Origin of the sequence: Paenalicyclobacillus macrosporangiidus (assembly GCF_900116805.1) — a bacterium.
In the GTDB taxonomy this organism is placed as follows: Bacteria; Bacillota; Bacilli; order Alicyclobacillales; family Alicyclobacillaceae; genus Alicyclobacillus_H; species Alicyclobacillus_H macrosporangiidus.
The window spans coordinates 1-57,671 of record NZ_FPBV01000021.1 but is presented as its reverse complement, the minus strand read 5'-3'; the positions used below and the strand labels follow the sequence as shown (position 1 = coordinate 57,671).

At 63.5% G+C, this 57,671-nt stretch carries 42 protein-coding genes, 1 pseudogene and 1 CRISPR repeat array (1 of these 44 running past the window's edge); of the genes and pseudogenes, 18 read left to right on the top strand and 25 right to left on the bottom strand.

Features of this window, described 5'->3' with window-relative positions; genetic code table 11:
* Positions 1 to 1,155, top strand: the 3' portion of a protein-coding gene (locus BM357_RS15160) for a hypothetical protein (RefSeq protein ID WP_074955335.1). 390 nt of this gene lie to the left of the window's left edge; only the last 1,155 of its 1,545 coding nucleotides appear in the window; its start codon lies beyond the left edge, outside the window; the stop codon is at positions 1,153 to 1,155.
* Positions 1,156 to 1,361: 206 nt separating this feature from the next.
* Positions 1,362 to 2,787: direct repeats of the CRISPR family, unit length 37 nt; unit sequence GCTTCAATGGAGCCGCGGCTTGACGCCGCGGATCAAC.
* A 755-nt stretch (positions 2,788 to 3,542) separates the two neighbouring features.
* Here BM357_RS15160 and BM357_RS15155 read toward each other — a convergent pair.
* From BM357_RS15155 to BM357_RS15140, 4 genes are all read right to left on the bottom strand, one after another.
* Entirely contained in the window at positions 3,543 to 4,781 is a 1,239-nt protein-coding gene (locus tag BM357_RS15155) for a multidrug effflux MFS transporter (RefSeq protein WP_074955332.1), read from the bottom strand.
* Between the two features lie 239 nt (positions 4,782 to 5,020).
* Positions 5,021 to 5,800 carry a hypothetical protein gene (locus BM357_RS15150; RefSeq protein WP_074955329.1) on the bottom strand — a complete coding sequence of 260 codons (780 nt, stop codon included), beginning with the start codon at positions 5,798 to 5,800 and terminating at the stop codon, positions 5,021 to 5,023.
* Between the two features lie 148 nt (positions 5,801 to 5,948).
* Positions 5,949 to 7,184 carry a hypothetical protein gene (locus BM357_RS15145; protein WP_074955326.1) on the bottom strand — a complete coding sequence of 412 codons (1,236 nt, stop codon included), beginning with the start codon at positions 7,182 to 7,184 and terminating at the stop codon, positions 5,949 to 5,951.
* Positions 7,162 to 8,583, bottom strand: a complete 1,422-nt coding sequence (locus tag BM357_RS15140) for an MFS transporter (RefSeq protein WP_074955323.1) — start codon at positions 8,581 to 8,583, stop codon at positions 7,162 to 7,164. Before BM357_RS15140 ends, BM357_RS15145 begins: the two co-directional genes overlap by 23 nt.
* Positions 8,584 to 8,888: 305 nt before the next feature.
* On the opposite strand from BM357_RS15140, the gene BM357_RS15135 reads away from it, so the two are divergent.
* Positions 8,889 to 9,311 (top strand): PaaI family thioesterase, encoded by a 423-nt coding sequence (locus BM357_RS15135; protein WP_074955320.1) that lies wholly within the window; start codon positions 8,889 to 8,891, stop codon positions 9,309 to 9,311.
* A 68-nt stretch (positions 9,312 to 9,379) separates the two neighbouring features.
* Here BM357_RS15135 and BM357_RS15130 read toward each other — a convergent pair whose 3' ends face one another.
* From BM357_RS15130 to BM357_RS15095, 8 genes and pseudogenes are all read right to left on the bottom strand, one after another.
* Positions 9,380 to 10,723, bottom strand: coding sequence for an MFS transporter (locus BM357_RS15130; RefSeq protein WP_074955317.1), 1,344 nt, complete (start codon positions 10,721 to 10,723; stop codon positions 9,380 to 9,382).
* An 18-nt stretch (positions 10,724 to 10,741) separates the two neighbouring features.
* Complete coding sequence (locus BM357_RS15125) at positions 10,742 to 12,934, bottom strand: acetate--CoA ligase family protein (RefSeq protein ID WP_074955314.1); 2,193 nt, start codon at positions 12,932 to 12,934, stop codon at positions 10,742 to 10,744.
* A 121-nt stretch (positions 12,935 to 13,055) separates the two neighbouring features.
* A complete protein-coding gene (locus BM357_RS15120; protein ID WP_074955312.1) occupies positions 13,056 to 13,463 on the bottom strand; it encodes a Zn-ribbon domain-containing OB-fold protein in 408 nt (135 codons plus the stop codon).
* A 1-nt stretch (position 13,464) separates the two neighbouring features.
* Entirely contained in the window at positions 13,465 to 14,610 is a 1,146-nt protein-coding gene (locus BM357_RS15115) for an acetyl-CoA acetyltransferase (RefSeq protein WP_074955309.1), read from the bottom strand.
* 15 nt (positions 14,611 to 14,625) lie between these two features.
* Positions 14,626 to 15,801: an acyl-CoA dehydrogenase family protein gene (locus tag BM357_RS15110; RefSeq protein ID WP_074955307.1), complete on the bottom strand. Its 1,176-nt coding sequence runs from the start codon at positions 15,799 to 15,801 to the stop codon at positions 14,626 to 14,628.
* 76 nt (positions 15,802 to 15,877) lie between these two features.
* Positions 15,878 to 16,210, bottom strand: a pseudogene (locus tag BM357_RS15105) (SDR family oxidoreductase); the annotation flags it as partial.
* Positions 16,210 to 16,548, bottom strand: a complete 339-nt coding sequence (locus tag BM357_RS15100) for a TetR-type transcription factor C-terminal domain-containing protein (protein WP_245784037.1) — start codon at positions 16,546 to 16,548, stop codon at positions 16,210 to 16,212. The gene BM357_RS15100 and the pseudogene BM357_RS15105, both read right to left, overlap by 1 nt.
* The gene (locus BM357_RS15095) at positions 16,493 to 16,861 is read right to left on the bottom strand and encodes a TetR/AcrR family transcriptional regulator (protein WP_074955300.1); all 369 of its coding nucleotides are present in this window, start codon (positions 16,859 to 16,861) and stop codon (positions 16,493 to 16,495) included. Before BM357_RS15095 ends, BM357_RS15100 begins: the two co-directional genes overlap by 56 nt.
* 284 nt (positions 16,862 to 17,145) lie before the next feature.
* Between BM357_RS15095 and BM357_RS15090 the strand changes: the two genes are divergently transcribed.
* The 5 genes from BM357_RS15090 (at position 17,146) to BM357_RS15070 (ending at position 24,814) form a co-directional block, all read left to right on the top strand.
* Positions 17,146 to 18,915 (top strand): class I adenylate-forming enzyme family protein, encoded by a 1,770-nt coding sequence (locus tag BM357_RS15090; protein WP_245784035.1) that lies wholly within the window; start codon positions 17,146 to 17,148, stop codon positions 18,913 to 18,915.
* A gap of 145 nt (positions 18,916 to 19,060) precedes the next feature.
* Positions 19,061 to 20,692, top strand: coding sequence for a spermidine synthase (locus BM357_RS15085; protein ID WP_074955295.1), 1,632 nt, complete (start codon positions 19,061 to 19,063; stop codon positions 20,690 to 20,692).
* Between the two features lie 480 nt (positions 20,693 to 21,172).
* Entirely contained in the window at positions 21,173 to 21,949 is a 777-nt protein-coding gene (locus BM357_RS15080) for a YdcF family protein (RefSeq protein WP_175511555.1), read from the top strand.
* Positions 21,950 to 22,563: 614 nt separating this feature from the next.
* Complete coding sequence (gene ilvA, locus BM357_RS15075) at positions 22,564 to 23,544, top strand: threonine ammonia-lyase (RefSeq protein WP_074955290.1); 981 nt, start codon at positions 22,564 to 22,566, stop codon at positions 23,542 to 23,544.
* Positions 23,545 to 23,752: 208 nt separating this feature from the next.
* A complete protein-coding gene (locus BM357_RS15070; RefSeq protein ID WP_074955287.1) occupies positions 23,753 to 24,814 on the top strand; it encodes a rod shape-determining protein in 1,062 nt (353 codons plus the stop codon).
* A gap of 4 nt (positions 24,815 to 24,818) precedes the next feature.
* Here the strand turns inward: BM357_RS15070 and BM357_RS15065 are convergent, their stop codons facing one another.
* Both BM357_RS15065 and BM357_RS15060 read right to left on the bottom strand, forming a co-directional pair.
* Positions 24,819 to 25,217 (bottom strand): topoisomerase DNA-binding C4 zinc finger domain-containing protein, encoded by a 399-nt coding sequence (locus BM357_RS15065; protein WP_139234749.1) that lies wholly within the window; start codon positions 25,215 to 25,217, stop codon positions 24,819 to 24,821.
* Between the two features lie 720 nt (positions 25,218 to 25,937).
* Positions 25,938 to 26,945 carry a zinc-binding alcohol dehydrogenase family protein gene (locus tag BM357_RS15060; protein WP_074955280.1) on the bottom strand — a complete coding sequence of 336 codons (1,008 nt, stop codon included), beginning with the start codon at positions 26,943 to 26,945 and terminating at the stop codon, positions 25,938 to 25,940.
* 273 nt (positions 26,946 to 27,218) lie between these two features.
* On the opposite strand from BM357_RS15060, the gene BM357_RS15055 reads away from it, so the two are divergent.
* The 5 genes from BM357_RS15055 to BM357_RS15035 all read left to right on the top strand — a co-directional run bounded on the left by BM357_RS15055 (position 27,219) and on the right by BM357_RS15035 (position 33,295).
* Entirely contained in the window at positions 27,219 to 28,085 is an 867-nt protein-coding gene (locus tag BM357_RS15055; protein ID WP_074955277.1) for an IclR family transcriptional regulator, read from the top strand.
* A 27-nt stretch (positions 28,086 to 28,112) separates the two neighbouring features.
* Positions 28,113 to 29,336 carry a CaiB/BaiF CoA transferase family protein gene (locus tag BM357_RS15050; RefSeq protein ID WP_074955274.1) on the top strand — a complete coding sequence of 408 codons (1,224 nt, stop codon included), beginning with the start codon at positions 28,113 to 28,115 and terminating at the stop codon, positions 29,334 to 29,336.
* Positions 29,333 to 30,340, top strand: a complete 1,008-nt coding sequence (locus BM357_RS15045; protein WP_074955271.1) for a hydroxymethylglutaryl-CoA lyase — start codon at positions 29,333 to 29,335, stop codon at positions 30,338 to 30,340. Before BM357_RS15050 ends, BM357_RS15045 begins: the two co-directional genes overlap by 4 nt.
* A gap of 109 nt (positions 30,341 to 30,449) precedes the next feature.
* Complete coding sequence (locus BM357_RS15040) at positions 30,450 to 31,823, top strand: MFS transporter (protein ID WP_245784034.1); 1,374 nt, start codon at positions 30,450 to 30,452, stop codon at positions 31,821 to 31,823.
* Between the two features lie 536 nt (positions 31,824 to 32,359).
* Positions 32,360 to 33,295 (top strand): RpnC/YadD family protein, encoded by a 936-nt coding sequence (locus tag BM357_RS15035; protein WP_245784033.1) that lies wholly within the window; start codon positions 32,360 to 32,362, stop codon positions 33,293 to 33,295.
* Between the two features lie 346 nt (positions 33,296 to 33,641).
* Here BM357_RS15035 and BM357_RS15030 read toward each other — a convergent pair whose 3' ends face one another.
* Positions 33,642 to 34,718 (bottom strand): DUF6282 family protein, encoded by a 1,077-nt coding sequence (locus BM357_RS15030; protein WP_074955265.1) that lies wholly within the window; start codon positions 34,716 to 34,718, stop codon positions 33,642 to 33,644.
* The gene (locus BM357_RS15025; protein WP_074955262.1) at positions 34,715 to 35,350 is read right to left on the bottom strand and encodes a GntR family transcriptional regulator; all 636 of its coding nucleotides are present in this window, start codon (positions 35,348 to 35,350) and stop codon (positions 34,715 to 34,717) included. The genes BM357_RS15030 and BM357_RS15025 overlap by 4 nt, the downstream gene beginning before the upstream one ends.
* A 276-nt stretch (positions 35,351 to 35,626) precedes the next feature.
* Here BM357_RS15025 and BM357_RS15020 point away from each other — a divergent pair, with 276 nt between their 5' ends.
* A complete protein-coding gene (locus tag BM357_RS15020; RefSeq protein WP_074955259.1) occupies positions 35,627 to 36,922 on the top strand; it encodes an MFS transporter in 1,296 nt (431 codons plus the stop codon).
* A 178-nt stretch (positions 36,923 to 37,100) separates the two neighbouring features.
* On the opposite strand, the gene BM357_RS15015 is transcribed toward BM357_RS15020, so the two are convergent.
* The 3 genes from BM357_RS15015 to BM357_RS15005 form a co-directional block, all read right to left on the bottom strand.
* Positions 37,101 to 38,951: a M14 family zinc carboxypeptidase gene (locus tag BM357_RS15015; RefSeq protein WP_074955257.1), complete on the bottom strand. Its 1,851-nt coding sequence runs from the start codon at positions 38,949 to 38,951 to the stop codon at positions 37,101 to 37,103.
* Positions 38,952 to 39,625: 674 nt separating this feature from the next.
* A complete protein-coding gene (locus BM357_RS15010) occupies positions 39,626 to 40,408 on the bottom strand; it encodes an SDR family oxidoreductase (protein WP_074955255.1) in 783 nt (260 codons plus the stop codon).
* Positions 40,409 to 40,752: 344 nt separating this feature from the next.
* A complete protein-coding gene (locus BM357_RS15005) occupies positions 40,753 to 41,793 on the bottom strand; it encodes an oxidoreductase (protein WP_074955252.1) in 1,041 nt (346 codons plus the stop codon).
* 325 nt (positions 41,794 to 42,118) lie between these two features.
* Between BM357_RS15005 and BM357_RS15000 the strand changes: the two genes are divergently transcribed.
* Entirely contained in the window at positions 42,119 to 42,637 is a 519-nt protein-coding gene (locus BM357_RS15000) for a hypothetical protein (RefSeq protein ID WP_074955249.1), read from the top strand.
* Positions 42,638 to 42,990: 353 nt separating this feature from the next.
* Positions 42,991 to 44,121, top strand: coding sequence for a M20 family metallopeptidase (locus tag BM357_RS14995; protein ID WP_074955246.1), 1,131 nt, complete (start codon positions 42,991 to 42,993; stop codon positions 44,119 to 44,121).
* Between the two features lie 80 nt (positions 44,122 to 44,201).
* Here BM357_RS14995 and BM357_RS14990 read toward each other — a convergent pair whose 3' ends face one another.
* Entirely contained in the window at positions 44,202 to 45,215 is a 1,014-nt protein-coding gene (locus BM357_RS14990; protein ID WP_245784031.1) for a DUF7309 domain-containing protein, read from the bottom strand.
* Between the two features lie 131 nt (positions 45,216 to 45,346).
* Between BM357_RS14990 and BM357_RS14985 the strand changes: the two genes are divergently transcribed.
* The gene (locus BM357_RS14985) at positions 45,347 to 45,673 is read left to right on the top strand and encodes a hypothetical protein (RefSeq protein WP_074955243.1); all 327 of its coding nucleotides are present in this window, start codon (positions 45,347 to 45,349) and stop codon (positions 45,671 to 45,673) included.
* Between the two features lie 291 nt (positions 45,674 to 45,964).
* Positions 45,965 to 46,738: a Uma2 family endonuclease gene (locus BM357_RS14980; RefSeq protein ID WP_139234748.1), complete on the top strand. Its 774-nt coding sequence runs from the start codon at positions 45,965 to 45,967 to the stop codon at positions 46,736 to 46,738.
* 122 nt (positions 46,739 to 46,860) lie between these two features.
* On the opposite strand, the gene BM357_RS14975 is transcribed toward BM357_RS14980, so the two are convergent.
* From BM357_RS14975 to BM357_RS14965, 4 genes are all read right to left on the bottom strand, one after another.
* Positions 46,861 to 48,807: an SWIM zinc finger family protein gene (locus tag BM357_RS14975; RefSeq protein ID WP_245784036.1), complete on the bottom strand. Its 1,947-nt coding sequence runs from the start codon at positions 48,805 to 48,807 to the stop codon at positions 46,861 to 46,863.
* Positions 48,707 to 49,039: an MBL fold metallo-hydrolase RNA specificity domain-containing protein gene (locus BM357_RS20755; protein ID WP_175511554.1), complete on the bottom strand. Its 333-nt coding sequence runs from the start codon at positions 49,037 to 49,039 to the stop codon at positions 48,707 to 48,709. The genes BM357_RS14975 and BM357_RS20755 overlap by 101 nt, the downstream gene beginning before the upstream one ends.
* Positions 49,040 to 49,462: 423 nt before the next feature.
* On the bottom strand, positions 49,463 to 50,452 hold the full coding sequence (locus tag BM357_RS14970; protein ID WP_074955235.1) for a DUF4349 domain-containing protein: 990 nt from the start codon (positions 50,450 to 50,452) through the stop codon (positions 49,463 to 49,465).
* 552 nt (positions 50,453 to 51,004) lie between these two features.
* Positions 51,005 to 52,153 carry a mandelate racemase/muconate lactonizing enzyme family protein gene (locus BM357_RS14965; protein ID WP_074955232.1) on the bottom strand — a complete coding sequence of 383 codons (1,149 nt, stop codon included), beginning with the start codon at positions 52,151 to 52,153 and terminating at the stop codon, positions 51,005 to 51,007.
* Positions 52,154 to 52,727: 574 nt separating this feature from the next.
* On the opposite strand from BM357_RS14965, the gene BM357_RS14960 reads away from it, so the two are divergent.
* Positions 52,728 to 56,081, top strand: coding sequence for an AAA family ATPase (locus BM357_RS14960; protein WP_175511553.1), 3,354 nt, complete (start codon positions 52,728 to 52,730; stop codon positions 56,079 to 56,081).
* A gap of 1,054 nt (positions 56,082 to 57,135) precedes the next feature.
* Here BM357_RS14960 and BM357_RS14945 read toward each other — a convergent pair.
* A partial coding sequence (locus tag BM357_RS14945) for an IS66 family transposase (protein ID WP_139234746.1) occupies positions 57,136 to 57,671 on the bottom strand: 536 nt, incomplete at its 5' end.

Sequence of the window (57,671 nt, the reverse complement as noted above, 5' to 3'; positions counted from 1 at the left end):
CCGCGCCCCCTCTACGCCACCATCGGGGGCCTGTCGTATCTGATGGCCAGCCTGATGAACATCGCCGCGGTGCCGATGATGTATCACACGGTGATGGGCCTGCTTCGCCGGTACGTGCCCGAACCACGCCGTTTCGCCCTGGAGAGCATCGTCACCTGCTACGCGCTCCCTTTGTCCTGGAGCCCCGTCGCCGCGGTCGTCGCCTTCGTCGTACATCTGACCGGTGTCTCCTGGTTGACCGTCCTCCCGGTGATGCTCCTCACCAGCCTGGCCGGCGTGGCCGTGAGCACGTGGCTATCCCCTGTCCCTCGCTCCGCCCAGGGGATCGGCGCACGGGTCAGACCCGATGGGACCACCTCGGCCTGGGGCAGTCCCGCGAAGGCTACCGCGGCCGACCACACAAGTGCCGCCGGCAACCGGCCCGTCCCCGCATCCCTGCCCGCATCCGCTGCCGAATCGGCACCCGAATCGGCGCCCAAGGGTGAGGGTTCGTCTGGCAGCGCGATCGAGCCCGACCGGCCCATCTGGCACATCGCACTGGCCGTGCTGCTGTTCATCCTCACCATGCTCTGGCTCGAGCGGTGGACCGGCTGGGGCATGCTGCAGGTCATCGGCGTCGTGCCCATCCCGTTCGCGCTGCTGTGGAGCCTTCTCATCCGGCGCGGGCGAGCGTTTCTGCGTGCCCTCGTTCAACAGCACCGCCAAGTGGCCAACCTGCAGAACCTGTTCACCGTCTTTACGGCTGCGGGTTTCTTTGTGCAGTCCGTGTCGCACTCCCCCTATATCAACGACATCGATCAACTGCTCATTCACACTGCCCTCGCGATCGGCCCAGCCCTCTTCGTCGCGATCCTCCCGCTCATCCCCGTCGCCCTCTCCATGGTCGGGTTCCATCCAATTGTCACCATCACGCTGCTCAGTTCAGCCCTGCATCCCCAGGTGCTGCACATGTCCCCCATCTGGCTGTCGGTCGCCCTCCTCGGCGGCGGCGCGATCACGTTTGTCGTCAGTCCCTTCACGGCCACGCTCAACGTCGCCGCCGCGGCCAGCGGCGAACGCCCGTCCGTCATTATGCGCTGGAACCTGCGATTCTGCGCCGTGTACCTGGCCATGGTGATGGCGATCGCCGCGCTGGGGCAGACTGTGGCGGGGTGAGAAGGCAGGGGAGGGCGGACGAGAGAGAAGGAGAAGGAACAGTAGGAGGGAAAGATAGGGAGGAGGGGAGGACGTAGCGGGGCGGAAGGGCCATGGGGATCGGTCGCCGTAGGGTCAGGGAGGAGGGAGGAAGCGAGGTTACAGGGCCGCGGCTGGAGGCCGCGGGTTACGGCGGAGCAGATTGCCGCAGGCTGGAATAGGATTTGGCTTCAATGGGGCCGCGGCTTGACGCCGCGGATCAACAGCCAGGGCAGCTTCTGCGCTGGATGGAAAAGAACCGCTTCAATGGGGCCGCGGCTTGACGCCGCGGATCAACGCACCAGGCGGAGCGCCATCGGATAGGCTGGCCAGCTTCAATGGGGCCGCGGCTTGACGCCGCGGATCAACTTCCAAAAGACCTTGATCATGGTCTTGTTCTGCTGGCTTCAATGGGGCCGCGGCTTGACGCCGCGGATCAACACTCGCCACAAACTTCGCGGACGCGGCACGTACGCACGCTTCAATGGAGCCGCGGCTTGACGCCGCGGATCAACGGTGGTGGAGCAGCCGGATGGCTCATGGCAATGGGTGGCTTCAATGGAGCCGCGGCTTGACGCCGCGGATCAACGAAGAACTTCGCCGAGTACAGAGAGCCCACTCAATGGCTTCAATGGAGCCGCGGCTTGACGCCGCGGATCAACACTGGGCAAATCTACGTCACCTCCTCAGCCGTGACGCTTCAATGGAGCCGCGGCTTGACGCCGCGGATCAACTCCCCGTGAGGCAGATCGGTCGGATCCGGGATCGTGCTTCAATGGAGCCGCGGCTTGACGCCGCGGATCAACCGGGGGTGTACAAGGCGTGCCACGTGGAATACCACGATCCCAGCACGCTTCAATGGAGCCGCGGCTTGACGCCGCGGATCAACGATCAGCAGCTTCAGGCCATGCAGACGGCCATGCAGCTTCAATGGAGCCGCGGCTTGACGCCGCGGATCAACCTGGCCGTACACCGTCTCTGCACAAGCGCCAGGTTGGCTTCAATGGAGCCGCGGCTTGACGCCGCGGATCAACTTTTCGTCCGGTTCGAATCTGCCAAGGACCAGGGCCGAGGGGCTTCAATGGAGCCGCGGCTTGACGCCGCGGATCAACACCAGTCGCCAGCCCTCCGCCGTACGCACCCCCACGCTTCAATGGAGCCGCGGCTTGACGCCGCGGATCAACTCAATCGGCGGTTGAATTGACGCCACGTGACGGAGAGCTTCAATGGAGCCGCGGCTTGACGCCGCGGATCAACTTGGGGCACGCTTAACGGTTGAGCGTGCGGCTCCATGCTTCAATGGAGCCGCGGCTTGACGCCGCGGATCAACTAGTTTCCGACGAGTTAATAACATACCTATTTGAAGCTTCAATGGAGCCGCGGCTTGACGCCGCGGATCAACTTGATCCAGGTGCTTGGAGGTTAGTTAGCACATGCTTCAATGGAGCCGCGGCTTGACGCCGCGGATCAACTCAGCGCCTTGAACCGCTTCGCCTGATGGTTCTTGCTTCAATGGAGCCGCGGCTTGACGCCGCGGATCAACGGGTTCAGCGGATCGAGCGCGGGTGAGTGATCATGCTTCAATGGAGCCGCGGCTTGACGCCGCGGATCAACCCTTCCCTTTTCAGGCCAGTCCCCAGGCGGAATTTGGGCGCACTTGCGCGAACCTCTCCGGGATCGATACGAACAGCCTTCAAGCCATCCAAATTCTACCCCCAAATATCGAACAAGTCCAGGCGTCACGCGGGTTTCACACATTGCGCGAACTCCCCGGCGTTGCGGCTTCGCTCCGGGTTCGCGCACAGCCGCACTGGTTTTCCAGAGCGAACAGCACCCGACAATCGACCCCAAGGCCATCCACGGTACACCCCCGCCCGCCATAAAGTCACCTAATCGAAGCCCGCACACCCCATTGGGACCTCACTTCCAATCGCCCTCCCAAAGCTTAAGATCCCTTTCCACTTTAAGCTGGCACCGTCCCCATGGGATAACACTCCATCCCACCTGATCGTCTCGCCGGCAAACTGAATCATTACAGTGTTGACGTTAAGCGGTCGGCGGTCCGGATCCCCGCAGCGCGATAACGTAAATCTGTGCATTATTCTCTTCGATCGATCCCGCGGTCAAATCAAACCACCATCTTATCTGCCACGCCGGCCTGCAAGTGACGCACATTCACCACCTGAATGCGGCTGGCAGTACGGAGTTCCCCCATACAGAACACCATGAAGCCTCCAATCCCGCTGCCAGCACGGCCACACCCGCACACGGCCACAGCCGCAACACCGCCCCCCGCGCACCATCGCCACACCCCCCCGCGCACCACCGCCACACCACCGCCGCCTCCGCACCCGGCACCCCAACGCAGATCACCGCGCATGAACGCACCCCGGCGCGTCGGCCCTCCGCGATCGCGCCAGCCCCAGAAACACCGCCAGCGCCCCCACGTCGCACAGGGCAATGACCCCGCCCATGAGCAGGGCCGTCGACGTGCCGCCCAGGCCCGTGAGCGGTGCCGCGAGCGATCCCAGGATCATCTGGCACGTGCCGATCATCGCCGAGGCGCTCCCCGCCGACTCCCCCTTGCTCTGCAGGGCCAGGGACGTGCTCGTCGTGCCCACCATGCCCACGCTGGCCACCGAGAAAAACAACGGCGGCAGCACCAGGTACAGCGGCGCATGTGCCGCCACCGCCAGAAGGAGCAGCACACCGCCTGCCGACGCCATCGACAGCCCGCCCAGCAGCACCCGGCGTTCCCCGAAGCGGGACGCCTGACGGGCCGCGAACTGACTGGCCAGGATGATCCCGACGCTGTTGACCGCGAACGCGGCGCTGAACCCTTGCGGCGACACCCCGTACAGCTTCTGCAGCACGAACGGCGATCCCCCGATGTACGCGAACATCCCCGCATACACCAGGCTCTGCGCCAAGACGAAGCCCATAAAGGTGCGATCGCCCGCGAGCCGCCCCATTACGCCCACCGTCTTCCGCAGCCCGCCGGTCAAGCGGCGCTGCGGCGGCAGGCTCTCCGGCAGTCCCAGCGCCACCGCCAGCCACATCAACGCGCCGAGGACCGCCAGCACCACGAACACCCCGCGCCAGGACGTCACGCGCAGCAGCTGGCCCCCGACGATGGGCGCCAGGACCGGCGCCGCTCCGTTGACCAGCATCAACATGGCGAAGAATTGTGTCAGGTGGTGTCCCGCGTAGTGATCGCGCGCGATCGCGCGGGCAATCACAATCCCGGTCGCCCCCGAGAACCCCTGGACAAAGCGCAACGCGAGCAGCCCCCAGATGGACGGCGTCACCGCGCACAGGGCGGACGCCAGCACGTACACGCCAAGGCCCATCAGCAGAGGCCGCCGCCTGCCGCGCGCGTCGCTGACGGGCCCGCCCAACAGCTGACCCAGAGCCATCCCCAGAAGGCATGCCGTCAACGTCAACTGCACCAAGGACTGCTGCGTCCGAAAGTCGTTCACCAAGGCCGGCAGCGCCGGCAGGTACATATCCATCGACAGCGGTGCCACGGCCGTCAGCAATCCCAGCACCACCGCCATCCACACGCGCCGCGCCCCGCCCGGCGCGGCCATGGGCACCGTCTCCGTCATTCCCGCTCACCTCTCTCCAGCCATCGGGCGGCATTGCACGGACGGCACTGCACGCACGGCGCTGAGCCGCACCCCCTACAGGCCGCCCTTTCGTGCGGGTTGCCGTCCCCGGGAGGCCGCCGTTCCGTGCAGGCCGCCGTCCCATCGAAAGCAAACCGGCCGCGAAGCCCTTGAAGGGGCATTTCACTGGCCGGAGCCGCTGGAGAAAAGTGTAGCACACTCACCGCTCCACCGGAGCCCTATACGTCCTCCGGCTGGATGGTCTCCATCATCGCGAAGAAACGGCCGTAGCCTTCAAACTCTCTGGATGCGTAGACCGTCGCCGTGAACCAGACGCCGCGGCTCTGGAAAATGACCGCCTCGACCACGTCCTTCTGGTTATACGCCACATAGTGAATGGCTTTGGAGAGAAACGGGATCGATCCATCATCCCGCACCACTTGCGGCGCCGCGACCGTCTTCAACTGCGCCTCCACCTGCTGGCGGAGCGTATCCACACTGGTTCCCGCAGGGTAGCGCTGCACGCGCATGAACACGTGTGCATTCGGCTGGAACAGCACCACATCTCGCCCCGGCTCCTCCGCGCTGGCCGTGCAATCCGGCAGCACGTACATCGAGAACCGCTGGTTATCGCTGCGGTACAACCGGGCCGTCGCCGACTCCGGCATCCCCTCCGCCGTCCAGCGGAGCACCTGGGTCGACGGGCGCGATCCCGCCGCTCCCGTTCCCGGCCCGGTCACCCCCGCGGCTGCTCCCGCCGTCCCATTTCCTGCCCCCGTCCCGGTGCCGTTCCCCTGCGCGGCGTTCCCGGCCCCTTGTGCCGTCCCCCCGGCCTGTGCGGTGCCGCGTCCCGCGTCCGCGGTCCGGTCCGAGGCCGGCTGCCCCGTCACCGGCTGCCCCATAGCCGACTGCCCTGCCCCCGGCTCCCCCGCATTCGACGGCCCTGCGGCCGGTTGTGGCCCGCACGCGGCGAGCGCCACGACGCTCAACAGACTCACCCATCCAAACCATCGCTTCATATCGAGTACCTCCTTCTGCTCCACCTCTGTAGACGAAGCCCCCGAAGGCACTGTGACGAAACCCGGGCCCGGAGCCCTGAAAGACGAATCCCCGGGGCCGTATCCTCCCCGGGGATTCGTCTTTCTGCCATCGCATCTGCGCCGCCAGTTATCCATCCGTGTCGTCGAACGACGCATCGACCACCGGCGACGGCCGCTGTTCGCGCCGCTTGGCAATCTGCATCGCCTGTACCAGCACGTCCATATCGTGCTGCATCTCCTCGAACTGCTTCATCAAATAGGATCGATCCCGCTGCATCTTCTCCAACTGCTGATCCCGCTGGGCGATGCGCTGCAGCAACTCCTCCCGCTCCTGCCGCAGCCGGTCCAGCTCTCCGTTCTCGTCGAGGATCTCGATGTTCTGCAGATACCGGATGAGTTCCCGCTTGGTCACCTGCGGGCGATCCCCCGCCATGGCGCTGGCCTGCTCCTGCCGCCCGGATGTGGGGATGGCCGCGCGATCAACCGTTGCACGCCCCAAGACATCCTCGGCTGTCCCCTGTGTCTGGACGTCCGCGACCGCCCCCGGCCACTTCGGCACCTCCGCGTCGGGGCCGGATACGCCCCGCGCCAGCGCGCTGCCGGCCGCAACGCCCCCGGAAGCCCCGGATTCCGGCCGCCCGCCCAGGCTTTCCGGCGTCTGCCCCGGGCGCGCCCCGTCGGCGGATCGAGCCGAAGACAGCGGCCGGATCACGTCGCGGATGCGCAGCCGCGCGGCCTCCGCCGTCCTGCGCAGCCACTCCGCCCCGGCACCCGCCCCCCGGCGCAGCCCGCCGCGTCCCGCCGCCGGCCCGGGGGGCACCTCCTCGATGTCGTCGAAGCCAAACGTGTGCTCTCGCAAGAAATCGAGGAGGTTCATCAGACACGCCTCGTGGAACTCGCCCTCGAGGTCCAGGGCGGCACACGCGTCGCAGACCTCGCCCCGCAGCCGATCCAGGAAGGCGTCGCTGAAACGCACCGTGCGCGGCAGCGCGTACACGCCGTACTGGCCGGCCGATTTCACAAACTGCAACTTTCCCTGGTCCGCCAGGCGTTCGGCGGCCAGCTCCGCCGCTTCCAGATGAATCGGCAGGCCACCGCTGATGGCGTTGGAGAGATCGAACACGCTCGCCTCCGACCAGTGGCGCTCCTTGAGGGCCCGTTGGTACTCCTTGAGCACCACCTGCTCCGCCTCCTCGTCCGAGTCCGGCCAGCGTTGCAGGACGAAGGTGGACGGATCGCGCCCGTTTTGCACCAGCTGGTGCGCCTCTTCCACGCCCATCTCGCGTTTGCCGACGAGATCGTATAACAGCACCCCATACTGTTCCGCGGTCTCCAGGGCCTCAAAGCCTCGCAACGTCCTCACAGGCATCCCTCCTCGACTCCGCCGATCCGCCGACGGGGTATCCAGATACGATTTCGCCATTCCGCTCGGCTTTCTGTCCGTGCACGTCGGGCATCCACCACACCATCATCAGGACGGCGAGCAGGAACCCCCAGATCAGGGAGAAGCCCGCCTGGATGCCCCAGCGCGACGCGACGGCGCCAATCATCGCGTTGGTCGACATACTCCCGATGGCACCGGCGGTGAACATGAGCCCAATCACCCGGCCGGCCTGCGCCGAAAAGGTATGGCTCGCGAGCGCCGTGAGCGTCGGGAACAGGATGGAGAACCCGAACCCGGCCAGGATCACCCCGCACAGCACCACCCCGGCCACGGTGCCGGTCCCGGGCAGCCAGGACGTGCCCAGTGCCAGCAGCGACACCCCCAGCGCCCCCAGCAGGGCGCGCCGCGGCGCCACCCGGTGCAACCACAGGGGCGCGGCGAGACGCCCGGCCGTAAACGTCAAGAAGAACCCCGACAGACACAACGAGGCCAAGCTGAGGGAGACACCGCGCGCCTCCACCAGATACGTCGTGAGCCACGTGCCAAGGCCCACCTCGGCCATCACGTACACACCGATGGCCAGCATGAACCCCCACAGGACGCTGTCCCGCCAAGGCGTCCGGGTGGCCGCCGCCGGGACGGAGCCGGTGGCGGCAGGCGAGGCGGTAGCGGCGGATGTGCGACGACCTCCGGCGCCGGAGGGGGCGGGATCGCCCGCGGCGGATGGTGTGCGGTCTCTCGCTGATTCGCCAGTTGGCCCCGATTCGGCCACTGACGTCGCGCCGGTCATCCCCATTTCACCCGCCGGCGTCGTCCCGCCGGCCATCCCCGTCCGGCCACGCGCCACCGCCAGCACCAGGATCGCCAGCACCGCGCACCCCAACACGCCGTACACCGTGCGCCAGGCGTGCGTGGCCTGCAGGATCCAACCCGCGGCGAGCGGCAGCCCGCACGCGCCAATTCCATAAAACCCATGGAGCCAGTTGAAGTAGCGGGATTGGCCCGTGGCCGACGGGGTGATGGCCGGGATCACGGCGTTCGTCCCGATCTCCAGCGCCCCGGTCCCGACACCGACAATGGCGAATCCGGCCGCGGCCGACCAAAAGCCGTGCGCCAGGCCAATTACGCCGGTACCGACCACCACCACCGTCGCCCCCAGGACCACCAGGCCGCGCACCCACATCCGCTGAACGGCGTATCCGCTGAGCAGCGTGCCCGCCAGATACCCGAGCGATCCCAGCGAGAACACGCTCCCCAGCTGTTCGTACCCGAGCCGCCAATCGGCCTGCATCAGAGGAGCCGCGGCCCCGCGCAGCATGTCGTAGCTGCCGATGACCACCATCGCGAACAGGCCCAAGGGCAGCCAAAACCGCTTCATCCGCCACGCCTCCTTCTGACACCATGCGGCGCATGTACCCAAATTGTACAATTTGCGGGTTCCGGTGAAATTCCCTGCTCATCCACGGCCTGCCGTTCGCTGTCATTCACAAGGCCTGTGCGTCGGAGGTGATAAATTCAATCTCGACGCCATCTTTTCATGGCACCAGAACGATACACAACATCTTGATGTTAACTCAACTCGAGCCGTTCGGATACGATGGCACATGAACTCGTCAACCCGTGTGTTATCATTTTCTTTATAACGAAGGGACACGGCGACAAGGGACCGGGAGGGATGACGGGGTGGGCTCCCATCACTGTTTTGTCTGCGGAGACAAGAATCCAAAGGGCCTGCACGTGCATTTTGAGCAGGAAGAGGGAGGCGCGGTCCACGCCACGTATCAATGCGATCCCACGCACCAAGGCTGGCCCGGCATCCAACACGGCGGAATCACCAGCGCCTTGCTCGACGAGGCGTGCGCCTACGTCACGTACTTCCAGGGCCTGACCTGCATGACAGGGCAACTCACCGTCCAGTTCCACGCCCCGATCCACGTGGGGGAGACGTTGGAGATTCGCGCCCGCCCTGTGCGCGTCACCCGCCGGTTGATGGACATCGAAGCGGAGATCGTCAGCCGCAGTGGCGAGCGCAAGGCTTCCGCCCAGGCCAAGATGGTGGTCCTGACCGCCCGCCAGCAGGCACAAGCGGGCCTGTCAAATCCCTGAGCGCCGTGCAACGGTGCGCCCCCAACTGGTGCGCCCCCACCGGGTTCAAGTGGGGGCCGCGCGGAGTTTCAGTCTTCCACGTTCGGAACCTGGGATTCAGACATGGGCAGCATCGGTCGCTGGAAGCGGAACCAGGGGCCTTTCGCCGTGAACACCAACGGGATGTAGATCAATCCGCCCACGGCGGAGACCGTCAGCCACGCCCCCCAGCCTCCCAGGGCGACCACCACGGGCAGGCAGAGCGCCACGGCGATGCCGGCCACGCGAATGACGAAGCCGAACAGTCCCCAGGCGGCCGACTGCAGCGAGGGCTTGATGTCCTCCGCGTTCTCCGAGAACAGCGCGCACCACGGCCCGTAGGCGACGCCGAACAGCCCGCCCAACAGTGACGTGTACAGGATCATCTGACCTTCCGGAATGGTCTGCCCGACCAGCGACACGAAGTAGAACATGTAGAGGACGGACAGCACCGCGCCGACAAAGCTGACGATCTTCCGCAGGCGCAACCGGTCCGAAATCCACCCGGCGATGAGCAGCGTGGCCAGGTTCAGCAGCCAGAAGTACTTGGCGATGGCGGCCGCCTGCGACGTGTCGTAATGGAACGCCTGCACAAGAAACGTCGTCCCGAACGACTGTATGGTCAGATATGTCAACAGGAACAGCGAGATCCCCATGGTCAACGTCCAGACATGCGGTACCCGCAGGATCTCCCTCATCCTCGGCTCCTCCAGCTGGTCGCGGCGCACCTGCCGGTTCACCGCGTCGACTTCTTCCACGCTGTCGATAACCTTGGCCCGCAGCTGCGGAGACAGGTCATGAATGCTGAACAGGATGAGGATGCAGGCGGCGAGCGCCACACTGCCTTCGATGACGAATTGGGACTGCCAGGTGTGGAAGATGGGCAAGGTCGCGCCGGCCACCGCGTTGGCGAAAAAGTTCGATCCCACCGGCCCAAAGGTCCAGAATCCGAACGCCAAGGCCCGCCCCGTTCGGGGAGAGAAGTCCCTTACCAGGCCCGCCGTCGTCGCGATGGCGACGCCTTCGATGAAGGCCAGGATAATCCGTACAATCAGCAGTGCGGTCACCGAGTGGATCAACACCATCCCGTAGACGCAGGCGGCGGTCAAGAACAGGCTGGGCACGAGGAATCGAACGCGCCCGTACCGGTCCGCCAACGGCCCGAAGATCATCGCGGAGACGGCCGAGGCCACGACGGAGATGGACGCGATCTCTCCGTACTGGCCCAGGGTCATGTGCAGGTCGCGCATCAACAGCGGCAGCACGGGGGAAATCTGCGCCTCGTAGCTCGCCACAAAATTCGCCAGAATGGCGATGAACAAAAACCAAACTCTTCGACCCCCAACGGGGTATTCGGTCAGCTCCCTTTCATAGAAGAGCCTTCTTCCGGTCATCCCGGAGACCTCCTCTCCCTATTTCCAGGTGATGAGCGCGTCCAACGCCTCGACCTGCGACCCCCGAACGTACAACGGATTGATCTCCAGCGCCTGCAGACCCTCCCCAGCTTCCAGCGCCACCCGGGTGATCTGGTGGATCACCGCGGTGACCCGGTCTAGGTCCGCAGGCAGCGTACCGCGTGCTCCCTGCAGGAGGGCGGCCCCGCGCAGCTCCACCAGCATCTCGCGGATGTCCTCCTTGCCGACCGGCAGCACCCGCAGCGCCGTGTCCTGGAGGACCTCGACGAACACGCCGCCTAGCCCGACCGCCAACACCGGCCCCCACAGCGGATCGCGCACGATACCGACCAACAACTCCACCCCGCCCGATCGCATCGGAGTCACCAACACCCCGTCCACCCGACTCTCCGGCGAATTATCACGAACATTCCTAATTATCGATACATATGCATCCCTCACCTGCTCGTCGGAGCGGATGTCCAACCGCACGCCGCCCACGTCGCTCTTGTGCGCGATATCCGCGGACTGGATTTTCAACGCCACCGGATACCCTAGACTTCGGGCGGCCGACACCGCCTCCTCCACCTGGGTGGCCAGGCGCCCAGGGATCACGGGTACACCGCGATCGCGCAGGAACTCCCGTGCGCGGTGCTCCGGCCACGGTCCCGCCGCGCCCTTCTCGATACCCGCCGCACCCGACGCACCCGTGCCGACATTCGACGCACCCAACGCACCCGTGCAGGCGCCGTACGCGGCAGCCCCGCAGCCCTGGCTCACCTCCTCATCCACATGAATCCTCTTTCGCATGTGCCGCGCCCGTTGTTCATGCCACCAGAGCGCCCGGCCCAACGCGGTCATGCCATGCTCCATGCCCCCGATGAAGTGCAGTCCCGCCGGCTGAAGCACCGACCGGCCGAATTCGTTGATGTCGATGGAGGTGTTGCTCATCAGCACAACGGGCTTCTCGGCGTTGTCCACAATGGACTTCAGACGTGCGAACTGTTGATGGACCAGCACGGGATTTTCGGGCGCAATCCGCGGCGGGTCCGTCAGACACAGGATAAAGTCGAAGTTCGGATCCTCTGCGACGATTTCCAGCGCCCGCTGCAGCAGGGTCTGATCGACGACCACGTAACCGGTGACATCGAGCGGATTGTGCGGTGTCGAGAACGCAGGCAAGATGTCCTTCAGCCGCGCCACAGTGTCAACCGAGAAATCGGGCAACTCCATGCCCTCGTCCTCCGCGCGATCGGAGAGGATGTCGCACGCACCCCCCGAGGGTGTCACAACCCCCACGCGCCGGCCAGGCAAGGGAGGACAATAACCCAACAGTCCTGCGGTGGTGATCAGGTCTTCCAAACAATGCACCCGGATCACACCCAGTTGGCGCAGCGCCGCGTCGTTGACTCGATCGTCGCCGACCAATGCGCCCGTGTGCGCCAGGGCGGTCTGGGCGCTTCGGGCGCTTCTGCCGATCTTCAGCACGACCATGGGCTTGCCGCGATCCAGGGCCTTGCGCGCGACACGCGAGAATTCCTCCGGGGACCGGATGGTCTCCAGGAACATGGCGATCACGCGGGTCGAGTCGTCCTCAATCAGGTAATCGACCACGTCCGTGGCGTTGATCATGGTCTCATTCCCCATCGACACCAGCAGACTGACCCCGATGTTGCGTGCGACTGCCAACGCCATGACCGAGCTCGCCAGGGCGCCGCTCTGCAGCACGATGCCGACGGGCCCGGCGGACAGAGCAGGCGGGATGGGCAGGCCGTACGGAGTCAGGCCGGCGGCGAGGTTGACAAAGCCGTTGCCGTTGGGCCCCAGCAAAATCTGCCCGTTCGCGGCCGCGAACTGCAGGACCTTCTCTTCCAGCCGCGCGCCCTCTTCCCCCGTCTCGCGAAAGCCCGCGGTCAAAAGCACCAGATTCCGAATGCCTTTTTGGCTCGCCTCCTCCATCACCTGCAGCACCACGTGAGAAGGGACCATCACGTACGCCAGGTCCACCGGCTCGGGGACCTCGAGCAGGGAGCGAAAGGCACGCTGACCGTGTACGACCTCCCAATGGGGATTCACGCAGTAAATAGGCCCCGGAAATTTCCATTCTTTCAGATTATTAAACGTGAAGATAGACCATCGGGAGTTGTCCGTGGCACCCACCAACGCGATGCTCCGAGGATGAAACAGGCGCCGCAAATCTTCCGGGGTCACCCTCACAGGACTCAACGCCGATCACCTCTCCTCTAGGGAATGGAGCGGACTCGGACCTCCGTCCACGTACAGGGTCGTTCCGTTGATGAAACAGGCGAGGCGACGTACGTCAAACATCGTTTCATCCCTCTTTCAACACTTCGAAGAACGGGAGGATGAGTTCATCGTCCACACGCGTAAAGACCACCCGAACCGGCTTTTCGATAGCCACCTCTTCCCGCGGCCCAACGATTCGGCTCATCATCCGAACGCCTTCCTCCAATTCGACGATAGCCACGACGTAGGGGGCCTCTTCCGCAAACGGGCCCTGCGCCCGGTGCACCACTGTGTAGGAGTAGATGCGGCCGCGTCCGGTCGCCAGCACCCAGCGCACGCGGTCGGAGAAACAATGAGGGCAAATGGATCGCGGATAGAAGATGTGGCGCCCGCAGTCTTCGCAACGCTGGATCCGGAGCTCGCCCTGGTGCAACCCTTCCCAGAAGGGCCGCGAGTCCCCATCCACCTCAGGTTTCGGCCATGGATTCGGCACGTCAATCCCTCCCCAAGATCACGGTCGCCGTGGAGGACAGCACGCCCCCCGTTCCGTGAACGAGCGCCAGCCGCGCACCGGGGACCTGGCGCGGGCCGCACTCTCCGCGCAGCTGGCGCACCGCCTCGATGAGCAGGAAGATCCCGTACATCCCCGGATGGCAGTAGGACAATCCGCCCCCGTTGGTGTTCATCGGAAAGTCCCCTCCGGGCGCCGTGCGCTGACCGCTGACGAAGGCACCCCCTTCCCCCGGCTTGCAGAAGCCGAGGGCCTCCAGGGTCAGCAGCACCGTGATGGTGAAGGAATCGTAGATCTCGACCACGTCGAGCTCATCGTGTGTGACGCCGGCCATCTCGAACGCGCGCCGCCCGCTCTCCCTCGCCCCGGTCACCGTCAGGTCGGGCATGTTCACAATTGTGTTGTGCGTGTGCGTCTCCCCATGCCCGAGCACCCACACCGGGCGCTTGGCCGCCAGCGGCGCCTTGCGTGCCGACGCGATCACGACGGCGCCGCCCCCGTCCGTCACCAGGCAGCAGTCGAGCAGGTGCAACGGCTCCGCGATCCACCGGGACCTGAGCACATCCTCGATGGTGATGGGTTCCCGCATCATGGCCTTCTCGTTCAACATGGCCCATTTTCGCGTGGCGACGGCGATCTCCGCCAACTGCTCGGAGGTGGTGCCGTACTGGTGCATGTGACGCATGGCGGCCAGTGCGTACGCACCGACGGGGGTGGGCAAGCCGTAGGGCAACTCGAACTGTGCCGTCAACTGAGGGGAAGCCGGCGGGCGCCGGCGGCTTCGGTCCGAACGCTGCGTGCTCCCGTACGTCACGAGCGCGACGTCAAACAAACCGGCCCGGAGCCCCGCCACGGCGTGGCCCACGTGGGCTTCGAACGAAGACCCGCCGATGTTGGTGCCATCCGTGAATCGGGGCCGGATCCCCAGGTATTCCGCCAGCATCATGGGCGGGGACCACGCCCAATTCCCGGCCGTGAACACGGCGTCCACGTCGTCCTTCGTCAATCCCGCGTCCTCGAGGGCCGCTTTCGCGGCTTGTGCCTGCAATTGCAACACCGTCTTTCCGGGTGTCTCACCCAGGTCGGATTCAGCGACTCCCACGATGGCGGCGACCCGTTCCGATTTCACGTCCGTCACCTCTTCTCAGTCCATCAGTTCGCCGATTTTCACATAGCCCTTCAGCAGATTGCGGGCGATGATGAACCGCTGAATCTCGTCCGTGCCCTCGAAGATGCGCCACACCCGCATCTCCCGGTACCAGCGCTCAATCGGCAACTCCTTGGTGTACCCCATGCCGCCGTGGATCTGAAGCACGCGATCGCAGACGCGGTTGGCCATGTTCGCGCCGTACAGTTTCGCCATCGAGGCGGCGTGCCGGTTGTCCTGCCCGCGCTCTGCCAACCACGCCGCGCGCAGCACCAGCCACCGCGTGGCCTCGATTTCCACCGCCGAGTCGGCGATCATCCACTGGATGGCCTGCCGCTCCGCGATCGGTTTGCCGAAGGTGACGCGCATCTTGGCGTGATCGATAGCCATCTGCAGGAGGCGTTCGGCGGCCCCGATCCCGCGGGCCGGAATGACCCATCTCCCCTGCCCAATCCATTTCATCGCGAGGTCAAACCCCCCGCCCACCTCGCCGAGGACGTTCTCTTCGGGAACCCGCACATTCTCGAAGATCAACGAGGCCGGCGACCACTCGCCCATCGTGTGGATGGGCTCCGACCTCCAGCCCATCTCCCGGTCGACCAAAAAGCAGGTGACGCCGCCCCGCGCCCCCTTCTCCTTGTCCGTGACGGCGAACACCATGGCAAAGTCCGCCTCGTTGCCGTTGGTGATGAAGATCTTCTCTCCGTTGAGCACCCAGTATTTGCCGTCCTTCACGGCCGACATCCGGATGTTGGCCGCATCTGATCCCGCGCCTGGCTCCGTCAGGGCGAAGCAGGAACGGCGTTCCCCGTTGATCACCGGGATCAGGTATCGCTTCTTCTGTTCCTCATTGCACGCATAGAGAATGTTGTCCGCCGACCCGCCGAACTGGAATGGAACGAACGTCCGCCCCACCTCCATCTGGATCAACGCGGTCATCACCGGCCCGAGGTTCGCACCGCCGTATTCCTCGGGCGTGTTGATGCCCCAGAATCCCAACCGTTTTGCCTTCAGCTGCAACTCTCGAATCTCGCTTCGCGACAACCCGGGTCTGCCTTCGCGTTCATTCCGCAGCACCTGCGGTTCGTACGGCATGACCTCCTTCTCGATGAATTCGCGGATCGTCCGCTGTACCATCTTTTGTTCTTCCGTCAAGGTAAAGTCCACAAGCATTCCCTCCAAATCAAAAATATTTTGACAACAGCTGTGTCGTGGCGCCTTTTCCCACGTGTGCTGCGCGGCAGAACATTTAGCGGCTGCCTCCGTTGACGTAGATCACCTGGCCGGAGACATAACTGGCGTCATCGCTGACCAAGAAGGCGATTACATTCGCCACATCCTCCGGCTGCCCGACGCGCCGCAGGGGGACCCGCTCCGCCGCCCGCTTCTGGTTCTCCTCGAAATCCATCCCGATGCGCTGGGCGGTCTGCCTCGTCATCTCGGTCACGATGAATCCAGGGGCGACGGCATTGACGTTGATCCCAAACGGCCCCAGCTCGATGGCGAGCGTCTTCGTGAATCCCTGCAGGCCTGCCTTCGCGGCAGAATAGTTCGCCTGTCCCCGGTTGCTACTGTCGTCGGTCATCCCTGGGGCTCCTCCGCCTCTGGTTGCGGTGTCCCCATCGGCCCTGGCGTCAGAATCCGGTGGATGAAGTCGTACTGTTGCGCGATGTACTCGTCGATGGTCATGCCCTTCAACCGGTAGGAGCGCATGACCCACATGTGGCCCAGCATGATGATGTTGTAGGCGAGCAGCGGGACGCGGACCGGCGCGAAGACACCTTTCTCGATGCCTTCCTGCAGGATGGATTCGATGCACCGCAGGGTCCGGGACTCCTGTTTTTGCAGCGTCTCCCGGAAACCTTCAAACAGGTTCATGTCGCGAAGCCCGACATGGAGGGCGTCGCGGTTGTCGTGGATGAAGCGGTAGTAGCGGCTGATGAAGCAAAACAGTTTTTCGAACGGGGGGCAGTTCCGCGGCGCACACGTTGTAGACGTTCCGCTCCAATTGGCTGACCGTCTCACGGTAGAGCAAATAGATGATATCCTCTTTCTTTTTCACGTACCGGTATATGGAGCCCACGCTCATGCCGGCCTCCTGCGCGATCTCCGGGATGGTGGTGCGGTCATACCCTTTCTTGCGAAAGAGCCTGGCCGCCGCGCGGCACAGGATCGCCCTGCGCTCCGCCAACAGTTGCAGGTTTTTGATACCGCTTTCAATCTGTTTGTGCATCGCAGCGCTCCTCGGAGAGGTTCTGACCCCTCCTCGCCACTCTTCACCCAAGCCCATGTATACGTTGCGTAGTGAATGTTCATTCCGTTTTGATTGTACCCTGAGGTGGTGCGGGTTTCAACGGAATTATCAATGTATTGGGAATATATCTTATATACTCTGCACCTAAGTCTCGCCGCGCCGGCCCATGTTCGAATATTCCCTGTACAGTGGCTCATCCGGTAGAATGAGAGGCAGACCCCATCGCACGCGGGCGGATGGAGCCCGCACAGGAGGCGATTCACGTGACACGACCGATTCCCACGCCGCAGGAGCGGCGCCAAGCCCTGGAGGCGCAATATCCGGTCTGGCCGAGGCATACGTTCGCAAGCCACTTTCACGTACAATGTCAACGCTACGCTGAGCGGCCGTTCCTCATTACGCCCGACGCAAAGTTCACCTACGCGCAGGTGTGGCAGGAGGCCTGGCGGATCGCCAAGTCCCTCCTCTCGCTCGGCGTGCGCCGCCGCCAACACGTGGCCGTCCTGATGGCCAACGACCCGGAGTTTGTCTTCACCGCCATCGCCATCTCGCTGGTCGGCGCGGTGTGCATCCCCATCAACACCATGCTGCGCGAGGACGAGCTGGCCTATATCCTCGAGCAGTCCGACACCAACTGGCTGCTGATGCACCAGACCGCGTCGGGCATCCGCCACGCCGACGCCGTCGCCCGCATCCTCGCCCATCGCCCCATCGGGCCGGACAAGATGATGAAGGGCGTCGTCTGCATTCCGAATTTCGCGGGGGCCGGCGGATCGAACGAGGCATCCCCGCTTCCGGACGGATTCGAGCCCTGGGCCGACTTCCTTGCCCGCGCCGACAGGGTGAGCGACGACGAGGTCACCGCCCGCTGGCGCGCCTCCGAGTATCCCGATGAAGTGGCGTATATCATCTATACCTCCGGATCGACCGGGCTGCCCAAAGGGGTCATGCTGACCCACGACATGTTCCTGCGGTGCGCCTACTCCACCTGCCTCAGCCGCGCCATCGAGGACGGCCGGCGGATCTTCACGGCGCTGCCCATGTACCACGTGTTCGCGTTCGAAGAGGGCCTGCTCGCCGCCTCGTTCGTCGGCGGGTGCGTCATCACCTGCCGCGACTTCTCGCCCCTCCTCAGCCTGCAGCTGATGGAGCGGTACGAGGCCAACGACTTTCTCTGCGTGCCGTCCATGTTGGTGGCCATCGTCAACCACCCGGAGGTGAGGAACTTCCACCTGCCTCACCTGTTCGCCCTGATGTGCGCCGCCGCCCCCGCACCGGTGCCCGTCTGGGAGCGGGCCGTGGAGGTGCTCGGCGTGACGGAGATCTGCACCGCGTACGGCGGGACGGAGGTCACCGCCTCCACGGTCCACACGGAGGTGGGCGATCCCATCGAGATCGTCGTCACCCGCGTCGGACGCATCAAGCCGGCGGGCGTCACCGGACTGCCCGAGTTTGGCGGGGCGAATGTGGAGTACAAGGTGATCGATCCGCACACCCTCGAGGACCTCCCGCCCGGCTCCGTCGGCGAACTGTGCGCCCGCGGCAACACCGTCACGCGCGGCTACTACAACAATCCCGAGGAGACGGCGCTGGCCATCGACAAGGACGGCTGGTTCCGCACGGGCGATCTCGGCCGCATCCACCCGGACGGCTATTTCGAGTTCCTCGGGCGCAGCAAGGACGTCTACAAGGTCTCCGGGGAGAACGTCGCACCGAAAGAGGTGGAGGATGTCATCACCAAGCACCCGAAGGTGGCCCAGGCGTACGTCGTCGGCGTCCCCGACAAACTGACCACCGAGACGGGCGCCGCCTTCATCGAACTGAAGCCGGGGGAGACGTGCACGCGCCGCGAGATCATCCACTGGTGCCTGGAGCGGCTCGCGAAGTTCAAGGTGCCGCGCCACGTCTGGTTCATGCAGCCGGACGAGTGGCCGATGACCGGCACCCGCAAGATCCAGAAGTTCAAGTTGAAAGAGATGGCCATCGAGCGGTTGTCCAACAAGGACATGGTGGAAGAGGAACTGGACGCCTGACGACGAATCCTCTCCCGTATGCGCCCCATCGTCCCGGGCACTGCGCGGCCCGTGCGGCGCGGGTGCCCAGCACGCGCCACCGGCCGGCCCGGCGCCGCACGGTGCCCCGGCGGGCGGCGCGGACTCGGGAGAGGAGACACCGATTATGCACCTGCCCAAATCATTCCTATATGTCTACGTCACCATCACCGGCGCTGCCGTGATGGCGTTGGAGCTGGCCGCATCCCGCTTCGTCGCGCCCTACTTTGGGACCTCCATGATGGTCTGGGCGAACATCATCGGCCTCATCCTGTTGTGCATGTCCATCGGCTATTGGATGGGGGGCCGAGTGGCGGACCGGCGGCCACATCCGCGCCTCCTCATGTCGATCACGCTGGCCGCCGGCCTCTGGTCCGCCCTCCTTCCGGCCTTCGGCCAGGCCATCTTCGCCCGCCTGTCAGGCGGGATCCTGGGGACGCCGGTCAGCGTGATCGTCGTCTCGTTCGCCGCCATCCTGCTCGTGTTCGCACCGCCGGTCCTGCTCCTGGCGATGGTGAGCCCGTTCGCCATCCGGCTGGTCCAGGCGGACCCGAGCGAGGTCGGGAAAGCGGCCGGAAACCTGTACGCCTTCTCCACCGCCGGAAGCCTCCTCGGCACCTTCGGTACCGCATTCGGCACCATCCCGTTCCTCGGCACCCGCGCCACCCTGTGGCTGTGGGCGGCGCTGTTGATCCTCGTCAGCGCGGTCGGCCTCGGCCGGACCGCCTGGCGCTGGGTCGGCGCCAGCGGCACCGCCGTGCCCGCGATCGTCGCCCTGGCTCTGCCCTCCGCCGCCCCGTCCCACACGGGCGGCCAGGTCCTGTACGCGAAGGACACCCTGTATCAGCACGTGCAGGTGGAGCAGGACCGCGACGGCGCCATCGCCCTGGTCTACAACGAGGGCGGCGGGATCCAGTCCCTCCGTCGCCCGGGCGACGCCCTCCATGAGGGAGACTACTACGATGACTACCTGGTGCTGCCGGATTTGGTGAGCGCCGGGGCGGAGGTAGGGTCTGCCGGGCCGGCAGGGGCTACGGTTTCGGGGGCTGCGCCGGCCGCGAACCCTTCGGCCTCTGCCGCGGACCCCGGGCCGTCGGTGCTGGTCCTCGGATCGGCGGGGGGAACCATTCCGCATCTGATGAACGTGTACGATCGGGGTCGATTCCCTGACCTCCACATCACGGGCGTGGAAATTGACGGCGACGTCATCCCGCTGGACTACCGGTACTTCGGGCTCAGCCCGGACGATGCCGACATCGTCCATCAGGACGCGCGGGCCTATGTCCGGCAGGCGGCCGCCGCCGGGAAGCGGTACGACGTCGCCATTGTCGACGCCTACTCCCAGCAGATCTACATTCCCTTCCACCTGAGCACGCGCGAGTTTTTCGAGGAGGTGCGCTCCGTCCTCACCCCGCGCGGACTGGTGGCGCTCAACGTGAACGCGGTGTCGCCCGGCTCGCCGCTGCTCCTGTCCATGGAGCGCACCGTCCGGGCCGTGTTTCCGCACGTGTACGTTATGAAGGCGCGGGGCGCGTACAATTACGTCGTGATCGGGAGCAACGCTGCGCTTCGGCCATCCTCCCTGCAGGCGATTCCAGAGAACAGCCGGCTGGCCGCGGTGCGGAAGGAGTGGGAAAACGGATTGCAGGATATCACGGAGGCGGCCAACACCCGAGGCATGCTGCTCACGGATGATCGGGCACCCGTGGAGATGCTAACGGATTCGATGATCTGGCAGGTGGCGCGAGGAGAGATGTAGAGAGAGCGCGATGGAAGACGGGAAGCGCCTCCGCAATGAGGAATATACTGTAAAAGTTGTGCGAGAAGTCGTACTAAAACCCAGGCTTAAGATGTCTCGGCCAATCTGAAGCGCTGGTTTAAGCCAGCTTTCCGTACAAACTCGGCCTCTTGATTCGGCCAAGGGCTCGATTTTTTACGATTTCTCGGCTTAACCGGCCCGTTACCATCATGCGAGGCCCCGAAAACTCGCTGCGTGAGGTGCAAAATCGGATTAGCGCCCCCGCCCCGGGGCCGGAAATCACACTTCGACTCTGTCTTTTGTCCTGCCCGGCGGCCTGGTTCTGCAGGTAATCCATTTTGACAACCGCAAACTGACTTCTTGACCGTCTTCGGGGTAGCGAGCCAAGCGCGGTCGCATGCGCATCGCTCGAGGGGCGTCACACTCGCAGCGCCCCCGCCCCCTTCCTCCATGTTACAATCCCCCATGGAGGTGCCGCCCGTGTTCACCCTCATCAAGATCATTGAAGCCTTCATCCTGCCCCCGGGGCTGTTCGTCGTGCTCCTGCTCGCGCTCGCCCTGGCCCTGCACCGCCGACGGCAGCGCCCCCTCTCCGTGGCCACGGTCGCCATCGCCGCCATGGTCTACGCCCTGTCGACGCAGTCCGTCGCGAATGCGTTGATCGATCCGCTCGAATCCGCCTACCCCCAGCCCGCCCCGTCCCAATTGCACGGCGACGCCATCGTCATGCTCGGCGGCGGAGTGGTCCTGGACGCGCCCGACGGCGACGGCCGCGGCAACCTGCTCGGGGACTCCGCCAACCGCCTCCTCACCACCGCCCGGCTGTACCGTCAGCTCCATGCGCCCATCATCATCTCCGCCGGTCCCCTGTACACCGCCGGTGGCCAACCTCTGGCCGAAGCCGACGTCGCCAAACGCCAACTCGTCGAACTCGGTGTCCCTGCAAGCGAGATTTATACCGACCCGCGCAGCCGCAACACCCAGGAGAACGCCGCCTTCACAAAACCCATCCTCACGGCGCACCACCTGCAGCGGCCCATCCTGGTCACCTCCGCCTACCACATGCGGCGTGCCGTCATGGACTTTCAGCGCCAAGGCATCTCCGTCCTGCCGTACCCCACCGGCTACCTGGCGAAGCACGTCTCCGACGCCTACGATCTCCAGTGGCTTCCGTCGGCGTCCGCCTTGTCCCTCAGCGCCACCGCGTGGAAGGAGTACATCGGGATCGCCGCGACGGCCCTCGGCGTCAAGGGTTGACGCCCCCCGGACGCAATACCCCTTGCGATCCCGCCGCCCATCGGGTACATTGTTCTCAAATGCAAATCTTCTGTCGATGACGAGGAAGAGTACGCCGAAGGCCCGTTCCCAGAGAGTCGGCGGCCGGTGCGAGCCGATGAACACCTCGCGCGGAAAATCCCCTCGGAGACGGGCGCTGAACGGCCACGCCAGACCGTGATCGGCTGCGAGATCACGCGTCTTCTCTGTGGCCCAGTAAGCCGCCCCGGCCGTCCGCCGTTAACCGGACAGGCGCACGCGTGGATCCGCGCTGACCTGCGTGGACTCGCATGACATCGCGATGACCCGCGTTGCGCCGCAGAGCGCCGAAGCGTCGCGCCTCAAGGCACTGCGCGGCTCAGGGCATATGGCGCCCAGGGTCGGCACCCAGCCGCCCGGGACCGCGCCATCCGCCGGGCATGCGGCCCGCACAAGCCAAAGCCCAGCGCGATCGCCTCGGAACAAGGGTGGTACCACGGGAGTCTCCCGCCCCTTCGGGCGGGAGGCTTTTTCATGTTGAACCCCCGGTCCCCCTTCCAGAGACAGACACCCGGACACGACACCCGTACAAAAAGAGGAGTGGTTTCGTTGGGGATTTGACCCGAAAAGAGCAATGGCCCGTATCTTATGAAGACATCGTCGCCGCCCGTGACGTCCTGCGAGGCGTCGCCCACCGCACGCCGTTGACGCACAGCCGCACGCTCAGCCGCCTGACCGGCGGACACATCTGCCTGAAACTAGAAAACCTGCAGCGCACCGGCGCGTTCAAACTCCGCGGAGCCTTCCACAAGGTCGCCACGCTCACGGACGCCGAGCGGCAGCGCGGCATCGTCACCGCCTCCGCCGGCAACCACGCCCAGGGCGTCGCCCTCGCCGCCGCCCACTTTGGCGTGCCCTGCACCGTGGTCATGCCCGAGCACGCCCCCGCCACAAAGATCACCGCCACCCGGGGCTACGGCGCCGAGGTCCGGCTCGTCGGCCAAAACTACGACGAGTCGTACCAGTACGCCCGGCAGCTCGCCGCCGAAGGGCGGACGTTCGTTCACGCCTTTGACGATCCCGCCGTCATCGCGGGCCAGGGCACCATCGGCCTCGAGATCCTCGAGGACGATCCCGCCATCGACACCCTCATCGTCCCCGTCGGCGGAGGCGGGCTGATGGCCGGCATCGCGATCGCGGTGAAATCCCGCCACCCCCAGGTGCGCCTGGTGGGCGTGCAGCCGGCGGGATCGAATGCGGCCGTCCAGGCGTTCCACACGGGGGTCCCCGTCCACCTCGACGCGCCGCAGTCGCTCGCCGACGGGCTCATGGTCAAAGCCCCCGGCGAGCTCCCGATGGCCATCATTCAGCAACTGGCCGACGACATGGTCACCGTGACGGACGACGCCATCCGCGACGCCATCCTGTTCCTGCTCGAGCGCACCAAGCTGCTGGTGGAAGGCGCGGGGGCGGCGGGCGTGGCGGCTCTCCTCGGCGGCCAGGTGCCGGCCGCCGGGCGACGCGTCGCCGTCATCCTGAGCGGCGGGAATCTCGATCTCGCCCGCCTCCACACCCTCGCACACAGCTCTGCAAGCTAGGGCGGCCGTCACACGCCGCCCCCTTTTGCACGCCCGCCCCCTTCGACACGGGCTCCCCTTTTGCATGCCCGCCCTGTACGCCACGGGCACCCGTCCCTTTCGACACGGCTGCCCGCCCGCCGTTTCCACCTTCTGCCATTGTCCAGATCGACCCCCGACATCCCAAGCCGGCGACCGAATCTATGAGTTAAAGGAAGGAGAGTGCACCATGCACGTCTGCATCGACCTGGGAACGTCGAATGTCCGAGCGGGTTGGATGGACCACAGGGGGAATGCGGAGGGAGCGTTCGTGGACGAGCCCGCCGTGGTCGCCATCCCCGACGCGGGCCCGACCGTGATCGGCAAGGAGGCCGAGGCGATGATCGGGCGCCACCCGGACGCCATCCGGCTGGTGCGCCCTGTGGACGGCGGGGTGGTCCGCGACTTCGATGCCGCCGTCGCCGTCATCCGTCACGTCGTTCGGCAGCTGGGAGCGGACGGCATCGGCCGGCGCCTGAGCGTCACCCTCGCCGTACCGTCCAGCCAGAGCCAGGTGGACCGGAAGGCGATGGAAGAGGCGGCGCGCGCCGCAGGCGCACGCGAGGTTCGGTTTGTGGAATCGTCCATTGCGGCGGCCATCGGTGCGCGCTTGCCCATCGATCGGCCCACCGGTTGCCTGGTTGTGCTGATGGGCGGGGGATTGACCGAGGCGTCCCTGCTGTCGATGGGCGGCATTGTCGACAGCCGGACCGTGCGCAGCGGTGGACAAGCCATCGACAGCGAGATCGTCGATCTGTTGCGCAGGCAATACTCATTTCTCATCGGCCTTCCCTCGGCGGAACAACTCAAGCGCGCGGCCAGCCAGGCCACCCCTGAGGCGGCCTTCGAGGTGCGGGGACGCAACTTGGAGACCGGCCTGCCGGGCACTTTGCGGGTCCCCCGCGCCCTGGTGGAGCAGGTGATTGACGCGTACACCGAGCGGATCGTCCAACTCATCCGGGAGGCCATCGAGGCCTGTCCGCCCGAGCTCGTCGGCGACATCCTGGATCACGGCGTGGTCCTCACCGGCGGCGGCGCCCACATGGATCGCGTCGTCTCCCAGTTGGCGACCCAAATCGAGGTGCCCGTCACCGCGGCGGACGAGCCCGACACCTGCGTGGTGCGGGGTCTGATGCACACCCGCCATCCGAAGGCTCGCCAAGGCTGGAAATCGAATCTCACCCTGAACGTGCCGCGGATGTCGCTGGCGCCCATCCGTCAACTGCTGCGCAAAAGCGGGACGGAGGAGTAGGCGCCTACCCGTTCTCCCGGTACCGGCACACCGCCGTGTGGATACACTCGCGAAACCGGCCGTAGCGGTTTCGCCTCTCCTGCATCTTGCCGCCGCAGTTGGGACAGCGTTTCGATCTCGATGTCCAAAAATGCGTCCTGTTGTACTCATCGACGAACGCCTGCGCCACCTGCGCGGCGACGGAAGCCGGCACCATGTTCTTGCACGCGGGGTATTTGCTGCAGCTCCACACTACCCCATTTTTCGTCTTCCGGATGCTCATCGGCGCCCCGCAGAAGGCGCACGCGAACTCTTCATTTTTCTTATCGATCACGATGCGTTCATTGAGTGGGCGGATCTCCCGGGGATCGATGTGGTAACGCGCGAACACGTCGATCGCGATTGGGCTGTGGTGCGCCAGCAACGCCTCCACCCATCGGCGTGGCTCGGCGCCGCCCTCCCCGTTTGCCGCGCGCGAGCGCTCAACATCTTCTGCAGGTCTGCTTCCATCTGCTTTCGCTTGGGATGATAGACAGGCAACTGATTGAGCAACTGCTGCAAGCTGTCGATGGTGTTGGCATCCGCTTGTGGAACGGGGATGATCATGTCCGGCGCGAGCTCCCTCTGGTATGATTTTCTACCCTCCTATTTATCCGTTCTTCATCGAATTGGCAAGTATATCTGGATTCAGTCGATTGGGGGGGGGAGTGTGCCCGACGGCACCGCGGTGAAGGCGGTTATGAACCAAATGTGCCGTATCAAACGGGGCCATCAGAGAATAGCAACCGATCCGGCGTTATCCGAACCGCTCCGCCGGCTCGTAGCAACAGTTTTATATTTACGGTGCCCCGCCCATACCATCGCCGGGCCCATTAAATAAAGTCGTTTACCTTATCCGATGCAGCGGCCCCCAGATAACATCCATGTTGATGGTATCGTCTCGCTCACACGCCCCGCTTACATCAAATTTGCTTTTAACCGCCTCGCGCCCAGGTCACCGGGCCATCTCTCCCGCAGGCCGCCGCGCACCCAAGACACCCCGCCCCTGGGGCCCCGCGACGCCACCACCCCGCCCCTGGGACCCACCGTCCCCCGCTCACTCCCCGCACCGCAAGGCCCAGCCCCCATCACCTGCCATCGCGCCTTACTCGAACCCCTCCAGTCCGATCTTCCCGATGGTCCGTCCGGAGCGCAGCCGGGCGAAGGCCTCCTCCAACGTCCGCGCGCAGATGGGGGACAACCGCTCGCGCAACGTCGTCCGCACCTGCCCCGCGTTCACCAATGCGGCCAATCGCGTCAGGATGTCGTGCTGACGCTGCATGTCGGGCGTCTGGAACGTCGAGCGGGTGAACATCAACTCCGTGAACCAGGCCACGCTCTTATTGAACAGTGGCCGGAATGCGACCGTCCCCATCGGGGGCAGAATGGTGCACAGCTTCCCCTGGGGTGCCAGGACGTCAATCATCGCGTCCCAGTTCGGATCCACTGCGTTGAGGCAGAACACGTACGGTACCTCGCGAATCCCCAACGCTTCCAACTGCGTTCGAAAGGGTTGGCTGTGGTCGATCACACCGTCCGCCCCCAACTCCCGCACCCACGCGGAGGACTCCGGCCGGGAGGCGGTCCCAATCACCGTGAGCCCCGCCAACTTGGCGAGCTGGACCGCCATCGATCCCACTCCGCCCGCCGCACCGACCACCAAGATGGGCACCCCCGCCGCACGCCGGATCCCGTCGGTGACCGGTTCGGGCAGGCCCATGCGATCGAACAATCCCTCCCACGCGGTGAGCCCGGTCAACGGCAGGACCGCCGCCTCCACAAAGCTGAGGGAGGCCGGTTTTCTCCCCACGATCCGCTCGTCCACCACATGGTACTCGCTGAACCCGCCCGGGCGCGTGATGTCCCCCGCGTAGTACACCTCGTCCCCCGGACGGAACAGTTGGCATTCCGGGCCCGTTTCCTCCACGACACCCGCCACGTCGAAGCCGAGCACCCGCGTACCGGATTCGATCCGCTGCTTCGTATCCACCGGATTGACCGCCACCGCCTGTACCTTCACCAACAGGTCCCGCCCCGCAGGCTCCGGCTTCGGCAACTCCGCATCCGACAACCGGCCCGTCGGTTCCAGGACAATCGCGCGCATCGTCGCCATCTTGATCCACCTCCGTCACTCGTCTTTTCCCCATTCTGGCACAGCGCGCCAAGGAGAGGCAACGGCGGCCCCAGGCCCCCTGGACACGCAATCCCTTCCTCCCCGCTCCTGTTCCGGATTGGATGGCGCGGCGCTCCATCCGAGCCGCGCTTCATCCGATTCAGCGTTTTCTCTTCCCGATCTCGATAATTTTTTATATCATCGCACTATGACCACTCTGCAGACACGATGTCCATCCAATGGACACCCACGTCCCAAACGGAGGAGGCCCCCATGAACCCTCGTCCGTCTGAGCACAACCAACTCTTACAGAAAATCGCCCGCATTCTGGATTACGTGACTCGAATGGAGGGCACGCGATCCATGCGGCAGATGGCCCAGGAGTTGAACATCGCCCGGCCGACGCTGTACCGCCTGCTCGACGCGATGGTGGCCGAGGGTCTATTGCTCCGGGTGGAGGGCAGGTACCACCCAGGGCCGCGCGTGCTCCACTGGGCGGCGGACGCGCTGAACCGGCCTGAGGTGGGGCGACTGGCGCGGCCGGCACTGCAACGCTTGGCGGACGAGACCGGGCTCACCGCGTCGGTGCACGTGCGGATGGGGCACTGTCGGGTGTGCGTGGAGCGCGTGGAGGGGGCGGGCATCGTGCGACCGCACGTACGCATTGGCGAGTCCCTGCCCTTACACGTGGGCGCATCCGGAAAAATCCTGTTGGCCTGGCTGCCTCAGGACGCCCGTCAGGAGCTGGTGGCGCTCTCCTGCGCCGCCTATCCCGAGTACCCTCTGAACACGCCGGAGGCCGCCTTCGACATCATCCGGCAACAGGGGTGGGCCCTGAGCCTCGGCGAGCGGGACGAAGCTCTGGCTTCCCTCAGCGCGCCGGTGTTCGGTCCGCGCAAAGACGTGGTCGCTGCGCTCTCCATCTCCGGCGTTCGGCAGCGGTTCCGCGACGACCAAGTGGCGCAGTGGCGGACGCGGGTCATGGAGGCGGCCTCCGCCGTCTCCGCCATGCTGGGCGGGCACGCCGTCGCAGCGGGGGGCCATCCCGGCCCCGGTGCTCATTCCGCGACGCCGGAAGAGACGGCCCCCACTGGACCGCCTCCGCATGACGAGGGTCATCGCCCCGACTCAGAAGAATGAACAACAGCGCAGAAAGGGGTCCTGTCCATGGAGGAATTGGCCATCACGCGCGTGAAGCGGCCGCTGGAAGGCATTCGGGTGATCGAACTCGGATCGGTCGTCGCGGGGCCATTCGCCGCGCGGGTTCTGGCGGACTTTGGGGCCGAGGTCATCAAGATCGAGCCCAAGACGGGCGATCCGCTGCGGACCTGGGGACGCCTGTCCCCAGCCGGGTGGTCCTGGTGGTGGTACGCCCAGGCGCGGAACAAGCGGCTGATGGTCGTCGATCTCCACCAGCCCGACGGCCAAGCCATCGTGCAGGCGCTGATGGCGCGGTCGGACGCCGTGATCGAAAACTTCCGCCCCGGGACCCTGGATCGCTGGCACCTGGGGTACGAAGACGTCAAGCGCCTCAACCCAGGCATCGTCTACGCCAGCATTTCCGGGTTCGGGCAGAGCGGTCCCTACCGGGATCGGCCCGGGTTCGGCAACATCGCCGAGTCCATGAGCGGGATGCGCTACGTCACCGGCTACCCGGACCGGCCGCCCGTGCGGGTGGGATTCGCGATTGGGGATGAGATCGCCGCGTTGTACACCGTGATCGGCATCCTCATGAGCCTGCTGCGGCGGGAGCGGGCGCGGGACGGCCAGGGCGATCGCGTCGACGTCGCGCTAACCGAGGCGGTGTTCAGCCTCACGGAAGCGGCGCTCACCGAGTACCTGCACGAGGGCGTCGTGCAGGAGCGCACCGGCAACCAGTTAACGCGATCCGCCCCGAGCAACATCTACCCGACGCGGGACGGCCGTTGGGTGGCCATCGGCGCCAACACGGACCACATCTTCCCGCGGCTATTGAAAGCCATGAACCGGGTCGATCTCGCCGGCGATCCCCGCTTTTTCGATAACCAGGCGCGCGTGCAGAACGTGGCCGAGCTGGACGCCATCATTTCCGCGTGGACGACGCAGTACGATGCAGTGGATCTGCTCGCGATCCTCAACCAGCATGACGTCCCCGCAGGGCCGGTGATGAGCGTGGCGGACATCGCCGTCGATCCACAGTACCAGGCGCGCGACATGATCCTCCGCGTCCCGGCGGACACGGGCGAGGAGATCGGCATGCCGGGCGTAGTGCCGAAACTCGAGCGTCACCCGGGCCGGGTGGATCACGCGGGCGGACGCCTCGGCCGTGACACGGACACCATCCTGCAGGAGGTGCTGGGGTGGACGGAAGAGCAGATTCAGGAAGCCCGGCGAAAGGGGGTGATTGCATGAGCAAGTGGCCGAAGCGGGTGACCGTGATCGACGTGACGCCACGGGACGGCCTGCAGGACGCCAAAGGGACGCTTCGCACCGAAGAGAAGATCCGCCTCGTGGGGGAGCTGTACCGGGCGGGCGTGCCAGAGGTGGAGGTGACGTCCTTCGTCTCGCCCCGGTGGGTGCCACGGCTGGCGGACGCGGAGGCAGTGGCGCAGGCGGTGCGTCATCACCCGGGCAACATTGGCCTCATCCCGAACCGGAAGGGGTATGATCGCGCAGTTCAAGCGGGCATCCGAGCCGTGACCTTCGTCGTCTCCGCCAGCCCGCGCCATCAGGAGGACAACCTGCGCATGCCGCTGGAGCGCTCGCTGGAGGAGCTGCGACAGATCGCCGAGGCCGCAGGGTCTGCACGACGCGGGGCGGACGGTGCCGGGACGGACGGTACGCGGACGGACGGTGCGGGCACTGGTTCGCCGGCGCCTCGGTTGCAAACCGGGCCGGTCCCCGGACTGGACCCCGGGGCGGGCAGGCCAGTGCTGCGCGGCGCCATCTCTTGCGCCTTTGGATCGCCCTACCCGGAGGAGGACATCCGGCCGGAGACGGTGGCCTGGGTCGCCGAAGCGCTTGCGGCGTGCGGCGTCGCAGAGATCGGACTCGCCGACACGGTCGGAGTCGGGACGCCGGAGCGGGTGGCCAGCGTGATCGACGCGGTGAGAAGCGCACTTCCCCGGATGCCGCTGGTGCTGCATCTGCACGACCGCTGGGGCCTCGCCCTGGCCAACGTCACCGTGGCGCTGGAGCGGGGCGTGACCCGGTTCGAGACGGCCCTCGGCGGCCTGGGCGGCTGCCCCTTCGCACCCAACGCACCCGGCAACCTCGACACCGAGACGTTCGTCGGATGGATGAATCGGATGGGCATCGAAACCGGGATCGATCTGGCGGCGCTGGCGGAGACCCGAACCTGGCTGCTGCAGACCCTGCGGGCATCCGCCGAGGCGGATGTGCGGTCCGCTCCCTGATGGCCATCCATCCGACAGGAGTTGCTCGATCCGCCGGGCGTCGCACGACCTGCCGGCCCCCCGCCCCGCAGACGTTGTCAAAAACTTGTGGAGAATGGAGGAAGTCCCTGTGGCAGACGTCGCCATCGCGGCACGGATGAACCAGCTGCCCATCGGCAGCATGCATCGAAAGATCACGGCCATCATCGGCATCAGCCTGTTCTTCGATCTCTTCGACGTCTTTCTCGCCGGCGTCCTGGGCACGGTCCTGACCAAAGAGTTCCACATCAGCGGCGCGGCACAGCCGCTCCTGTTGGGCTCGGCGTTTCTCGGCATGTTCCTCGGCGCCATCGCGTTGAACGGCCTGGCCGACCGCATTGGCCGCCGGCGCGCCATCCTGTTCGTGTTGGTGGTGTATTCGCTGTTCACATTCCTCGGCGCGTTCAGCTCCAACGTCGCGTTCCTGATTGTCATGCGCTTCTTGGCAGGCCTTGGCATCGGCGGCCTGCCGCCGCTGGCTGACACGTACTTGAGTGAAATGATCCCGGCGGCCCACCGCGGCCGAATGACGGCCTGGGCGTATACCCTCGGGTTTTGCGCCATGCCGATTGAGGGCTTCCTCGCCCGCTGGCTGGTGCCCACCCATTACGGCATGGCCGGCTGGCGGTGGCTGTTCATCGTGGGATCGCTCGGCGCCATCGTCGTGTGGCTGCTGCAACACCATCTCCCGGAGTCTCCCCGCTGGCTGGAGTCCATGGGACGCGTCGAAGAAGCCCGTGCCATCGTCTCGAAGCTGGAGGCATCCGCCGGCCAGACCGTCGCGGCGCAGCCGGTTCGCGACACCTGGGTGGAGCCGCAAAAGGTGCCGCTATCCACGCTCTTCAGCGCCGACTTCGCGAAGCGCACGGTGATGCTCTGGATCTTCCAGATCCTGCAGACCTTCGGCTATTACGGATTCGGCACGCTGGTGCCCCTGGTCCTGGCGAGCAAAGGGATCACGGTCACCAGCTCGCTCACCTATCTGACGCTTTCGTTCCTCGGGTATCCCTTCGGATCGCTGCTGTCGCTGCCGGTCATCGAGCGGATCCAGCGCAAGTGGCTCATCGTGCTGTCCGCCCTGTGCATGGCGGTCTTCGGCATCCTCTTCGGCATGTCCACGGCTCCGGGGCTCATCACCGCCTTCGGGTTCCTGTACACGCTGTCGAGCAACATCTTCTCGAACGCGTTCCACGTATTCCAGGCGGAGATCTATCCGACGGCCATCCGTGCAACGGCCGCAGGATCGGCGTACAGCCTCAGCCGGCTGATGAGCGGACTCATGCCTTTCCTCCTGCTGCCTGTGCTGAAGGCCCACGGCGCAACCGCCATGTTCGCCGTGGTCGCCTGTGCGATGGTGCTGATCATGATCGACGTGGGCGCCCTGGGGCCGCGCACCTCGGGCCGCGCACTCGAGGAGATGAACGAATCGGTGATCGTCCACGCGGGCTCGCCGCTGAACGGATGAGATGTGCGCGGGCTCGTCGAGCGCGCGGCGGGCGCTTTGGGCGCCATGAGCGCGACAAGCACGACGAGCACGGCGTCGGCTGCGGGCACCGCGCAACCATATTCAGTGAGGAAGGGCCACTTCGGTGGCCCCTTTTTCTGTGGATTGCGTGGGTTGTGAACGGAATTGTGTTTATTGGATGGGCCCCTATAAGGCATAGCAACAGATTCGCCTTTATGAGGACACCACCGGGGTGGAATAGAAACGGTTTTGGAGCTATTTGGTCTCCCTGAGGCACCTGAACGTTTCGGCTGGCCCGATGAAGTAAAATGTGGAATCTTATCTGATCGGCCCCGGTTGAGATAACGTCAAAATGTTGAGTATCATCTGGCCCTCACCACCGATTAATAACCATATTGTTCATATCGTTGTTACCGAGCATGTACGGACATTCCCTATTTCCACTCTATGTCCTTGACTTAGTGGGATTCTCCTCTTCCTCATGGCACGGAAAGGCGAGCCCAAGTAGCCTTGAGAGGGAGGTGGGACGCCATCCGATGATACGCCTTTCCCGTAACGCGACCGATATCATCTGCAAACACCTGACCGCCGCCCTGCCCGGGGAGACCCTGTCGGTTCTCGGTCTTCAGGACGTGCATGTCGTCCGAGCGCTGCCCACCGAGATCGATCAAGTCATCGTTTCCGAACGACGCACCGACTTCGTCCTCGAACTGCAGGACGGCACCCTGCTTCACTTGGAATACCAGAAGAAGCCGGAAAGGAACCTGATGCGGTTCCTCACATACGACATCGCGTTGGCCAAACAATTCCGCACCAAAGTACGCACGGTGGTGTTGTATACTGGAAACGTGAAGGATGCGCCGGATACCCTGGATATGGGAGGTGCTTGGTACCGGGTGCACAACGTGTTCCTCAACCGATTCGATGGTGACGCGGTCCTCCACACGGTCGGCCAGCACCTGGACGCAGGAGAATGGGAACCCGCGGATCGAATCCGATTGGCGTTCGCCCTGCACATGCGGTTCAAAGAACGCACCCGGGACCAGGCTTTCGAAAGCGTGCTCGAGCTCATTCTGCGCATCCCCGATGACCTTGAGAAAAACCTCGTGGTCGCCTGCATTCTGGGTCTGACGGGGCGATGGTTGACACCCCACCAGGAACGGCGGTTGAAGGAGGCGATGGAGATGACGGAACTGCTCGAACATATCCTCATGGAAGCTGCAAAGGAGGCAATGGAGAAGGGGCACCGGCAAGGTTTTGAAGAAGGCCGGCGACAGGGGCTCGAGCGAGGACTTCAACAGGGAATCCAACAGGGGATCCAACAAGGGCTGCAAATGGGCGAGCACCAAAAAGCGATTCAGATTGCAGAGAAGATGTACCGCCGCGGAGCTTCTGTATCCGATGTGGTGGAGCTGACGGGCTTGACCGAACAAGAAGCGGATGCCATCCTGCGCAAGGTCAGCCTGTCCTGAGTATGGCCCCACGACGGCAGACGATTCTGGCCGCGTTGGACATGGCATCGATACGATTCGGGGCGGCAGTAAGCCGCATTTTCGGACAAACTAGCCCACTCTTGCCCGCCCCACCCTCATCTCAGAGCCACTTTAAGCCAGCTTCCCTGATAAGAATGTCACGTTTGTCTCTTCGATCGCGGTTTTTTTGTAAGAAAATTTCGGTAAACAACCCGTTTTCGCAGTGCCGCCGCCCTGTAATGCGCGATTTAAGCCGCATCATCGGATAAGCACCAGGGAGCGCCCATTGGAAGAGGGAGTTCGCATCACACAGGGCGCCGCATGGCGCTATGGCGCTATCGTGGAGTCAACCCCAGAGTCTGTGATGGGATGGTGTGCCTGGAACGCCTCGGGGATCCGTGAGATGTTCTGGAGCATGAATCCAGAGAAGTGGGTGAGATGTGGAGTCCATGGAGCGGGATCGAGTGCGACAACTGCCCATCATCCAATATGAAGGGCTGACACCGGCTGAAAACGCCGAAGTCAGCCAGCAAGGGCTGTTGTTGAGCACCGTCGAGTCATTGAAAACCTGGGCCCGCGGCAACAGCTTGTGGCCGCTGACCATGGGGTTGGCCTGCCCCAGATCGGTGGACAGCACACACCGCTCTGGTCCCACCGCCCGGATACTCTCGAACAGCGACTGCCAAGACGCCTTGCCGGTGTGGAATGTGGTGTAGCAATGCTCAATGTAGGCACCCATCTGGCTGAGTTGGACCTGCTCGGACACCGTCAGATCCTCGGCCGGAAACAGGGCATGGGTGACGACCATACGTTTCACACCCACTTCCCGCGCCTCGGCAACCAGTGCAAAGATTTCGTGGCGGCTCAGGTGCCCAGTCGCCAGGACCATGTCATACTCCGCGATGATCTCGAGGCACAATCTCACCTCTTTCTTGATGGAGCCATCCGCATTCAATACGGTGATGGGATCCGGAGCAAAGCCCCGCGCGACCAACTCTCGCTGGATGGCGGCCCAAAACGGGAGTTTGCGACCGGGTGCGGGATCGCGGGCAGACTTTTCATTGTCCGCATCCACCGTCGGCATCCAGACCACCCGATTCCCCGACCTCCCGGCCACGTCGAGGACCAGCGGACTCAATCCGCCCACCGTGTGATTCAGCGTGATCGACCCAAACACGGAGATGCCGGGAACCGCTTTGGTAACCACCTTGGCTCGCTCCACCGTCGGAAAGTAGTGGGATTTGAGCACGAAGCCCTTCAGTCCATGCGTCAGGCATTCCTTGGCCAGGTCCAAGTCGTCGATGCGCCGCTGGACGATGTCTGGAGCGACATGGACATGGAGGTCGTAGGCACCCTGAATCGCCTTCCATGCCTGCTCCGATACGTATAAATCTTCGACCGGTTCTTGTTCGAGAGCGCTCAATACAAGCCCTCCTTTGGCATCTTGCGCAATGTGGTAATCACACTCTCCATATGGGCCTTCATCGCTGCGTGCGCGGCCTCTGGGTCGCGTTTCACCACAGCTTCGACAATGGCCACGTGTTCTGCGAAAGACACGTCGGTCCGTCCAGGCATCAGCGACGCCCGGAACTGATATCGGACGGTCTGCGCCCGCAGGTTTGAAATCACGCGCGTGGCGGTCTCGTGTCTCGCAACCTGATACAGATGCTGATGCAACGCGCGGTTCGTCTGGGAGTACGCCAGGAAGTCCTGTCTCTGATGCGCGGCCCGCATCTCCTCCAGAATCTCTTTCAGCTTCGCGGCCTCCTCCTCATCGATCCGCTCCGCGGCCTTCTGCGCAATCAGTCCCTCGAGAACCGCCCGAACTTCCGTGATCTCTATTGCTTCATCGAGGGAAATGGCGCGCACCCGAGCCCCCCTGTTGGGCTCTCGGACCACCAGGTACTCGTTTTCCAGATCCGCCAGCGCGGCGCGGACAGCCGCACGCCCCACACCGTACTCCGCCGCCAAGTCCGACTCAACCAACCTTTGATTGGGTACATACCTGCCGTCCATGATGGCAGACCGAATGAGGTCGGCCACCTGGCGGTGCATGCTGCCCTCGCCTTCCTTCTTGCTCAGATGAACCCTCCTCCTTCATTGTCTGAAACTACGATACGATATGCCAGACAAGATTGTCAACAATTTTTATATCGATTTTGTATTGTATTTATCACGAAATTATGTGTTCAATTGTGTCTCTCCCCCTTCCTCGAAGACAGACGACAGCCTTTCCCCCTGTCATACCTCCCATCCTGCTCCCATAGAGTGAACCGTGGACGGCCATTGCGCGTTCCCGACAAGCGACTCACACGAGGAGGCGACGGAAGCATGGGGGCTAAGCCGGTGGCGGCGGGCGTCCGCCCGAAACTCACCCCGCAACAACGAAACGCCTTCATCAGCGCATTCGGAGGCTGGACCCTCGACGGGTACAACGCTGGGTTGTTCGGTGTCGTGCTTGCGCCCGCGATGAGCGCGCTGTTGCCACAGTCCGGCATCGAGGTCAATCCCGGCACGGTCGGCCTGTTCGGCGAGCTGATGGTGGCCGTGTTTCTCGCCGGCTGGGGGTGCTCGTTCATCTGGGGCCCCATCGCCGACAGGACCGGACGGGTCCGGGCACTCATGTTGAGCATCATCGTGTTCTCGGTGTTCACGTTTCTCGCGGGACTGTCTCAAAATGTGTGGGAGCTTGCGGTCTTCCGCTTCCTCGCCGCCGTGGGGATCGGCGGAGAATGGTCGATGGCGGGAACATTTGTCGCCGAATCCGTTCCCGAGGAGCGGCGGCCATTCTTCGGCGGATTCCTGCACGCGGGCACCTATGTTGGATTCCTCATCGCCGCGGTGGTCAATTACTTCGTCGGCGTCACCCTGGGCTGGCGGTGGATGTTCTTCATTGGAATTCTTCCGGCGCTGTTCGTGTTTTACGTTCGCGCCAAGAGCGTGGAGTCCAAACGGTGGGAGAAGGTCTCCGGCAACACCGCGCGCGTGTCGTTCTGGAGCTTCTTCGCGAAGGTCTTGCAACCTCCCTATCGGACCCGCACGTGGGGAAATCTGCTGTTGTTGGTGATCTGCCTGATGGGTTTCTGGGCGGGATCGCAGTACCTTCCGACCGCCATTTTGACGCTGGCCAAGCCCGCCGGGATCGCCGGGACAGGTGCGGCCCACCTGGCCGCGTTGGGCGCCGTCGTACTGGACGTGTTCACCATCCTCGGCTGCTTCCTCGCGCCTTACCTCGCGAACCGGCTGGGACGCCGCCGAACCCTCGTCATCTTCTTTGTCCTGATGATGATCGGCATCCTCGGCGGGTTCCTGTGGGCCTTTTACGATCACGGTCTTGGCGCATTCTTCGCCTTCATCCCGATTCTGGGCCTGGGCGGCGCGGACTTTGCGCTCTTCACCATCTGGCTGCCGGAACAGTATCCGACGGAGGTTCGCGCCAGCGCCTTCGCCTTCGCGACCACGTTCTCCCGGTTCGTTGCGGCCATCGGCACGTTTGTGATCGGCTGGGCCATCAACGCCACGCACACCATCGGCATACCATTGGCGTGGACGGCAGCTCCGTTCCTCATCGGCATCTTTCTGACGCTCATGGTGCCGGAGACGAAGGGACATCGCCTGCCCGACTGACGTGCGCCAACCCGCGGTTCTGGAATTGTGCTGCTGCGAAGCAGCGACCTTGCCTTGTTCCGCGCGGGCGCGGACAACGCGGAGTTTTCCACGGTTCGATCCGATTCCACGTCCAACGCCCGCCACAACGTGTGGGTTCGGCGCGACCGCTCGACGCCGAAGTCTTGCCGAAATCGCACTACGGCGCGTGCACCACGCTGTCTGGGTTTTGCACGTATTGGTTGTAGCCTTCTTCGGCCAACTCCAGTCCCACGGCCTGATTCTGGGACCATATGCTCGAAAAGTACTGAATTGGCACCGGGGCTTCTCCGACGGCTGGCCCGACCTCAATCGTAAAGCCGGGTCTGCCCACCTTTTGCGTCCACCAGTCGGTCAGGCCTCCACCTTGTTCGTTGGCCGGCGGCGTCTGGACGGGGTATCCGGTCAAGCGCGACATTCGGAGCGCCAAATCGTGAAAATGCGACAGGTTGTCCGGGCGGATCTGATAGCCCCAGTAGATGACGCCGCCGGACGCGTGGTAGGCAACCTCTTCTTGCGGGTTGATCTGATTGATCAGATTGAGAACCGCTTTGACTTCGTTGATTTGATACGGCGCCGTGCCTTTGTAAAATTCGTACCACGGGTGGGTCACGATGCTCGGAAGGGTGTACCACCCTCCGTCGTACTGGCGGTTCGGATCGATCCCCTGCGCGTTGTTTTTCCACCGCGCAAAGTTGGTCGATCCGTTGTTCATCGCGACCAGCGACGCCCGGACGTCAGCGGGAAACACGCTGTCCCCGAATTGCGCCAGCGTCACGCCGTCCGGATTGACCATCGGTATGAACCAGATGGTCGTCTCATCCAAAATCTGCTTCACGTTGTAGCCGCCGATCCACTGATTGTTGCGGTAGGCGTACGCGTAGCGATCCAACATGTACATGTTCAATGCTGTCGTGATCCACTCCCGCGCGTGGTGGGACCCGCTGATGAGCACTGTGGCCTTTCCCTTGCCCAGGCCGACGGCGTAAATGTCCCTTCCGTATGCGGTCTGGCCGACCACTTTCACCTGAATCAAATCCGGGTACATGTCCTTCAGAGATTGGATATCACTTTGCATGATTGTGTACGAATAGGTCTGATTCGGATTGACCACCGGATGCGCCGGCGGCAATTTTGCGATGAGAAACACCTGGCCATTCCACGTTGGATAATCGCCCAGCCGCTTCAAGCCGGTCATCACGTACCAGATGGGAACATACGTTTTGCCTTGGAACGCGACGACGGGAAACCGAATCTCGGACTGGTCGGGGAGGTGGACCGTCATCGGCGTCGCGGGATCGAACGCCACGGTTGCGTCACCCGGCGCAGCGCTCTGGTTCCAGTACCAGTCGTTTCCGCTCCGCACGTTGGGGACGCCAAACGCCGCAAGCGCCTTTGTGACGGCGTCGAGATCCATATATTCGGTCCCATCGTAGAAGCTCGCCACCTGCGCATCGCGATACCCGTTGTCCGTGGTGATGCTTCGCGTGGTCAACGCGATCCCCGGCAATGGCGGAATGGGGTGACTGGCCGTCATCGCCCAGGTAGTTCCATCCCATGCCGAGTGGATGCCCAGGCGGTTCAGCGCCTGCTGCAGGTACCAGATGGGCATGTACGTCGTTTCGACACCGCTGCTTGGATCTTTCTCGATGAGCGCAGGCGCGTGCTCCACGACAAATCCGTTGACAATGATGGCCTTTCCGGATGAAGAGGTGTTTGGGTTCGTATAGTCCGCCGCTTCATTCACGGTGAGGTTCCAGTTGGAACCGTCCCACGTGCTGGCGATCCCGAGGCGGTTCAACGCCTGCATCAAATACCAGATGGGCAGGTAGGTGGTGTTGTTGTAAACAAAGCCCTTCGGCGCGGAGATCAATTGACCGTTCAACGTAATTTTTTTGGTTTCGAAGGAGAGGGAACTTGCGCCGACATCTTGCGGATTCCCCCATGTGCACAGGGCCGTCGTTGCAAGCGCGGACAACCACACCGCCGAACGCACGCTGTTTCGTTTCAAGACCCAAGCAAGCCTCCTTCATTCCAACAAAAAACGGGGAGGGTTTAGCGCTTCACCCTTCCCGTTTTCACGGTTTTCTGCTCTTCCGTTGGTGACGGTACACGGACTGCCGACACCTTGGCGCCGGCTCTGCGGCCGTTGTCCTCGCGGCGACTGTCGTGTCGTCAGGATAGTCATTCGCCGCCGGTGTGGAGGATTCCTGCACTGCCGGCGTGGCAATTGTTTCCGGATGTCACGGCAGCCCCGGTTTGCCCCGCGCCAGCCCCGTGCAGGCAGTGCGCGAAGCCCCGCCGTCCTCCCTCATCACCGACAGCGGCCCTTCCCCCCAGAACAGCCCAAGCCCCGACAGAATGTAATCCGCATTTTCGTACAATCTCGGCCGTTTTGGCCCGTCTCACGCCCATCTGAGGGCCACTTTAAGCGGCGTTTCCTGACAAAAACGCGGCTTCCGTCCCCTCAACCGCGTTGGTTTCTACGACAATCACGATTCATCGCCCTTTTCCGCCGGGCCTGCCGCCCTCAACCCCGAAGTTTAAGCGGCATCATCGGATAATCATCCGCGGGTGCGCATTCTCACCAGCGGGCGCGTACCGGTCTGAGGCGTCGATGACCAGGAACGCCTCCGGCAAGCCCCTGGGCGGACATCCGCTGCCCTGTACGCCAGCACGTGAACATCAGCCCCAAAACCCGCCATCGGAGTGGAGGATCTGTCCCGTGATCCACTGAGCGTCGTCACTCGCCAGGAAAGCGATGAGACGCGCCGCATCCTCCGGTTGGCCGATTCTGCCCATGGGGAACCTCGGCAACAGGCGGGCCCTCACATCGTCCGACATCCATCCCGAATCCGTGGGACCGGGATCGACCGCATTCACCGTGATGCCGAGAGGCGCCACCTCCGCAGCCAGGGAAACCGTGAACGCCGAAATGGCGCCCTTTGTGGCCGCATAGGCCAACTCACCCCGCATGGGACCTTTGTCCTGTCCGGATATCATGTTGATGATTCGCCCCCCGCTGCCCCCGCGATACCGGCGTGCGAACTCGGCAGAGAGCAGGCAGGTTCCCCGGACATTCACCGCGTAATGGGCATCCAGGATCTCGGCGTTCAATTTCTGAAATCCATCCGAAGTGGAGTGGGCCGCGTTGTTGACAAGAATGGACGGTGAGCCGAGCATCGTGATGGTCGCGTCCAGAATCCGTGAGGGCGCATCCGATTCGGCCAAATTGACTTCCAGATGAGCCGCTCGCACGCCCATCGCGCTCAGCTCACGAACGAATTCCTCCGGCCAATCCTCGTCCGCCCCCCACGCCATTTCGCGATCGTAGCTCTTCCAATGCGTGAACAAGACGTCGGCCCCATCCCGAGCCAACGCCCGGCAGATGGCGGTCCCGATGCCTCTGCGCCGACTTGCGCCGGTCACAACGGCAATCCGGCCCGACAGTCGCTTCGTCTGCTGCATGGGTATCCTCCTCGTGATGGGATCCAGTGACGTCCTGGTATGGCTGGTCCGCTCGACTTCACGGCGAGGACCCAGCCCGTGCCGCAGGAATACAATGCCGGTGGAGACACACAGCGCCGGTGTTCTCCGTCTCGATCGCCTTTCGACAATCACGCTTAACCCACCGTTTCAGCTGGGCCTGCCGCCCTCAACCCCGAGGTTTAAGCGGCATCATCGGATAATCATCAGCGGGGGCACATGATCACCGGCGGGGACACACCGGCCGGAGGCATAGACCCACGCCGAGGAACCGCCGCCGGCCCCGACCTTCCCACGGGCCCAGCCTCCCCTCACGTCCCCTCTCTCTACCACGCACACGCCACCCGCGCACCCGTCCGGCTGCTCTCCTGCGCCCACTCCAGCACCTGGATCACATCCCGCGCTTCGCGGGCGTCCACCGGCGGCGGGCCCCCGCGCAACAGCGCGTCCGCCAGGCCCTCGTAAAAGCGCTCGTAGCACCCGCGCTCCGTCTCGGCCTCCCGTCGCTCCACCGCGCCATCCTCGCGTACCACCGACAGCCGCCCGTACATCTCCGGTTGATCCCGCCCCCACTCCGCCGCCCCAGGCCGCACACCGGCCTTCAGCTGGTCCTCCTGCGGATCGATCCCGTACTTGCAAAAACTCCCCCGCTCCCCGTGCACCAGAAACCGCGGCCCCGGGTCGGGCACCACGTACCCGGAATGCAGCACCACCCGTAACCGCTCGTATCCAAGCACGATGTGGAAGTAGTCCTCCGCCCCGCCGCGCTGCGCGCCCACGTCCGCCCACACGCACTGCGGGCGGCCAAACAGGTGAAGCGCCTGATCCACCAAATGCGGCCCGAGGTTGTACAGCGTGCCGCCAGTCCCCGCGCGCTCCTGCCACCGGTCGGCCACCTGCGGCCGGTACCGGTCGTAGTGGGCCTCGTACGTGTACACCTCCCCGATCTCCCCTGACGTCAACAGCCGCTTCACCGTCAGAAAATCCCCGTCCCATCGCCGGTTCTGAAACACCGTCAACAGCCGCCCCCGCGCCTCCGCCAGGCGGATGAGCTCGTCCGCCTCCTCCGTCCGCATCGTGAACGGCTTCTCCACCACCACGTGCTTGCCCGCCTCCAGCGCCCGCCGTGCCGTCTCGAAGTGGAGCGGATGCGGGTTGGCCACCACGACCACATCCACGTCATCCCGTTCGATCACGCCGTCCGCCCGCTGGTCCACCACTGCTTCGGGATACCGTGCACGCACCTCCCCCACCCGGCTCGTCGCCACCGCAACCAACCGCAGCTCCGGGATCGAGGCGATGAGCGGCGCGTGAAACACCGATCCCGCCAAGCCGAAACCAATCAGGCCCACTCCGACAGATTGCATGTGATCGCCTCCGTCCAATTCCATCCGACTCCGCCCGATCCAATCCGAGGGCGTCCGCGCTTTCACGCACAAGCGCCACTCTTATGTACGATCGCAAAATTGCATCGCTAGAGCCAGTATACTGCACACTCGGGCTTCCCATGGCGTCTATCCTGCGCAAACCAACCCGACGGTGCCCGTACCCATCGCACGCAGTTGATGACACCAAGGCCCCCTGTAATCTATCGTAGATTTCACAAAACAACCTGTAGATTCACTGACAAGTCTTCCCCGACCTCCATCAGGTGAGGTACGATGTATCTATCAAGCCACTGAGGTGATACAGATGGACGAACAAAGATTGGCCGAATTGGTCGGGGCCGTTGTCCGCCAAGAAGTGTCTCCGCTGCGGGAAGAAGTCGCCACGCTTAGCGAAAGGGTGACCGTGCTCAGTCAGGAAGTGACAGCTCTGCGGGGGGATGTGGCCGCACTCGACCATCGTGTGACCGCGCTCGAGAACCGCATGGAAGCGCTCGAGAATCGGATGGAAACGCTCGAGAACCGCATGGAAGCGCTCGAGAATCGCGTTGAAACGCTGGAGAGTCGTATGGCCTGTCTGGAGGATCGCGTCACCACACTTGAGCATGAGATGACTGTCCTACGCAAGGATGTGATCGCCATCCAAACCCGCCTCAACGACATGGATGAAACCCTGCACGCCACGTATGAGCAGGTCGGCAGGCTGTCCGTCGCCATGACCGAGCTCCGGATGGAGGTGAACCAGCTGCGCAGCGGAGACCTGTACCTCGCAGGTCGTCTCGGTGTACACGACATGGAGATTGAACTCCTCAAAGCGCGACACTGACTGGTGCGCACTCGTCGACCCACCCCGTCCTCAATCCACAGGATAGGAAGTGCAGCCATGCCTCCAACCGGTCGACCATGCTGTGCGTCGACAGAGCCGCCCCGTCCCGCTCGAGACGGTACATCTCCCTGTCGAATCCTAAATCTTCCTCCCGTGTGCCCTCGTCATTCGCACTGAGGCTCGCCTCCCTCTAGCGGTGAGTACATCAACGGCGTTCCAACCGCGTAGGCGGTTGAAAGAGTATACTGAAGAGGGTGCACGAATCGTTCGTGTACTCGGACGAGCAACACGAGAAGACCCATACCCCGGGCATTGTGCCTCCTGTCTGCTGAACTTCACATGCTGAGGAGCGAATGACGTTGTCAGACTTTTACGCCTATCTGGAAGCGCATCGGGCCCAAATCCTGCAGGACATTCGCACGTTGGTGCAAGCTGAATCTCCCACCCATCGCAAGGATCTGGTGGACGAGTGCGGGCGGGTGCTGGCGGGACTGTTTCGTGATCGACTTAGGCTTGCGCCGGAAGTGCTGGCTCAGGACAAGTTCGGAAACCACCTGCGGTTTACATATGGCGAAGGAGCGTCGCAGGTACTCATCATCGGGCATTTCGACACCGTTTGGGATCCGGGCCGCCTGGCGCTGCGGGAGGAAGGAGATCGGCTCTTCGGTCCCGGCGTGCTCGACATGAAGGCGGGTTTGGTACAAGCCCTCTGGGCCGTCAGGGCGCTGCAGGCAGCGGGCGCGTCCGTGCCGCACAAGGTCGTGTTCCTGTGCAACAGCGATGAGGAGGTGGGCAGCCGATCCTCCCGTCCCCTGATTGAAGCGGAAGCTCGCAAGAGCAAGGCGGTGTTCGTGGTGGAGCCCGCGCAGGCGGAGACCGGCGCGCTGAAAACCGGACGCAAAGGCGTCTCCATGTACCGCGTGCACGTTCACGGCCGGGCGGCACACGCAGGCAATCACCACGAGGCGGGCGTGAGCGCCATCCGCGAACTGGCGCGGATTGTCCAGTACTTGGAAGGGTTGACGGATTACGATCTCGGCACCACCGTGAACGTCGGCGTCATCCGCGGGGGCACGCGCAGCAATGTGGTGCCGGAGTCCGCCGAGGCGGAGATCGACGTGCGTACCGTGACGGTGGCGGAGGCCGAGCGGATCGACGCCGTGATGAAAGGTCTCGGTCCGAGCCGGGAGGGACTCCGCGTCGAAGTGGAAGGGGGCATCAACCGGCCGCCCATGGAGCGCACCGGGCAGACCGCGCGCCTGTTCGCACTGGCCCAGGAAATCGGAAGCCAGCTCGGCATGTCGCTCAGCGAGGCTCTGGTCGGCGGCGGCAGTGACGGCAACTTCACGGCTGCCATCGGCGTCCCCACGCTGGACGGGCTCGGCGCCGTCGGCGACGGCCCGCACGCCGAGCACGAGCACATCCTGATTCCGCACGTCGTCCCGCGAGCGGCCCTGCTGGCCCACCTGCTGACACGCGTGTAAGCGGTACGGCGAATGGCTCCGGCGGCGCCCACGGAATCGGTCGCCGTCCGGCGCCAGCCGCCCCTCATCCCGTGGGAATTTCACCCCCGTCTCATTAGCCCTTCGTCCAGCGCATGTCTCGCCTCTTCCAACGCGGGCAGCGAAGCCGCCCGATGCACCGCTACGCGCATTGCTTCAGCGATCGGCTTCAGCAACAACCGCGTCTCCTCACGCTTGACGACAAACGCCTTCGGGTACACCTTCAACGTTTCCATCGTCTCAAGCAGTTTGTCGGCACACTCCTGTGCGTACCCATCCGGATGCGCCACATGGATCTGCAGGATCATCCCCGAGTCTCTGTCCACGCACAACAGCAGCTTCGGGAACATCGGGCGCTCGCCTTCCGCCACCACGAACGGTGCGTAAGCCACGTCCACCTCCCAGGATCCCATCTTCCGCGCCTGACGCATGATCCCGCGCACAGCGACCTCACTCAGGTCAACGGGAGGTAGCTCAGGCCCATCCTCAGCGAGCTCCGGAAGGCTTGTCCAAGCGTCTTCCCAAGATCCGTCCGGGGACTGCCTGCGCGTGAACACCGTACCCGGGTCGCGCGGATTGAGCAGGTCGCGGTCATCCCGTACCCGCTTGGCCACATCTGCCGCCTGCTCCAGAGCCACCGTGAGAAATCGAGCCTCCTCGCTCGTCAGATACCAAGGAACGTATCCCGGTACGTAACTGCGAAACAGCGGCCATGCGGTCTTTCCGCGAAAATGCAACCCAAGTTGCTTGATCACCTCTCGATCCCGCTTCTCCACATCCTGACTGCTCTCAAACGACGCAATCAACGCGTGTTGTCCGTAGAGGGTCTCCTCCCCACTGTTCTCGTTCCGCATCGCCTGCAGCGACCGCCATCCGGCTTCGCCGCGATAGACCCCAAGCCCGAAATATTCCCCAAGAGCGCCCATGACCACACAGTATCCCGTCACGCCCGTCTCAGGGTTGACGACCGCAAAGAGATCGTCATTGTACATCCATTCCCACGGAGCCAATTTTCGAAATGCTATAGCCGCCTCGTACAACGCCTTCCACTCAGACAACGTCGGTGAGTCTGTCACAACTAGCCCCTCCGTTTTCCAAATCCTATCCGCGTCCCTTGGCCTGCATGTGTCTTCGACGTATATGGCCGGGCGCATCTGCATGATACGCTAATCGCAGAACGGACAACCTCTGAAAGCAGGGTGACCAGATGGAGCCATCCTACCACATCGCTCGGAGCACCGGTAAAAATGATGGTCTCGTCGCGATTCAATTTGAAGATGGCTCGCGGGCTGCCGTCATGGAGTCCTACTGCGCGAACCCGGCCTGTTCCTATACGACCTTGCACCTGGCGTTCACCGAGATCGACGAGAATCTACACTTGCAGGGAAAGATCTGTTCTTTCTACCTTGATACGCGGACCTGGCAAGCCAGGCACGTGTCCGTCGAATCAGCAGACGACGTGCGCGCTCGTGCTTGTGTGGAGGAGTTCTTCGGCGTGCTGGACGACCACCTCAAGCAGAGGGCGACCGCGTAAGAGAGGCTAAGGAGTACGGCCGAAAACAATGGCTTGCTCGCATGAACGAACGTCTCTGCGCGGGGTACGAAGAGATTTTCCACGATCCCGATGCCCGCCTGTCCACCTTTGCGTGGGACGACCGGCGGTGTCTGGTGGACGATCAATACTGCATCAATCCCCTTTGCACCTGCAACGAGGTGATCTTGAGCTTTGTCGACATCACGGATCCCCCCATAAGCCAGACGCTTCATTTCGCCGTCCGCGTACCCTTGGACGGGGGAAGTTACGTCGTCGAGGACAGCCTCGGCTTTGAGCCGAACGAAATCAAGTCAATACACAACGGAGCGGGAAAAAGTTCAAGAAGTGCTGCGGTGCGACCCACGCGTGATCAGCTGGAACAGAGGCGATGCACACGAAGGACAATCAAACCGCAACGTACCCGTCATCGCTCGCATCCGCCTGCAGGTATTCGGTACAATATGCAAAAAGCCCCTTCATGGAAGGGTGAGCATCTTGTCCACCCCCAGGTTTCCCGGCAATCCCCCCTATACGTATGCCGACTATGTGCAATGGGACGAGACGGAACGGTGGGAGCTGATTGACGGGGTACCATTCATGATGGCGAGCCCCACCCCAGAGCATCAGGAGATCCTGCTTCGCCTGGCGTCCGCGTTTCACACCCATCTAAGTGGCGGCCCATGTACTCCCTACGTCGCACCGCTCGATCTCACCTTCGAAGAAGACGAGCGGACAACGACCGTTGTCCAGCCCGACCTCTTTGTGATGTGTGGGACGTACGGCCGGTCAAAACGCATCGTGGGTATTCCCGTGCTCGTGATTGAAATCTTGTCACCGTCCACCGCCTCCATCGACTTCGTCCGGAAGATGAATTTGTATCAAAGAGTCGGTGTGGAAGAGTACTGGATTGTCGATCCGCAGCTCAGCGCCATCTACGTCTACTGCCATGACGGTACACGGCTCGCATTCAGCGGTGAGTACGGTATTCACAGCACACTCAGCCCGGTGAGGTTTCCTGATTTGAGCATCGAAGTGAGGACGTTGTTTGATGACAATAGGACGTAAATCGTCTCGAGCTTCCGATGGGCCGGGCCACGGAAATACGCAGTCCGACATACACCACAACTCCTAACCGAATGCGGTTGTCAATGAGGAATTTGACCGGCCGCACCCCATCCCCCAAGATGCTACGCCAACCCCGCCCGGTGGATCTCGTCTTTCAACGCCCGGTACCGGTGGTACTGCTCGAGGAGGTTTTCCATGTACGCCGTCCAGTCGCGACGCCAGCCCGCCTTCATGTACACCTCGCGCAGCAACCGCATCCACCGGATTGCGTCTTGGTAGGCGCTGCGGGACTTCCGGCCGATGCACTCGTCCACGAAGCGTTGGTAGACGGAGATGCAACGCGCCGGATGAGACGCCGTGGCGTTGTGTAGAAACGCCAGCAGGTCATCGTCGCGGGCGTAGGCGCTGATGTGGGCGTTCTCCAAGACCCGCCACGCTTCTTCTTCATCTCCGATCTCCCAAAGCATCCGACAGGCCAACCCGATCCTCCATGCCCGACGGACGGCGTCGGCCCACAGGCGGGTTTTCTCACGGCGGAGGTCATCCGTGCCGATGTCCTTCAGACAAGCTTGGAACCGCGCCCACGTGGGTGATGCGAGCAGCGCGTTCTCGCGCGACGCCGCGGCGCGATGCCCCAGTCCTGCGGCTTCATAAATCCTGGCCAGCCACTCGTGCGCATCGGCCCCTGGGCGTGGGTCAAGTCGCAGTGCCCACTCTCCGTAGCGGACCGCTTTTTCGTGTTGATCGATCGCGGAGAACGCCTCGGCCAAACGGCGCACCGTGCTGCTGCGCACGTCGGACCACCGGCCGTCCACCGTCGCCTCCGCTTCGTCCATCTCGCCGTTCCGGATGCAGAGCGTACACCACCACTCGATCAAATCACGCCCGCTGTCGTTCCAGGGCCGTGGTGCAGACGAAAGGCCTTCGGCCGGTGCGCAGAGCTCCCCGCTGGACAGAAAATCCGGCCTCTTTTGCTGCATCCGCGCCTTGAACTGCCGGAGGTGAGCGCCGTCCAGGGTACAGGACGACAGGACATCCGTCCAGTCCACGAGGTCAAGCATATCGGCGCACTGCCCCGCGATCCAATCCGTGAAGCGGATAACCTGACGGCGCACCCCAGTCTCGGGCTGCACCACGGGCTGGCCCTGGCGCCGCATGGAGGCTGTCTCGACGGCCCCCCGTGCATCCGCCCCGGCCTCTGCCTGAACCTGCCGCCGCACCAACGCCGCCACCCGTTCCAGGGCCGCGAGGCTTCGGTCGTGTGCCCCGTCCAATTCGAACTGCGCTTCCTCTGGAAACCGCGATATCCACTGTGACACCAACACCGCCGTCACCCCGAGCCCGATCAGCGCCGGAATCAACGCGTCCCGCGCCAGCTCCTCCAACTCGTCGCACCAGTGCTGGACATGCCGAACCGCTTCCCTGCAGTCCCAGCGGTCGTCGCCGTCGTCCAGATCGCCCCAGCGGTCGTAACCACGGTCAATCCCTGGCTCCCACTCCTCCACCTCACACAGGCCTTCCGCCTGTTCCAGGATCTGCTTCACCTGGGTTGTGAAGTACACCGCCGCCTCCTCGACCTTCATCGTCCGGGTGAGGGTGCGGGCGGATTGGGTGCTTTCCCAACGGTCCAACGAAATCTTCATGTGCCGCGCCCAATCGGGTCGATCCCGCAGGGACAACGCCACCACGTCCCTCAGCTGTTGCTCGTTCAGGGCGGACAGCGCCTCAATCACGTCCTCAGGATTCACCCCTTCGTACGCGCCCGCCGCCTGAACGCTCGCCGGGTCGTCCTCCGCCGCTGCGAACACGACGGCCACCATGTGTTTGCAAAAGCCGTCAAAGGGGCAGTCGCACGTGCTCCGCTCAAAATTCGCGATGTCCACACGAGTGTTGTACGCACCGGAATGACCGTGAACCGTGGCCTCTATCGTATCCCCCTGCATCTCGATGTGCAGGACCCGCCCCTCTTCATAGTACGCCCAACCCCGATGGAGCACACGGGGTCCGACCCACATTTCCATGTCGCGCCGCAGCGCTCTGAGCCGTTCGCCGCCCGCTCCTCGAGTCATCAAGTAGATGACCTCCTCTCGTCATGTGGCTCGCCGACGGGCTCTGCCCCGACAGGCTCCCGCCTCTCACAACGACCACCCGGTCCGCTCCTGGAACCTCTCCTTGGTTTCCGAGCGCATCCTTCGCCTCCCCGTCGCCGTACACGAGCAGCACCCGCTGTGGGCGCAAGTCCGCCACCGTTTGCACCAGCTTGCGCCTGTCCGCGTGCACCGACAGACCGAAGAAGCCCACCTCAAGTCGTTTTCCATCTGATTTTAGCAAAAGCCCGTGGGTACGGGGTGAAGCGGGGACTCCCCCAAGCGGGTGGACGAGGGTCACATGACCGCGAAATTCTGACTAACCTCCCACCGGGGGGGCGGTTCGAGGTGGTCAGAACTCTGACTTTACCCGGATTTCCGTACAAACTCGCCACCTTCGGGGCGCGAACTGGTCCGGATAGTACGACATTCTGGCCTGCACCCAGGGGCACGGCGGGGTCAGCTGGGGCAAAACGAGCGAGATAGTACGAAAATGCGGCACCCGACCTGTGATAGGCGGGCCTGTCCTGCGACCGGCCGGCGATGGCGAATCGTCTCCTCCGCCTTCTCTCCTTTCACTCGCTACAGCCAACAGGTTGGCGTGAACGCACGACTCAACCCATATCAATGTTGGACCCTACGGGTGGCGTCTCCGGCGCATCCACCAGCGGCGGCCAAGCAACGCGAGTGCCGCCAATGCCACCCATGGGAGTAGCCATGCCACAATGGTCACCAGAGCGTACGCGGACTTCTTAAGAACGCGGAATGATTGGAGAAACGCTTCTGTCACGGGGGTATCCCCCGACGCCGCACCGGCAAACGACGGAGGGGTCAATGTGAGGTTCACCGTGGCCAGTTGCACGGAACGGTTGAGATCATGCAGTTGTGCGTTCAACTGCGCGATCTGGCTGTTCACCTGCACCAGCGCTTGTTGAATGTCGATCATGTCCTTCATGGTTTGCGCCTTGTTAAAGAGGCGGGTGTATGCGTCGGCTTCGCTTTTCAATTCCTCCAGCTGTTGCTGAAGTCCGTTGTACTGTTGTGTAACGTCCTGCCCGGTCTGGGAAAAGTTCGTCACCGTCCCCAGCCCCTTTGCGGCGTTCAGGAACTGGGTGAAGTCCTTTTCAGGGACGCGTACGGTCATCCATACGGTAAGTTGACCGTTGTCCGTGGATTCTCGCGAAGACTCGACAAATCCGCCATAGCTGTCGACCATCCGGGATACTTTGTCCGCGGCTTGCCTGACATCGGATGTGGATATATTGACGGTCGCCTGCTCAATCACCATTCTTTGCGTCGTTGTCGTTGCAGCCGCCGTTTTGCTGGCCGCGTTCGCCCCTGCGGCTGCTTGTATCGCCCCATCGGCAGGCCCGTGCGTACCGGCTTGGCCCGAATTCGGCATCGCAGCCTCGGCAGAACCTGAGGCGGCAGCCGCGGCAGCGGAAGACACGGCAGCGGACGACGCCGATCCCCGCCTCCCCACTTGGAATGCATTCGTGTTGAACACCACCGCCGATACGGCGGCCAGCACCGCGATGGCCGCGACAATCACCCAGGGACGGGATACAAACACGCCCGTTCGTTGCCAAATCGATTGAACCCAGCAGGTTCTTTCTGCTTTGAGCATGAAAAGCCCCCCTCGTCTCGATGCACGTACGTTGAATATACATATAAGACGTAAAAGTGGGGTTTTTCATTTCAATTTCCTTCAAGGAGGCGCGCAAGGAGGCGCAACGGGTTGCCGCCGCGGGCGTTGGCAGGACGGAGGTAATCGCGCAACGCCTATCGGTAGTCTGGGTGGCCAGATCGTCCCCGCTGGGCGCGGGTCGCGTAACCCAGAAATTCTGAATCATCCCCGTGTTCGCGGGTGGTTCGAGTTACTCAGGACTCCGACTTTAGCCGGATTTCCGTACAAACTCGCCACGTTCGGGGCGCCAACTGGTCCGGATAGTACGAAATTCCGGCCTACACCCAGGGGCACGGCGGGGTTAGCCGGGGCCAAACGGGCGAGATAGTCAGAAAATGCGGCATCTGGAGCGCAGGGGATTAGGTGCACCAAGGATTCGGTGTGCCAAACGGGCGAGACAGTAAGAACATGCGGCACCCGACCCCGTCGCAGGCGAGACGCTCCAGCGTCCCTGCCGGCGATTCTCTCCTCGCCGCTCTCCTCGCCGCTCCCCTACACCCTGTACCGCTCCAGCACCTCCAAATTCACTCGTACCCCCAGCCCCGGCGTGTCGGGGACCGTGATCCAACCATCCTTCTGCTCAATCGGGTTCTCAATCAACTGCGTCCGGAACGGGTGCGACGACGTGTCGTACTCGAAGATCGGCTCCGGCGCCGTCAGCGCGTGGTTGGCAATCGGCAACGCGGCAATCAAGTGCAGCGAAGCCATCTGCCCGATGGACGATCCCCACACGTGCGGATTCACCTGCACGCCGTACGCCTGCGCCAGCGCCGCGATGTGCCGGCAGGCCGTGAAGCCGCCCGCGTGACAGACGTCCGGTTGAACCACGTCCACCGCGCGGCCGCCCACGAGATTGCGGAAACCGTACACCGTGTACTCCGCCTCTCCACCCGCAATCGGGATGTTCAGCTTCGCGCGCACCTCACGGTACCCGTCCACGTGCTCCGGCGCAACCGGTTCTTCAAACCAGCGGATCGACAGGTCTTCGACGCCCAGTCCTAACCTCACCGCGTCGATCACGCCGTACGCATGATTCCCATCCATCATCAACGTGACCTCGTCCCCCACCGCCTGGCGGATGCTTCGCATCAACGTGATGTCGTCCTGGACGCCGAAGCCCACCTTCACCTTCATCGCCTGAAATCCGTTCGCCCGATGCCGCTCGGCCTCCGCCACCAGCCTGGCGTGCTCCGATTTGCTGCCGATGTCCACCCGGTAAAACCCAGTGGCGTACGCCTGGACCCGGTCGCGAAACTTCCCGCCCAGCAGCTTGTACACCGGAACCCCCAGGCTTTGGGCCGTGATGTCCCACAAGGCGATGTCGATCGCGCTGATCGCCCCCACCACAGCCCCCTTCGGCCCGTAGTCGCGCACATGGTTGTACATCCGGTGCCACAGCACCTCCACATTCGTCGGGTCCTCCCCGATGACCAGTGGCCCGAGTGTCGATCGCACAGTCGCCGCTGCAATCACCGGCGACTGCAGGCCCATGCACAAGGCCTCGCCCCAACCGACCAGCCCCTCATCGGTCAGCACCTGGACGATGGTCGCCCCCCGGTGGGTCACCCACCCCTGCGAAAACGCGAACGGTTGCTCCAATTCTGACTGAATCGGATAGACTTTCACGTCGGTGATTTTCAAGTGAATCGCCTCCTGACGCGATTGGCAGTGAATGGGACAATCCAGATTACGAATCGCCATTGCCAAATCCACTCTACCACCCAAAACAGGATTTCTCCTCACCATGTAGAAACTTCCTTGAGGAATATAATTGCTCTACCAATCCGAGGCTTCCGCCGACGGACTCCTGGCCCTTTCACCGCCAGTTCGTCGGCACGGCTCGCACAGAGAGGTGCATCCCGACAGTATGTTTCACCTCACCCTCCGTGTCGCTTGGCACGACAGCCGCTGGAACGGCACCGTGTGTAAACATCCGGCAGCCAATACGCACTGCACGCTCCTCGAACGGATTCGCGAGGGTAAAAAAGATGCGGAAGAAGAGCAGGTCGCAGGCCGGCCGTGGGACGCCTTGCAGAGGGAACAGTTACCGCCATGCGCGGCAGAGGGTGCCGGATTTATGAGCCCACGCGAATGGATCCGCGTCATGGAACACCCCTATCGCCACTCGAGGGAGGCTTCCGCAACGCACGGACATCTCCGCCCAACACCATTGCTGCTCCCGCCCTACGCCACGTTGGCCGTGCCCTTCTGGTGGATGTTGAAATCCAACCAATCGACCATCGACGGCCAGTCGCCGATCCCGCTGCCTCCCGACGAGGAAGCGCCTTTCCGAACCGCTTGGGTCTTTGGCCGGGAACGGCAGATGGCACTCAATGACCTCTTTTACGGGCGTCTGACCCCTCTGAAGTCGCTCGTCCTGATTTACGCGAAGGACGGACACCCCCTCGGTGATGAAGTCTCACGCCTCGTCGTCGGCGTGGGGCGCATCGAATCCGTCAGCAATCGCCTCATGTACGACACACCATATCCCGAGCGGTCTTATCCCCTGTGGGAGCGCGTCATCCGTCACTCCATCCGCCCGGAGGGCGTGGATGGGTTTGTTCTCCCCTATCACGACTACCTCGAACCGACGGGCGATCCCGCGGAAGACCAACACCGCCAGGATCTGCTCCGAGAGATCGCGGTGAGTGTCGACGCCGCCTATCACCGAGCGTTTTCGTACGGGGCGGAGTTGGCCGACGCGGACGCAGCCCTCCACGTGCTCGTGAAGTGCCTGGACGCGATCCGACGCATCCGGCGGCACAGCATCGCTCCCGGGCCATGGTCCCAGCGCGAAGAATGGGTGAACGAGCGGATCGCAGAACTGTGGCAGGAGCGTGGAGCATTCCCCGGGCTGGGATCGGCGTTGGAGGCGCTCGGCCTTCGGCTTGGCACAGCGTTGTCGCTGGAACTCATGGCGACCGGCCAGCTTCAACCTGGCGACAACCCCTGGGACCTGGTGGATGCCATCCTGCGCGGACAGGCGGCCCCACCGCGCAAGGAGTACGAGCCGGACATCGCCGCGGTACGGTCGACGTGGGCATCACTGCCCGAGGAGCGCCGTCGCCTGCTGGAATTGCTCTCCCGGTTTGCCCTCACTCCAGAACAGGCCAAGCGGTGGTTTGATGGGCACCGGCGGGATCGATTTCTTGGTCACCACGTTGCCGACGCCGAGCTGTTGGCGAATCCGTATCGGATCGCGGAGCTGGATGCGGACAGCCCCGATTCGCCGGCAGTGTCGGTCGGCGTGATTGATCGCGGTCTCCTCCCCGACAACTCCATCGCGCTTCGCCATCCTGTGCCGAGCCCGTCGGCCATCACCTCTCCGGTCGACGCTCGCCGCGTCCGCGCCGGGCTGGTCCGCGTCCTGCGCGAGGCTGCGGAACAAGGCGACACCCTGCTCGCCACTGGCGAGGCGCTTACCCGACTGCCTCGGATGGACTGGGCACAGCCCTGCGAGGTCGGCTCGGATTACCTCAACGCGCACCTGGACGAATGGCAAAGCGTCATCACCACGGTAGACGCTCCGTCTCGTGACGGCGCGCCGCCGAGACAGGCACTCCAACTGAAGGAATATGAGGCGCACGAAGCCTATCTGCGCAAGGTCCTGATCGCCCGGGCAAAGGCCGAACTGCCGTCCCTCGGCGTCGACTGGAGAGCCGCCATTCGCGAGACGCTCAAGCGCCGGGGTGTTGACGTCGATCACCTATCCGCCCGCCAGCTGGAGGCACTTGAGGAGCAGGCGGAAGCCCTCGAGCGCATCACGACGCGGAAGCTCGCCGTCCTCTCCGGCATGGCAGGCACCGGCAAGACCACCGTCCTCGGCGCCCTGCTCTCGTCGGACGCCATCCGTCAAGGTGGAGTTCTCCTTCTCTCCCCGACCGGCAAAGCCCGTGTCAAGCTCCAGCAGGCCTCCGGACGCGAGGCCCAGACCATCGCGCAGTTCCTGCTCAGTCTCGGCCGTTACGACGTCGAGCGCCAGAGGCCACTGTTCACCGGCAAGGAACAGTACCGGCGGGAGAAGACCGTCGTGATCGACGAGTGTTCCATGCTTACCCTGGACGATCTCGTCGCGGTCTTCAAAGCCCTCGATCTCGCGCACGTCCATCGCGTCCTCCTCGTCGGCGATCCCAACCAGCTTCCGCCCATCGGTGCCGGACGTCCGTTTGCGGATCTCATTGCTTACTTCGATCACATGGCCACTTCCACCCATGAAGAGCAACACCTGGCCAAGGCGTTGGCACGCCTGACGGTGGAAGTACGCGCGAATGCAGGGGCCGCGTCAGACACCCTGCGGCTGGCGGCCTGGTACACCCGCGGCCCCCAACCAGCCGACGCGGACGAGATCTTTCGCCGGCTGTCCTCCCACGCGACGGGTGACGGCCTGAACGACCTCCAGGTGATATTTTGGACCACGCCGGAGGAACTCGAGACGCGCCTCCTCGACGCCATGTGCGAACACCTCGGACTTCGCGGGCCGGACGACGTGGAGACGTTCAACCGCGTGCTTGGCCTACAACCCACCGGGTACATCCCATACGACAAGCCCGACAGCGTCGAGTCGTTCCAGATTCTCTCCCCAGTTCGGATGCAGCCGCACGGCGTTTATGCGCTCAATCGATGGATCCAAGCCCGCTTCCGAGCGCGGGAATTGTACCAGGCCCGGAGGTACCGCAAAGACCACGTCCTGCTCGGGGATGAGGAGATCGTCGTCCACGACAAAGTCCTCCAGACTCGCAACACACGACGCGACGGCTGGGACACGCAAAACCGGCGCATCGTGAACGGCATCTATTTGGCCAACGGCGAAATCGGCATTGCCGTCAAAGAGAACAGACAGTGGCTGAACATCCTCTTCGCTGGCCGGCCGAACGTGACCATCGGGTACCGTTCGCGCGACTTCAACGAAGACGCCCCGCCGCTCGAGTTGGCATACGCACTGACCGTCCACAAAGCACAGGGCAGCGAGTTTGACATCGTGTTCGTGATTTTGCCTAAATCAACCCGCCTGTTGTCCACCGAGCTTTTGTACACCGCCCTGACCCGCGCCCGGCGGCGTTTGGTCCTTTTCATCGAAGGCGAGGACGCCGCCCTGCTGTACGATCTCGCCCGTCCCGAACGCTCCGAAACCGCCCGCCGCAACACCAATCTGTTCACACCTGGCGTGCGCGAGCCAGACACGGCGGTCCCGTACGCGGAGCATCTCATCCACCGCACAGAGCGCGGTCACCTGGTGCGGAGCAAGTCCGAGCTCGTCATCGCGAACATGCTGCACCACATGGACCTCCCGTACGAATACGAGCGTCCGTTCAAGGGGCTCACGACCGGGGGCGTGGTCCTACCGGATTTCACCTTCGCCGATCCCGCCGGCGGCCTCATCCTCTGGGAACACCTCGGCTTGCTCGCCAACCCCGACTACCGCCAGGCCTGGGAGAAAAAACTCGACTGGTATCGCCAAAACGGATTCGAACTCGGCCACAACCTGTTCACAACGGAAGACGATGCAAACGGCGGCCTCGACTCCACCCTCGTCCGCCAGGTGGCGGAACAAATCGCGGCCCGGCTTTGACCGGGCCAAAATCTCTCACACGTTTCCCCGATCCCATCTCCATCCTCATCCAAACTGAATCGGCATCCGGGCTTTTATCCCTCCAGCACCCGACGAGGATATGCACTTGGAGGTATCGGGGTAGAGAGGACACCGTGGCTCCCACGCACCCGGAAAAATTCCCGTGGTTCTCGTGAAACCGTGATGGAACCCGGATCCGTCAGGACACACCGGAATTGGTCCCAGTCCAGCACGCAGAATTCGTCGAGGCCCCAGACAAACAGCATGGGATATCTCGTGACGAATCTCGTCAGGCGGGACCATTCACTGGAGTGTCGGTGAAAAGCTGAAAGAAGCGCTCCATGTGATGGAGGATTTTGGGGCGTGATGGTCTGCGTATTGGATTCAGTTACTCAATCGCCCAAAACTTTACTAGATTTCTCCGCTGTCTCTCAAAATGCCTATGTAGTCCTCGAGCGTCAACGGACAATCAATGAGTTCATACAACTGCTCTATGGTTAATCGAAGCTGGCGGGCCATGTTTCTAAGCAGTAAACCGTCATACTCCTTCATACCGTGGCTCGTTTTCGTGAATACCGAGGTTTTCTTGCCGTCCACATAAAGGACAAAATAGTGGTGATCACGATTCGACTTTCGAAATCCTTTTCGCTGCAAACTGGCCTCGATTTCCCTGGTCTTCCGCGGTTGCAAGGACGGGTCACACTCCGCTCTGTATGAAATCTACGAGCGCATGCAACTTGCGTTTGAGTCGGATTCCGCCAGGCGTCAACTCATCATCTTGAGCACATGCATACTCGTGCCACAGCACATCGAAGTCATTGGAAAACTCTTCTCTCAGGGCGGGTGGATCGTTCCCGACGCATGAGATGTGCAGCTCTGGGCAGACGAGTTCCCACGTTTCGTCCAAGTCGTGAAACGCGAGTTCCGCCCGAAGCGGTTCCTTCAAGTGTAAGCGTCAAACTCCTCACACCTTGCGTTTCTCCAACCGTCGTGCGACAGTCATGCACAGCAACAATCAGCCCCGCCAGGAAACCCAGCGGGGCGATTTCTCATGCTATCCTTTTTTCCTACGCCTCCGGATTCGTTCCGGCAGGCGATCCGACCACGGGAGCAGCTCATCCATCGCTGCCCGGTCATCCGTTCGGATGTTGGGCAGCCACTCAAACAGATATTCCAGGTACAGATACGGGTCCAGGCCGTTCTCCTTGGCTGTCTCCACTAGGCTGTAGGCGATGGCGCTCGCCCTCGCACCTTGTGGGGTGTTGGCAAACAGGAAGTTCTTGCGACCAATTACAAACGGCTTGATTGACCGCTCGCTCCGGTTGTTATCCAACTCCAGATGGCCGTCCTCCAGGAACACCACCAGCTTCGGCCACTGGTTCAGGCAATACGAAACCGCCTTGCCCAAAGCACTCTTGGGCACCACCTGTCCGCTCTGCTCCTCAAGCCATGCCAAAAACTCGTCAAGCACCGGTCGGCTCAGCCTCTGCCGTTGGGCACGACGTTCCTCTGGTGTCTCGTCTTTCAAACCGCGCTCAATCTTGAACAGCCTGTTGCAGTACTCAAGCCCAATCCGGGCCGCTGTCGGTT

Coding starts and splice junctions, on each gene's coding strand:
- BM357_RS15155 (WP_074955332.1), bottom strand. CDS start 4,781: ATGACGGAGACGGTGCCCATGGCCGCGCCGGGCGGGGCGCGGCGCGTG.
- BM357_RS15150 (WP_074955329.1), bottom strand. CDS start 5,800: ATGAAGCGATGGTTTGGATGGGTGAGTCTGTTGAGCGTCGTGGCGCTC.
- BM357_RS15140 (WP_074955323.1), bottom strand. CDS start 8,583: ATGAAGCGGTTTTGGCTGCCCTTGGGCCTGTTCGCGATGGTGGTCATC.
- BM357_RS15130 (WP_074955317.1), bottom strand. CDS start 10,723: ATGACCGGAAGAAGGCTCTTCTATGAAAGGGAGCTGACCGAATACCCC.
- BM357_RS15110 (WP_074955307.1), bottom strand. CDS start 15,801: ATGCTTGTGGACTTTACCTTGACGGAAGAACAAAAGATGGTACAGCGG.
- BM357_RS15095 (WP_074955300.1), bottom strand. CDS start 16,861: ATGCACAAACAGATTGAAAGCGGTATCAAAAACCTGCAACTGTTGGCG.
- BM357_RS15085 (WP_074955295.1), top strand. CDS start 19,061: ATGCACCTGCCCAAATCATTCCTATATGTCTACGTCACCATCACCGGC.
- BM357_RS15070 (WP_074955287.1), top strand. CDS start 23,753: ATGCACGTCTGCATCGACCTGGGAACGTCGAATGTCCGAGCGGGTTGG.
- BM357_RS15060 (WP_074955280.1), bottom strand. CDS start 26,945: ATGGCGACGATGCGCGCGATTGTCCTGGAACCGACGGGCCGGTTGTCG.
- BM357_RS15055 (WP_074955277.1), top strand. CDS start 27,219: ATGAACCCTCGTCCGTCTGAGCACAACCAACTCTTACAGAAAATCGCC.
- BM357_RS15050 (WP_074955274.1), top strand. CDS start 28,113: ATGGAGGAATTGGCCATCACGCGCGTGAAGCGGCCGCTGGAAGGCATT.
- BM357_RS15045 (WP_074955271.1), top strand. CDS start 29,333: ATGAGCAAGTGGCCGAAGCGGGTGACCGTGATCGACGTGACGCCACGG.
- BM357_RS15035 (WP_245784033.1), top strand. CDS start 32,360: ATGATACGCCTTTCCCGTAACGCGACCGATATCATCTGCAAACACCTG.
- BM357_RS15025 (WP_074955262.1), bottom strand. CDS start 35,350: ATGCACCGCCAGGTGGCCGACCTCATTCGGTCTGCCATCATGGACGGC.
- BM357_RS15020 (WP_074955259.1), top strand. CDS start 35,627: ATGGGGGCTAAGCCGGTGGCGGCGGGCGTCCGCCCGAAACTCACCCCG.
- BM357_RS15010 (WP_074955255.1), bottom strand. CDS start 40,408: ATGCAGCAGACGAAGCGACTGTCGGGCCGGATTGCCGTTGTGACCGGC.
- BM357_RS15005 (WP_074955252.1), bottom strand. CDS start 41,793: ATGCAATCTGTCGGAGTGGGCCTGATTGGTTTCGGCTTGGCGGGATCG.
- BM357_RS15000 (WP_074955249.1), top strand. CDS start 42,119: ATGGACGAACAAAGATTGGCCGAATTGGTCGGGGCCGTTGTCCGCCAA.
- BM357_RS14995 (WP_074955246.1), top strand. CDS start 42,991: ATGACGTTGTCAGACTTTTACGCCTATCTGGAAGCGCATCGGGCCCAA.
- BM357_RS14985 (WP_074955243.1), top strand. CDS start 45,347: ATGGAGCCATCCTACCACATCGCTCGGAGCACCGGTAAAAATGATGGT.
- BM357_RS14975 (WP_245784036.1), bottom strand. CDS start 48,807: ATGACTCGAGGAGCGGGCGGCGAACGGCTCAGAGCGCTGCGGCGCGAC.
- BM357_RS14970 (WP_074955235.1), bottom strand. CDS start 50,452: ATGCTCAAAGCAGAAAGAACCTGCTGGGTTCAATCGATTTGGCAACGA.
- BM357_RS14960 (WP_175511553.1), top strand. CDS start 52,728: ATGTTGAAATCCAACCAATCGACCATCGACGGCCAGTCGCCGATCCCG.